This is a genomic window from Arthrobacter gengyunqii (genome assembly GCF_023022985.1).
Classification (GTDB): domain Bacteria; phylum Actinomycetota; class Actinomycetes; order Actinomycetales; family Micrococcaceae; genus Arthrobacter_B; species Arthrobacter_B gengyunqii.
Genome location: NZ_CP095461.1, coordinates 1,766,561 through 1,824,231 on the forward strand (window position 1 = coordinate 1,766,561; position 57,671 = coordinate 1,824,231).

Sequence of the window (57,671 nt, forward strand, 5' to 3'; positions counted from 1 at the left end):
GTGCAAACGGCGGCCATTGACCTCGTTCAGCGGGTGGTCATCCTGTGCAGGAGTACCCCGACACAGCGCTCCCGGAACGGAACTGGGCAGCTAGCCGTGACCGTCCGGCCACGCCCTCATTACTTCGTGGGCCAGAGAATGAACTCGTCACAGATTGCCAGCACTGGCTCCGGACCTGCAGCGTCCAGGGCAGAGCGCACCATGTGGAGGTGTTCGACTGTCATTTCTAGAGGAGGCTCATCGGGTTGGTAGGTCGTGCGTACCGGGTAATCCAGGCCCGGGGTGCTGGTCATCTCAATATGACACCCAAGGACGTATGTCACTGGGTGCGAGCGGCAGAAATCGATGAGGAGATCAATGCTCCGCGAAAAAGCCGGCCAGTCACTGATATACAGCCGCCCGCGGTACACGGTGTCACCGGTGAAAAGGATCCCGGTCCACGGATCGTAGAACGTGACGGCGGCAGCGTCATGACCAGGCGTGGCAAGAATGTCGACCAGCCGCCCGCCAAGATCCAGCTGTGTTTTGTCCGAGGTGTCGGATAACCCGAGAAAATGCCACGCTGATGTTCTGTCCGCTGGCACAAGGGTCGTAGAGGCGCGGTCGAAGAACTGGGCATCACCGGCTATGTGGTCGCCGTGTGAGTGGGTATGCAGGATCAACAGTTCGTAGGAATTGTCGACGCCGGGATGGCGGCTCATCCACGAATCAATGAGGTTGTCGACGACTGTGCGCAGCGGGAAATGCTGTTCAGACACGGTGGCGCCGGTATCGAGCAGCACCACGCGCACGCTACCGAAGAGGAGGAACAAAAAGGGGGCCTCGTAGTTGATTGCCTTGTTCTGCCGAAGAACAACAGTGTCAGCGTCATACCAGTAGACCTGCACATCCGGGTCAGTATTGTGTTTGGAGGACTCCGAACCATGGATCCACCGCGTAGGCAAAGGCCTCGCAACGGGTCCGGCGGTAGAGAGGGTTTTCTTCGACATCAGTGCTCCTAGTTGTGAGGACACAACGGGTTCCTCCGGGAAGGAGCGTCCTTAGGCTGGTCTCCTGCGGTATCGGCGGCCTCGATGTCCAGCTTAATTGCTTGGCGCCGGGACGAGATGCAGACAAAGGCTTGGGCATTTCCATGGCGCCGACAGGCAGAGGGGTTCCGTGTGCGTAACGGGAACTCAAGGGTCCCGGACCTACCCATGCTTCTGTGCGGGTGCTGTCCTTGGAAGGGAGGGAAGCCAACCGCAGAAGGAGGCACCATGCGTGGCGTAGTGCTGCATGCCCCCGGAGACGTCCGCGTCGAGGACCGGGCTGATCCAGTGATTGAAGAACCGACCGACGCCGTGATCCGGTTGGCAGCGACCTGCATCTGCGGTTCGGACCTGTGGCCGTACCGGGGCGTGGAGGAGGCCCGGAGCGCACCCATGGGACATGAATACATTGGCTGGGTGGAGGAGGTTGTCCCCGAGGTGCGGACCGTCAAGGCCGGGGACTTCGTCGTCGGCTCCATCTGGACCTCCGACAACACGTGCGAAATCTGCCGTGCCGGCTACTAGAGCCGATGCGTCAACGCCGTGCCGATGGGCATGATGGGAACCCAGGCGCAGTTTGCCTGGATTCCGCTGGCCGACGGCACCCTGGTGGCCACGCCGGAATCCCCGCCGGCGGACCTGCTGCCTTCACTGATGGCGGCCTCGGATGTTCTGGGCACCGGTTGGTTCGGTGCCGTGGCGGCCGGGGCCGGCCCCGGCAAAACCGTCGCCGTGGTGGGCGACGGCGCCGTCGGCGTTTTGGCCGTCCTGGCCGCCAGAGAACTCGGTGCCGAGCGGATTATCGCCTTCAGCCGGCACCCCGAACGGCAGCAGCTGGCACGTGAATTCGGCGCCACCGATATCATCGCCGATCGCGGTGATGCGGGGGTGGCAGCACTCAAGGACCTGACCAACGGGCTCGGCGCCCATTCGGTAGTGGAGGCCGTGGGTACGCAGGAGTCAATGATGCAGGCCGTGCGTTCCACCCGGCCGGGCGGCCACATGGGCTTTGTGGGCGTCTCGCACGACGTCGCTCTTTCCGGGCTGGAACTGTTCTTCGCCGAGATCCACATGCTCGGGGGCCCCGCTCCCGTGCGCCGCTTTCTGCCCGACCTCATTCAGTGGATCTGGGACCGGACGATCGACCCGGGCCGGGTTTTCGACCTCACGCTTCCGCTGGCCGACGCCGCTGAGGGTTACCGGGCCATGGACGAACGCCGTGCCATCAAAGTGCTGCTGACAACTTAGGCCACGGGCGCCGGTACGCCCGACAGTGCCGCCAGCTGAGCGGGCTTCCCGGAGGCGGAGAGGCCGGTGGCCGGCGTCGAGCAATGAGCGGTCGACAGCGGTGCTCACCACGGCGACGTGCGTTGTTCAGAACCGGAGTGAATTCTCTGGCCGGGGGAGTCGGGCAGGGTACTGGGCAGATGCGTGGTTAGGCTTGCTGCAACTCGGCCTCCGCCACCGGCGTTCCCGGCCAGATCCCACGCACCGGCTGGCGTTCGTCATGCTCACGGGACGACGGTGACGGTTTCCGTTCCGCAGGTGAACAGCAGGGTGTTTTCGGCTGCCGTGAGTTCACAGTTGCGGTCTTTGACCCGGGGGAAGCCGCCGAGCTCGTTGGCATCCCGGTTCCGGACGTAGTGGAAGATGCCGTGCTCGGTGTAGATGTCCACGCCGTCGCCGTCGAAGCCGTCCTGCGTGACGACGACGGACTGCCCGTTGGGGGCTTCGAACCGCGTCTGGTCTCCGATGCCCGCCGCGATCATAAAGACGAGGAGTGCGGTCAGCAACACAAAGGGTGACGCCACAACCGCTGCGGCAAATGTGGTCCACCCGGCGGTATGACGAATCCAGGACTTTGGAATACGTCCAATCAATCCGTACGCCAGTTGCGCCAGGCCCACGCATCCGCCAAGCATGCTGAGCAGGATGATCCAGCCGCAGATGTTGTCCCGGGACAAACCGAAGAAGTGAAGCAGTACATGCCGGCCGGCTGCATCGGTAGAGGGTACTCCCAGAACGGTGGATGCGCCCCAAATGGCCAGACCGGACGCGGCCGCCAGGCCGAAACCAGTGATTTCGACGCGTTTGATGCCCGCTTTCGTGGCCGGTTCGGTCGTGTCCATGAAGTCGAGACTAGCGGCAGGAACTCTGGGAGGAGCACGACGGCGGCGTGGCTAGGAGGTTAGCTGTGGTCATCTGCCGAGCGCATGGGGAAGTGCCGAGCGCCGGTGCTCGCACGATGCGGTCATCCTCACGCGTCGAGGACGGTTGCTCCCGCGTCGGTGGCGAGGCTGGCCCAGGGCGGCGGCAGGCGTGTAGGCGCCGCGGCGTGCCGTTCCGTCATGGAGGGCTCGGATGACGATTGGGAGGACATCTGGTGTAGTCCATGGATTCGTCAGCGCGCAGCCAGCTTTCGCGGCGGGTGCCGTCAGCCCAGTCAATGACGGCGTGGCCCCACGAGTGGGGACGGGCGCGCGGCGCCCTTTTTGTCTTGCCTGCCGCCATCGAGCTAATCATCATGCGTCTCATAGACGGGATCTCAGTAATCGCGCCCAGGCACGGGGAACCACGCGGCGGCAAGCAGACGAGGCCTAGCTTGTGGTGAGGGCTGAGTCCTGGGATTCATATTTCTATCCGAAGACGATCCACGAGGCCGGGTACGGGACTCTCAAGATCAAGCTGGGGGGAAACCCGAGCGCAAACAGCGACTTCGTCGAGAACACGTCCTGGCCCCGTGACACCAATGCAGCCCGACATCGACCCCTCGGACTGCCCGAACGCAAAGTGCCCGTAATCGTGCTGTTGACTGTGTCTCTTCCCAGCACAATCTCGTATCCCAATCCAATGGGCAGCGGAAATTTCATGGACTGTCTGCGCTCCCTCTTATGCTGGCTGGTAAGAGTGCTTGAACGATTGTTGCGGAAGGACGTTTATGAGCGAGGCGGCAGGAGAAATCCGGGAGAGGGAACAGGCAGCTGTCAGGGCCTTGAACGAGCAGGAAGACTACGTGCGGCGTATGGGCCACCTCAGTGACGAAGAGCTGACCCGGCAACTCGTTGCTACCCTCCGGCAGGAGAAGACCAGGCTAGACCGGTGGATTGATTCCGGTGAATGTTTCATTCTCTCCTCCGCTGGCAAGATTCATCTCCCGCAATGCCCGAGCATGCGGCAGTTTATGGACAGGGACGCCGCTTGGAAACCCTATCTAGATGATCTGGACAGGGTCCGCGACTGGCATGGCAGCGACAATGCCCCCGATATGCCCACTCTGCTGACCCGTGCCGAGGTGGAGGGCTTGAAGGCCTACAAGACGTGTTCTGTCTGCGCGCCAACGCTGGACCATACAGATAAGCGTCCTGGTCTCCGCGGTTGGACGGTCCTAAAATGCGGCAGCCTGAAAACTAAGCACTTCGGTAAGTATTTCAGTTTTGTCGCCGGTGAAGAGATGGGTGTCCTGACCCGAATTTCTACGGTTGAAACCATCGGGGGGTTGGAGTTCCGAGCTGAGTTCGACGGACTTGATGATCCCGTCACCGATCCTTCCGTGGAAGTGATGTATCCAACGCCCCGCCCCTCGACCTGGCCGCCGCTCGATGAGAGAAATTAGCCGCAGGCGATGGCGGTCTACGACATTCTTAACGCGCCTGCTTTCAGTAAGAAGTCCAAGCACGGCAAGTTCATTTATGTGTTGATGTTCAATGCTGCCGGCAGGAGGGGTGTCCCGTTCTACGTGGGTCAGTCCTCTGGTCTCACGGCACGCTTCGGTAGTCATCAGATGATCATGTGGCACTTAGCCAAGTTCGATGCTCCGGCGCACGTCTGGATTGCGGGGGAGGTCTCTGCTGTCAAAGCGGATTTCGCCGAGCAGGACCTCATCACAAGACTCAGCAGCGCTGGCTACCGGCTGACCAACAGGACTATCAGCCACAGCAGGGCGAAGAAATTTCAGCAGCAGGAAGGACTGCTTAACCTCAGCGCTGACCAGATTAGGGCTTATCTGCACAGAGATATTCAGCGAACGAGTGTACTTGCCGGGTGGACCCGCAAATGGATCCCGGCACCGCCGGGTTATGTGAAGGCCGGGACGGCGCTGGCCACGAGCCAAGTGGTGGATTATGTTTCGGGGCTGGAGTACCCATCATCGCTCGTGCGGAATGTATCACTCGCTATTGCCCGACACCACGATCCGCTGATCGGGTACTCCAGGCTTGTTTTCAAGGATGCTATGCGGGGGATCCCGGGAGCGGGAAGGGTCTACAATCATGCGCGACAACTGACTTGGCTCTGGTTTTTCAACCGCGCTATCCTCCCCGACCAACTTCACGATTTCCGGCTCACAACTAAACACTTGGCAGAAGCAGCACACTCCCGTAGTGAGGCACAACCATAATTGAGGCGGTCCAAGCTGCTAGCCCTCAGGGCGGGGTCTGGTCTGCACATGAGGGGCGCGGTGCCCATGACCAAGCCTTGGGCATGACGTATGCGCTGTTATCGGCGTTTTGCGGCTGTCCCGTTCGTGGAATCTTGGAGCTTGGGCTTCTGTACGCGGACAGTTTTCATCCGGCCCCAAGCGTGGCTCCGTGAGCTTCCTTCTCAGTCGCCGCCAGCCATGAGGCTATGTCGGCCATGACTTGGGTCGGGCGGGGGGTCGTGGCGTGGACCCGGAGTTCGAGGTAATCTGCGTCGTCGATGTTGAGGGAAGGCAGGTCGTTCTCGCGTAGTCTGACGACGCGGTATCCGGCGGCCAGCAGATCCAGGGTCTTGCGCTGGTCGACGAGGAGCTTGGGTGCCGGGGCATGCCAGTAGGCCCCGTCGTATTCGATGGCGATCTTGGTGTCCCCATGTTGGGCGAGGATGTCCACCGTCCAGCTTTTGCGGGTTGCGAACGCAGGGTCGGTTACGGTGGCGCCGGAGCGAGCATCGGTGAACACCTGCTTGGCCGCATCCAGGTGGTCAAGCTCGACCCGGGACTTGCCGGTCTGGCGGCACTCGGGGCATTCGGAACCGGCGGAGCGCGATGCGAGCGGGGCTTGCCAATGGTGTCCGCCGTCGACAGAGCACACCCACTTCGGGGTAAAGGCGGTCTGTGCGGTGGGCCGGACGTGCCATCCGGTAACCGGGTTTTCACTGCTCCATTCGCTGGCGAGGCCGGGGTCCACCCAGGCGAGCGAATCGAGGATCGTCCGGCACTCTGGGCAGCGCTGGCGTTTGTGTTTGTTCCGGTCGCCGACAGGTTCCTGCCATTCGTGGCCGCAGCAGTCGGCCAGCCACCAGACGACGCGCTTGGAATTGGGGCCGACGCTGTCAGGTGTCCACCGGGTGCCGTTGCGGGTGGGATGCCACTGGCCGGCGATTTCGGGCAGCGCTTGGGCGAGGGTGGGCCGGCTCTGGCTTGCGGTTTCGGACAGGGCTCGGCAGAACTGGCAGCCTGATTTTAGGTAGGTATACGGGCTTGTCCTTGGGCGGTGGCCGTTGGCGCACCTGAATCGCCGAAGGCCCTGCCCGGCGACCATCACCGTGGAGGGGTCGGCTTCGTCGTCCCATGCCGCGACTAGTTCGGGCATCTCGGCGACGGGAGTGCGCTTCAGCCGCTCGTAGTCGGCACTCCACTGTTTATCCCGGGCGGACCGGCATGCGGGGCATTCCGGGTGGTCCGTCATCTCGTAGACCTTGGCGGAAAACTTGTGGCCGCAGTCCGGACACGCCCATTGGCATTCACGGCGGGCGCGAAGCGTGACTGTCTGCAAGGCAGCCGCATTGTTGCCCTCATGGTCCCACCATGTCAGGGCTGGATTGCCGGAGTCTGCTAGGAGGTTCTTGGTTCTGCCGCCGCGCGGTTTCCCCGCCACCGGGCTGCTGGACGGGCCGTTACGGGTGCAGGTGCAACCCCATCTGATGTCTCCTGGACGCTGGGCTTCCTGGCGGCCGCAAATCCGGCAACGGGTCAGAACAGGGTGGTTGTCGCTGGGCAGCCCGACGATCTCCTCGACGGTATCGAAGCCGTTGCTGTTCAGATGTTCGCACAGTGCGTTGGCGCTGACAGGGGTGGTGATGCCGGACACGCGGTTGGCCATCTCGGCCCATTCCGTCCAGAAGCAGCGGCGGCAGGCAGGCTCATCCCGGGTCCGTAGCTCGAGCAGGTGGTCAAGCCGGTAGTCGCATTCAGCCCCGCAGTCCCGGCACCGGGTCAGCCACCGGCCGGTCTTTCCGGGGAACTCGGCAATCGGGTCCATCCGGAGTCCCGCGAGAATGTCAGTAAGGCACCCGACACACCACGCCGGCTTCGTCCGGGTGGTGAAGGCGGACTCTTTGCCGCATCCATCGGTTGAGCAGAGCTGTTCCCTGGTTGCCATGGTTCCCCCGATTCCTGATCCTGGTGCCAGTCTGACAGATCCGTCAGTAAGGGTCCTTTTTAGCCCGTGGTAGGCGCCTCGTTTTTGGGCCAGGGCGATGCGTTCGCGCTAACGCTCCTTGAGGAGGGGGCGGTGTGGCCAAGCCTTGGACGAGTCAAAGCTGTGACTGTCCATCGGGAGTGGTGGCTTTCACAGCTCAACTGGGCGGTTCTATGTCTTGCAAGCCATGGGTTTCAACACGCACAACGAGGCTGCAGACAAGACATCCTTGCGAGCATTTTCATCGGCAGGGTAAACGAGCACCACTGTGATGGTATCGACCAGTCGAAACCGCGCATGGCACCGGCTTGGGGTGGCCCAACACCGACAGCCAACGCGCCAATAATGAGATCAGGGTAAGTGGGACTACTGATCCAAAGGCGGTTGCGGGGTCACCATGGCCAAAGCTCGACGGGCTCACACCAGAAATCGTCGACGCCGCCCGCCAAACTCTCCTTATCGGCCATTAAAGGTCGCTAGAAACAGGCCGGTTATCTGTGCGACTCACAGTCAACGTGTCTCGCAGCTGAAGAGACATAGAAAGCGTGGGTTATGAGACAAGGTTGTACGGTGAGGGCATGCTTGATGCCCCTCTTGTCGTTTCCGTTTCGGCGCTCGCGTTCACCGTTGGTTCTTTCTATTGGTTGCAGGCGCGTACGGGCCGACTCAAGGTATACCCCGTGTCTACTTTTAGCGGCAGTGCGGCCGACCCATCCTTTCTTCTCCGGCTGCCAATCATGATCTATAACAGCGGAGCAAAACCCCGTGTAGTGAGCGGCCTGCGGCTTCGCTTCCACGGCGAGGAATCGGCCCTCTTGGAGTGCCATACCTTCCGTGTTGGTGTCCGGCCAACATCTGATGACATAGAGGATTTCTTCTACCCCTACGTCGTCCCTGGTCGGGAGGTCGTAACTAAGTTCGCCCATTTTCGAGGCGAAGGATTCCTACGATTGCTCACAGATAGACCCTCGTCGTTCGTAGTGCAGGTCCAACACGAGGGTAAGAATAAGTGGAAAGCTCTCGGCGAAGTCGTAGTGCACACTGAGACCATGTACACGGGGAGCTACATTTCGTACAGCAACAACCCAGGTGTGTGGTCCGAGGACATGCTCGGTAAGGCAAAGGAGTGGCGAGCCAAGCTCGCCGCCAAACCTGAGCCCCCTAATGGTGGGCCTATGCCGGAAGAAGGCGGAGGGGCACCCTAAATAGGGGTGGGGAGGACCCCGCGAGGGGCTGCGGACCTCCTCTGTAGCCTTAGCCGCTCCCTACCTAGGGTTGGAACGACGGGCATCTCGCCTCTGGTCGAGCCCGGCCAACAGCTCCTCGATTCGCGCCAATAACTGGGGTTGGGCTACTGACCCGTCGGGTAATCCCTCGAAGATCTGGAGGTCTACGAGAACGCCGGATCTATCGTCCTTAAAAACCGGGGAACACCCAGCAGTGCCGCCACCACTGTTGAGAGACTGAGAACTGCTGCTTAAAGAAGTTCGGCTGACATCTTCCAATTCAACACCGTGATTGCTCCCCATTCAGTCCCGACACGGCTGCTCGCCATCCAGCTTTACGCGCCGAGGGCACAAGGCTGTGCCTCCCCCTGAGATGTGTCTGAACATTGTCCGGACTCCCGGAACTATGTACGGCAAGCTGCCGAGCACCAGGAACAAATCCATGCCCCTTGACGTGACCACCACCACATGTAATGCTGATCATATACGATTTCGTACTTGATCCAGGAGAGACATGTCCCCGAGCAACGACGCCACACCGGACACGCTGAAGCAGGCCGGCAAGGTCATCGCCGTCCACATCAACTACCCCTCACGGGCAGCAGAACGCGGACGCACCCCGGAACAGCCCTCCTACTTCCTGAAGCCCGGCTCCTCGCTGGCCCTGACCGGCGGCACGGTGGAACGCCCCGCAGGCTGCGAACTGCTCGGCTTCGAAGGCGAAATCGCCCTCATCATCGGCAAGACCGCCCGCCGGGTTTCCATTGAAGACGCGTGGAGCCACGTCGGGGGAGTGACCGCCAGCAACGACCTCGGCGTCTACGACCTGCGCTGGGCCGACAAAGGCTCCAACCTCCGCTCCAAGGGCGGCGACGGCTTCACCCCGGTAGGCCCGGCCATCCTGAACGCAGCAGAAGTCGCCCCGGCAGCACTGCGCATCCGCACCTGGGTCAACGGCGAGCTCGCCCAGGACGACACCACCGCAGATCTGCTGTTCCCGTTCAGCCAGCTGGTGGCCGACCTCTCCCAGCTGCTCACCCTGGAACCGGGCGACATGATCCTGACCGGAACCCCCGCCGGCGCCTCCGTGGCCGTCCCGGGCGACGTCATGGAAATCGAAGTGGACGTCCCCGCCACCGGAGCAACCACCGGACGCCTCAGCACCACCGTCATCGAGGGCACGACGCCGCTGGCTCCTTTCGGGGCGCAACCCAAGATTGACGACAAGCAGCGCGAAGAGGCCTGGGGCTCGGCCGAAAAGGCTGGCCTGGTGCCCGAGGAAGAGCAGAAAACGCTCACCCCCGAGCTGAAGGCGAAGCTGGAATCGGTCGCCACCGCCACGCTCAGCTCGCAGATGCGTGCCCGCGGCCTGAACAACGTCTCCATCGACGGCCTCACCGGCACCAAAACCGGCCGCAAGGTTGTCGGCACAGCCCGCACCCTGCGCTACGTCCCCAACCGCGAGGACCTCTTCAAGACGCACGGCGGCGGCTACAACGCGCAGAAGCGCGCCATCGACTCCGTCCGCGAAGGTGAAATCCTGGTCATGGAAGCCCGCGGCGAAAAGGGCACCGGTACCCTGGGCGACATCCTTGCCCTGCGCGCCCAGTACAACGGCGCCGCAGCCATCATCACGGACGGCGGCGTCCGCGACTACTCCACCGTGGCCGGCTTCGACCTGCCCGTCTACTGCGCCAACCCGCACCCCGCCGTGCTGGGCCGCCGCCACATCCCCTGGGACACGGACATCACCATTGCCTGCGGCGGCGCCACCGTCCAGCCCGGCGACATCATCGTGGCCGACGACGACGGCGTCCTCGTCATCCCGCCGGCCATCGCCGAGGAACTGGTGGAGGCCTGCATCGTCCAGGAACACCAGGAGGAGTTCATCGCCGAAATGGTGAAGGCCGGCCACGGCGTGGACGGCCTCTACCCGATGAACGCGGCCTGGAAGGAAAAGTACGAGGCCTGGGCGGCGGAACAGGCGTGAACACCGCCTCTGCCACCGGCGTAGACAGTGCAGGCGCCGCTTCAAAATCGGAGCAGGCGTACGCACAGCTGAAGGATCTGATCCTGTCCGGCGACTACAGCCCCGGCTACCGCCTGGTGCTCAGCAGCATCGCCAATGACATGGGCTTCAGCGTCGTTCCGGTGCGCGAAGCCATCCGCCGGCTTGAAGCCGAAGGCCTCGTCACGTTCGAACGCAACGTCGGAGCCGCCGTCGCCGGCATTGATCCGGACCTGTACCTGCACACCATGCAGACCCTCAGCATCATCGAGGGTGCGGCAACGGCGCTGGCCGCCCCGAGCATCAGCACGGACGAGCTGGCGCAGGCCCGGGACCTGAACCGGCAGATGCGCGAGGTGCTGGACGCCTTTGACCCGGTCCGCTTCACCCAGCTCAACACCGAGTTCCACGCGCTGCTCTACAGCCGCTGCCCCAACCCGCACATTCTCGATCTCGTGCACCGGGGGTGGGGGAGGCTGGTCCGGATGCGCACCTCCACCTTCCGGTACGTGCCCGGACGGGCGCACGCCTCGGTGGAGGAACACGAGAACCTGCTGAATCTGATCGAGGCCAACGCTCCGGCGGCCGACGTCGAAGCCGCCGCCCGTGCGCACCGCACCAACACGCTCAATGCCTTCCTGGCCCAAAAGGGCCAAGCCCCGTCACCGATCTGACGCAGAACCACCTGACTTGTAACGACTGAGAACTTCGAACGCAGAAAGAGGAAATCCCATGGCTGAACATTTTGTCCCCGAGAACCTTCCCACCCACATCCAGCACTTCATCAACGGCAAGTTTGTCGACTCCGTCAACGGCGCCACCTTCGACGTCCTGGATCCGGTCACCAACCAGAACTACGCCACCGCCGCCGCAGGCCAGAAGGAAGACATCGACGCCGCCGTCGCTGCCGCCCGCGAAGCCTTCGTCAACGGTCCGTGGCCGAAAATGAAGCCGCGCGAACGCGCCCGCATCCTGAACAAAATCGCCGACGCCGTCGAAGCCCAGGAGGGCCGCCTGGCCGAAATGGAAACCTTCGACACCGGCCTGCCCATCACCCAGGCCAAGGGCCAGGCCCTGCGCGCCGCGGAGAACTTCCGCTTCTTCGCGGACCTGATCGTCGCCCAGTTCGACGACGCCATGAAGGTCCCCGGCAGCCAGATCAACTACGTGAACCGCAAGCCCATCGGCGTCGCCGGCCTGATCACGCCGTGGAACACCCCGTTCATGCTCGAGTCCTGGAAGCTCGCCCCGGCCCTGGCCACCGGCAACACCGTGGTGCTCAAGCCGGCCGAATTCACCCCGCTGTCCGCCTCGCTCTGGGCCGACATCTTCACCGAGGCCGGCGTTCCCGCCGGTGTCTTCAACCTGGTCAACGGCCTGGGCGAGGAAGCCGGCGACGCACTGGTGAAGCACCCGGACGTTCCGCTGATCTCCTTCACCGGCGAGACCACCACCGGCAAGACGATCTTCCGCAACGCCGCGGAGAACCTCAAGGGCATGTCCATGGAACTCGGCGGCAAGAGCCCCTGCGTGATCTTCGCCGACGCTGACTTGGACGCCGCCCTCGACTCGGCCCTGTTCGGCGTCTTCTCGCTCAACGGCGAACGATGCACTGCCGGCTCCCGCATCCTGGTGGAACGCCCGGTCTACGACCAGTTCTGCGAGCGGTTTGCCGCCCGCGCCAAGACCATTGTCGTCGGCGACCCGCACGATCCGAAGACCCAGGTGGGCGCCCTGGTGCACCCCGAGCACTTCAAGAAGGTTGCCTCCTATGTGGAGATCGGCAAGACCGAAGGCCGGCTGCTCGCCGGCGGCGGCCGCCCCGAAGGCCTGGAAGAGGGCAACTACATAGCCCCCACCGTCTTCGCCGACGTAAAGCCCGACGCACGGATCTTCCAGGAGGAAATCTTCGGTCCCGTCGTCGCGATCACCCCGTTCGACACCGAAGCCGAGGCGCTGGAACTGGCCAACAACACCAAGTACGGCCTGGCCGCCTACATCTGGACGCAGGACCTCACACGCGCGCACAACTTCGCGCAGAACACCGAGGCCGGCATGGTGTGGCTCAACAGCCACAACGTCCGCGACCTGCGCACCCCGTTCGGCGGCGTGAAGTCCTCCGGCCTGGGCCACGAGGGCGGCTACCGCTCCATCGATTTCTACACCGACCAGCAGGCCGTGCACATCACCCTGGGCAAGGTCCACACGCCCAAGTTCGGGACCGACGACGCCGCCAAGGTTGACGGCTAACCCCCACCCGCACTCTTTCCCCACATTTCTTGCAAAGGAGCATCACCATGAGCGTTTCAGCCCTCAACCCCAACCCGATCCCCACGCCGAGCATCCAGCCGCCGGACATTGTCCGCTGCGCCTACATGGAGCTCATCGTCACCGACCTGGCGAAGTCCCGCGAGTTCTACGTGGACGTGCTGGGCCTGCACGTCACTGAAGAGGATGACGAGGTAATCTACCTGCGCTCCCTCGAGGAGTTCATCCACCACAACCTGGTGCTGCGCAAGGGACCCGTCGCCGCCGTCGCATCCTTCGCCTACCGGGTGCGCACCCCTGAAGACGTGGACGTGGCCGAGGCCTACTACAAGGAAATGGGTTGCCGCACCGAGCGTCGGGCAGAGGGATTCACCAAGGGCGTGGGCGACTCGGTCCGCGTGGAGGATCCGCTGGGCTTCCCTTACGAGTTCTTCTACACCGTGGACCATGTGGAGCGACTGACCCAGCGCTACGACCTCTACTCCGCCGGTGAGCTGGTGCGCCTGGACCACTTCAACCAGGTCACCCCCGATGTTCCCCGTGGCCGCGCCTACCTGGAGGACCTGGGCTTCCGCGTCTCCGAGGACATCAAGGATTCCGACGGCGTCACCTACGCCGCCTGGATGCACCGCAAGGACACCGTCCATGACACTGCGCTGACCGGTGGCGACGGCCCGCGCATGCACCACGTCGCTTTCGCCACCCACGAAAAGCACAACATCATCCAGATCTGCGACAAGATGGGCGCCCTGCGCATCTCCGACCGGATTGAGCGCGGCCCCGGCCGCCACGGCGTTTCCAACGCGTTCTACCTCTACATCCTGGATCCGGACGACCACCGCATCGAGATCTACACGCAGGACTACTACACCGGCGACCCGGACAACCCCACCATCACCTGGGATGTCCACGACAACCAGCGCCGCGACTGGTGGGGCAACCCCGTGGTTCCGTCTTGGTACACGGAGGCCTCCCTGGTCCTGGACCTGGACGGCAACCCGCAGCCGCTGGTGGCCCGCACCGATTCCTCCGAAATGGAGGTCACCGTCGGCGCCGACGGCTTCTCCTACACCCGGGGCGACGAGACCGACTACAAGGTCGGCTCCCAGCTCTAAGGACGACGACGACGGCGGCAGCGGCCGCTTCGATCAGCCGGCCGCCGCCGTCGTTCTCCCCTCAGCTTTAGCGAACAGAAAGTAGTGCCGTGCTGGATAAGAAGACCATCGAAGCGGTGGCCGATGAACTGTTGGACGCCAAGCGGACCCGGACCCCGGTGCCGCTGCTGACCGCCCGCTATCCCGAGATGACCATCGAAGATTCCTACGCCGTGCAGAACCTGTGGCGGGACCGGCTCCTGGACTCCGGCCGCACTCTGGCCGGACACAAGATCGGCCTGACGTCCAAGGCGATGCAGGCCGCCACCGGCATCACCGAACCGGACTACGGCGTCATCCTCGATGACATGGTGCTGGAAAACGGCTGCACCCTGCAGTGGGACGAGTACACCCACCCGCGGGTGGAGGTGGAACTGGCGTTTGTGCTGGGCAAGCCGCTCTCCGGACCGAACTGCACCCTGTTCGACGTCCTGGACGCCACCGACTACGTGGTGCCGGCACTGGAGATCCTGGATTCCCGGATCGAAATGAAGGGCCGGACCATCGTGGACACCATCTCGGATAACGCCGCCATGGGCGCCATGGTGGTCGGCGGAAACCCGGTGCGGCCCAAGGACGTGGACCTGCGCTGGGTCTCCGCCCTCCTGTACCGCAACCAGGGCATTGAAGAAACGGGCGTCGCTGCAGGAGTGCTGAACCACCCCGCCGCGGGCGTCTACTGGCTGGCGAACAAGCTTGCCGCGCACGGCACCACTTTGGAAGCCGGGGAAATCATCCTCGCCGGATCGTTCACCCGGCCCATGTGGGTCTACAAGGGCGATTCCGTTTACGCAGACTACGGACCGTTGGGAACCATCACATGCCGCTTCGAGTAACCCCCGAGGAAACCTTCGCCGCCCGGCTCGCCGCCGGCGGACGCCAGACCGGCATGTGGGTCTGCTCCGGCAGCCCGCTGGTCGCGGAAATCTGTGCCGGCGCCGGATTGGACTGGCTGCTGTTCGACGCCGAACACAGCCCCAACGGGCTGGAATCCCTGCTCGCCCAGCTGCAGGCCGTCCATGGTTATCCGGTGGCCCCGGTGGTCCGTCCGCCGTCGGGCGATCCCGTGCTGATCAAGCAGTACCTGGACCTGGGGGCGCAGAACCTGCTCATTCCCATGGTGGACACCGCCGAGCAGGCCGCCGAACTGGTCCGCGCCGTGCAGTATCCGCCGCACGGCATCCGCGGGGTGGGCAGCGCGCTGGCCCGGGCCTCCCGCTGGAACCGGATCGACGGATACCTCCAGAACGCCGGGGACTCCCTCACGCTGCTGGTCCAGATCGAGACCGCCGCCGCCGTGGCGAACGTAGCCGAGATTGCCGCGGTCGACGGCGTGGACGGGCTCTTCATCGGGCCGTCCGACCTCGCCGCATCCATGGGCCATCTGGGCCAGCAGGACCATCCCGAGGTGGTTGCCGCCGTCGAGCACTGCATCCGTGAAATCAAGGCCGCCGGCAAACCGGTGGGCGTGAACGCTTTCGCCGAGGCCACCGCCCGGCGCTACATCGACGCCGGAGCCGACTTCATCCTGGTCGGCGCCGACGTCGCACTCCTGGCCCGGGGCAGCGAAGCCCTGGCCGCCACCTACATATCCTCCGCGGACGACGACGCCCGCGCCAGTTACTGAATAAGGACCCACCCCATGGCTACCACTGCCAACACCGGCCCCCACGCCGGTGGATCCACCCCGCCAAAAACCTCCACGGACACCCGCAAGGTGGCCGTTGCCACGCTGATCGGCACCACTGTTGAGTGGTACGACTTCTTCATCTACGCCACCGCCGCCGGACTGGTCTTTTCCGAACTCTTCTTCAAACCGGCCGGCAGCGAGTTCGCCACCCTGGTCACCTTCGCGTCAGTGGGCCTGAGCTTCCTGTTCCGTCCGCTCGGCGCGTTCCTGGCCGGGCATTACGGAGACAAAATCGGCCGCAAGGCCATGCTGGTGCTGACCCTGCTGCTCATGGGCGGCGCCACCACGCTGATCGGCGTGCTGCCCACCCACGCCACTGCCGGACTCTGGGCACCCATCCTGCTGGTGCTCCTGCGCATCATCCAGGGCATCTCCGCCGGCGGCGAATGGGGCGGCGCGGTCCTGATGTCCGTGGAACACGCCCCGCGCAACAAGCGCGGACTCTTTGGCTCCTTCCCGCAGCTCGGGGTGCCGCTGGGCATGCTGCTGGCATCCGGCGTGACAGCGCTGATGACCGGCGTCATTTCTCCGGGCGACGCGTTCCTGGAGTGGGGCTGGCGGGTGCCGTTCCTGCTGAGCATCGTGCTCATTGTCGTGGGCTTCCTGGTGCGGATGTCCGTGAGCGAAAGCCCCGTCTTCGAGGAAATCGCGGAAAAGAAGAAGCAGACCCAGATGCCCATCGTGGAACTGATGAAGAACCACTGGAAGCTTGTGGTCCTGGCTGCCCTGGTGTTTGCCGGCAACAGTGCCGCGGGCTACATGACCACCGGCGGGTTCATCCTGAACTACTCCACCAACCCGGACGGCCCGGTCGCATTGGATCGCACCGATGTGCTGCTGGCGGTTTCCGGCTCCGCTGCACTGTGGTTCGCGTTCACCCTGGTCAGCGGGTTCATGGCGGACCGGATCGGCCGGAAAAAGACGTACCTGATCGGCTTCGCGTGCCTGGCGCTGACAGTGTTCCCGCTGTTCTGGCTGATCAACACCGGTGACATCTGGATCCTGTTCCTGGGCATGGCCCTGTTCACCGTCGGCCTTGGCCTGACCTACGGCCCGCAGGCGGCCTGGTACAGCGAGATCTTCCCGGCCTCCATCCGCTTCTCCGGTGTCTCGGTCTCCTACGCCCTGGGTGCGATCATCGGCGGTGCCTTCGCGCCGACCATTGCCTCCGCCCTGGTGAAGGCCACCGGTTCGACGACGGCGGTCTCGGCCTATCTGCTGGTCATGATCGTGTTGGCGGCAACGGCCACCACGATGCTGCGCGACCGGCCCGGCATCGACCTGAGCATCCGCAACCAGGCCGAGCAGGAAGTCGGAGCAACCATCTTCGACAAGCGGCGCGGGGTTTCGACCGATGACGCTGTGTCTGCTTCCGCGTCGGCATCGGCGGGTACGGCGGGTACGCGGGTTTAGTTCCGAATCTCGTCGATACTGCCCCGGGCGGCTTCCACTATGGACGCCTCCCGGGGCAGCATGTTTTGGCGGGGGAGGAACTCGGTGCCGCCGGCGGGCTTCTCACCGAAGGTCCGGAAAACCAGCGGCAGCCCGCGGGCGGTCCACGGATCCGCCCGGTCCATGGCCTGCACATGTACGTGCGGCTGCGTGGAATTGCCGGAGTTTCCGCAGTCCCCGATGTGCTGTCCCTCTCGGACCTCGTCGCCGGGTCCCACCCGAAGCGAACCGTTCCGCAGGTGCATCACCCCAACCACGGCGCCGCCGTCGGGGGTTGCGATAAGAATATGGTTCCCGGCGATTGCCCCGGCTCCCTGCCGCAGCCGGCCCTGCTGCCCCAGCATGTACGGCACCAGCGCCAGCTGGGACCGGCGCGCTTCATGGTCGGGTTCGCCATCGTGCACGGCCACCACCTGCCCGCTGACCGGTGCCAGGATCGGGCGTCCAAACGAGAAGAAAAGCTCCGGAGGCTCGGTACCCAGTACCGTCCGCCAGCTGACGGAGGGAGCCGTCCGTCCGTCGTCGTCCACGCCCACAAAATCAATGGCGTAGGTGGTCCCGAGCAGGTGCGTGCCGTGGCTGGGAATCCGGCGCAGGGGACTGTTCTCCACTTTCCAAGCGCCGGTGAACGGAAGCGAGACTTTCAAAGGTTCAGGCGCCGGTTCACGGCGGACGCTGTTCACTCATGCACCTGGCGGCTGGTGACCACCTTCGTCCATGGCCCCTCCGGCACATCCGCGTCATCCACAAACTGCCAGTCCACCGTCTCATCCTCGCCGTTCAGTTCCTCAAACCCCAGGCACCCGTTCAAGGCCGGTGAAATGTCCATACCGGCGCCGTTGAATTTCCGGTTGGCCGGCCGCACGTCGTCGGCTCCGAAGACATATTCCTTGTCCTGGTACTGCCCGGGGCCGGCGTCTTCGATTTGCCCGTAACACTCGCGGTTCCCCTTTTGGATCCTCACCCACCGGTTTTTCATGTAGCTGAACAACGGATCGCCTTCCCGCCCTGTATAGGTCGGTTCATCGGCCCAGGGAATAACGGTTCCCCGCTCGGCAAAGGCTGCGGCGTTGTTGATGTCGTCGTACGGCAGATCAAGGTAGAAGGGGTTTTCACGGACGGTCATGTTGGGCGGGGCATACCCGTTGGACTCGCTGCGCGCTTGCACCACGCAGTCTCCGTCCACTTGAACGCCGTCGCATCCGTAGTGCTTCAGCCACTCGGAATCGTAGGTTGATGTTTCCTGGCTGCCGTCCTCGGCCTCCGGATCAAAGATCTCTCCCACCCAGAACGTCGTGGCAACGATGTCCGTGTGCCAGGGGTATTTTCCGTCATCGGTGTGGGCAGCGCGCAGCGGGAACTGTGCCTCGGCTGCGGAGCAGGCGGCCGTTCCCAAACAGAGGAGCACGAGCAGTGCCGCGGCCTGCTGCCGCTGCCGCCTCAACTTCCTAGCACTCACTTCTCCCGGATCCACCACATCAAGAGTATGCACCTGCCCGCTGCCTGCGGACACGGTGGGTACCCCCTCAGTGCCTTGAGTACCGCGCGCAGGCCAAGTAGCAAAAGTCACTGCTTCCTCACGTAGTTTTTACCGGCGACTACCCGAAGTCTCCGGTCGTATGCTCCGAGACAGCTCCCGTTCCCGAATGGATCCCTCGGGGAACGCCTGCCAACTACGCTGCGCCATGCGGGGGAGAACCCTGTTTGGTCCGGCCCCACCACCGAGCACTGGATGCAGAGATGAGAACAGCAGCGCAGCATCGGCAGAATCAAAATAATCCAGGCGTCGTCAGCCAGCTATGCCGGCGCACCATCAAGAAGAGAAACCGGTGGACAGGCGTCGGCAGCGTCATTGCACTCGCGCTGAGTTTTCTGGGCGCGACAGTGTTTGTTGCACCGGCGCAGGCCGCGTCGCCCACCATCGTGACCCTCACCTTCGACGACGGCAACGACAACCAGGTTGCCGCTGCGGCCACTTTGAAAGCGGCCGGACTTCGGGGGACTTTTTTCGTTACCTCCGGTTATTTGAATTCTCCGTCCTATATGACAACGGCGCAGGTGCAGGCCCTGCAGGCCGACGGCCATGAAATTGGCGGCCACACGGTCACTCATCCCGATCTGGCGGTCACCGGAGCGGACGAAGCCAAACGCCAGGTGTGCAATGACCGGGTCAACCTCACGAATGCCGGGCTGAATATCCAGAACTTTGCCTACCCTTTTGCATCGTCCACACCGGCGGTGGAAACCATCGTCAAGAATTGCGGCTACAACAGTGCACGCGGGCTGGGGGATGTGCGCAGCGTTGCTCCCGAGTCTGCGGGAATGCCCGTAGCCGCCACCCTCCCTCCGGCAGATCTCTACTACACGGCCGCGCTGGATCAGGTCGAAAGCAACTGGACCCTGAAGGACCTGCAGCGCGTCGTCAACCAGGCAAAGACGAAGGGCGGCTGGATCCAGCTAACCTTCCACAGCATTGGGCGTGCCAACGACGAGCTGTCCATCAGCACGGCGCTCTACCAGCAGTACGTTAACTGGCTCCGTGACCAGAAAGCGGCCGGCGCCATTCAGGTGAAAACCGTCCGCGAAGTGATCGGAGGGGTAACCAAGCCTGTTGTCCCGGGCCCCGTTGCGCCCCCGCCAAACACCACGGACAACCTGGTCCAGAACCCGAGCCTAGAGACAGCCGGGGCCACAGCCGGTACGGCCAAATGCTGGTCGCCGGGCGGGTACGGCACCAACACCCCGGTGTTTAAGCAGGTCGCCGGGCGGACCGGAAAAGTTGCCCAGCAACTGACCATGTCCGGCTATAAGGACGGTGACGCCAAGCTGCTTCCCACGCTGGACATGGGCGAATGCGCCCCAACAGGCCAGGCGGGCCAGAAGTACAGTCTCAAGGCCTGGTATAAATCCACGGCGTACACCCAATTCGATCTTTATTACCGAACGGGCGCCGGGAGCTGGAACTATTGGACCTCCAGCCCATATTTGAATGCTTCCTCAAGCTGGACACAGGGAAGCTGGACATCTCCGCCGCTGCCCGCCGGCGCAACTGCAGTGAGTTTTGGGCTGAACCTGTTCAGCAACGGGGTGCTGACGACGGATGACTACTCGCTGACCATCGTCAAATAGGCTCTCTCCACGACGATCCAGAGGTACTGTCCGCCCGGTGGCGGCGCGCGGCACTGGACCGGCAGGTTGGACGCGCCGTGGACGTCTATTTCACCCTGGGCTGGCCGGCGACGGCCGGCCCAGCGAAATGAAATACGCCAGCCCCGTTGACGCTCCGTCGGCCGGTGCCGGACAGTGGACGCATGCCAGGAAGAGCTGAACCGTTGTGGGATGCGCTGACTGAAACTGTCCGCTCGGGCTGGTGCCCGGGGCTGGTGGCCGGCGTGCGGATCAACGGTGAGACCGAAGTCTTTGCCGCCGGGTCGCTGGACACCGCCGCCTCGGCACCCATGACCGCTGACACGCCGTTCCGCATTTCCTCACTGAGCAAGCTTCTGGGCGGGGCGCTGGCCCTGAGCCTCGTGGCGGACGGAACGCTGGGACTGGACGACGACGTCGCCCGCTGGCTTCCGGCGCTCGCCGCCCCGCGCGTCCTGGCCACGCCCGACGCGCCGCTGTCGATGACCGTCCCGGCCCGCGGTCCTCTGACGGTGCGCCACCTGCTGACCTTCACAGCAGGGATGGGAATCGACTTTGGGGACACGGCCTACGCAGCAGCCACGCGGGAGCTTCTATGGGGCCCCAATCCGCCGAGCCTGACGCCCGCGGAGTATCTGGAGCGGGTGGCCGAACTGCCGCTGGCCCATCAGCCGGGGGAGCGGTGGATGTACCACGCACCGGCGGACCTGCTCTCGGTTCTGCTGCCGGCCGTCGCGCTCACACCGCTGGATGAGCTGATGAGCGAACGCATCACGGGGCCTCTTGATCTGGCAGGCACCGGTTTCCCCACCGGAAATGAGCAGTTTCCCACCGCTTACGAGGAAACCGGCGGCGGGTTGCGCGAAGCGGTGTCCTACCGTGATTCCTTCGCTTCCCCGCCGAGGTTTGCATCCCTCGCCGGAGGAATGGTTTCCACGGTTCCCGATTACTTGACCTTCCTCACTGCACTGGCGGATGACGCCGTGCTTCCTGCCGCCCTCCGCGAGCAGATGACCTCCGACCAGCTGACCGGTCCGCAGCGCGCCGGCATGATCGAGATGTCCGGCCCCGACGAGTCGTGGGGCTTCATGACGGCAGTGCAGATCGGCATCGGCCATCCGTGGTCCGAACCCGGGATGTGGGGCTGGTCCGGCGGCTCCGGTGTCAGTGCTGCCGTCTATCCGAACGGTGACGCCGGCGTCGTCTTCACTCAACGCATGATGAGCGCACCCGATGACAGCTTTGATTTCTTCTGGGAACCCCTCGGCACCATCCGGAACAATTTGCGGACAAGGGAACCAAAACACCGTGGTGCCGGCTGGCAGCCCGGAGTATGGTGAACGCTCTTGGCCCTTTCGGGAAAGTGGAGTTATGGCAGAAGTGGAAAACAGCGGCGGGGACTCATTGTGGGCCTTGGTGCATGCCGAACGGGCCAGCCTCGCCGGGGACCTTGCCGCGTTGACGGATGAACAGTGGCAGCACGGCACCCTTTGCGGCGACTGGACGGTGGAGCAGGTCCTGGCCCACCTGACCGCCGCGGCCAGCCTCAACCAGCGGCAATGGCTCCGGTCCATGGTGGCGGCACGGTTCCGCGCCGACGTCCACAATCAGCGGCGGCTTGCCGATCACATGGGCCGCACCCCGGCGGAAACACTCCAGCGCTTCACGGCGATCATCGGCAGCACCACCGCTCCGTCAGCGCACACGGCAGCCTATCTCGGGGAAGTGGTGGTGCATGCCCAGGACATCCGCCAGCCTCTCGGACTCGACGGAACCCCCAGCGTCCAGGCACTGACTGCGGTGGCGGAGTTCTTCGCCTCCCGGGACTTCACGGTTCCCAGCCGCAGCAACTGCGAGGGCCTCCAACTGCGCGCCGCGGATAGCCGGTTCACCGCCGGCTACGGGCTGCTCGTCACCGGTCCCACGCTTGCCCTGGTAATGACCATGGCTGGGCGCACGGCGTATCTGGGTGAGCTGTCCGGACCCGGAGCGGCAACGTTGCGGGCCCGGATTCAGCACAGTGTGGGAAGTGTCGGCGCGGACAAATAACCGGAACAGGTCACTCGGCGGCGATCGCCGGCGCCGGATCCGTTGCCCAGAAGGCCAGCGCCGCCACGGGCAGCAGCACTCCGAGCCCCGTAAACAGTTCCAGCGCGGCCGGCCCCTGTCCGCTGACTTCGCCGGTGAGCATCATCGTCACGGTGATGGAAGAGAGCATGAACACCGGCACCAGGGCCACGGCGAGAACTGTTCCTGCAGTCCGCACCCCCGCCCGCCGCCGTCGCACCGATACCCACAGGGCCGGCAGGATCAGGGCGATCCACACCCAGTGATGGAACCAGGAGATGGGGGAAATGGCGAGCATGACCACCGCATTGGCGCTGATCGCAGCAACCAGGTCCCCGCGCCCGTCGGCACGGCGGATGGCTCGGAAACCCAGCACGACGACGGCAGCGGAGGCCAGGAGCCAGAGCGGGCGCTGGAGGAACTCGGGGGTGCCCAGATGCGCCATCAGCGAGTTCAGCGACACGTTGTACATGTCCGTGGTGTCGCCTACCCGGCTGGGATCCGAGAGCGCTGAGAACCAGAAGGTGCGGGATTGGTCGGGGGAGGCCAGCCACCCTGCGGCCACTGTCGCGGCGAAGGTTGCGCCCATGGTGAGGATCGCCCGCCAGTCCCGCCGGGCCAGGAAGATCAGTCCGAAGGCGAGCGGCGTGAGCTTGATGCCTGCGGCCAGCCCGATCAGCACGCCGCGGGGCACCCTGCCGGCGGGCCGCAAAAGATCAGCCACGATCAGCACCATGAGCATAGGGTTGATCTGCCCGAAACCCAGGCCTTCCCGCCACGGACCCAGGACGCCGATCAGCACGGTGGCCAGGACAATGATTCCGGCGGGCCCGCCCAGAGCCGCCCGGACGCGTGCCGGAATCGCGTCGTTTTCCTGCAGATAACGGGCAGCCAGGAACGCTGTCGCCACCAGGCAGGCGCAGGAGGTGGCAGTCAGCAGCACCAGTCCCACGGCCTCCGGCAGGAAAGCGAAGGGCGCCAGGAGTAGTGCTGCGAACGGCGGGTAAGTGAAGGGCAGCCCGCGGGTGTCGGTCTCCACCAGGCTGGGGTCATACAGTTGGTGCTCGCTCTTTCCCAGGAACGCCAGCGCACCCTCGCGGTACACGGAGAAATCCAGCCCGTGGATCTGCGCTCCGAAAACGACCAGCACGAGCGCCGAGGGGAGTCCCAGCAGAAGCCAGAGGAGCGTGGTGCGGGTGCGCGTGCCGTGGGCCGCCGTCGATAAAGCCATGCCTGCCAGTCTAGTTTGGCTGCGGATCGGATGCCGTTATCCAGGAATCGATCAGTAGCCTTACTGTTGTATCCGGTGCATTCAGGGTGAGCAGCAGCTATAGGCAGGGAAAGGACCGGGCATGAGCGAGGACCGCCGCAGGGAAATCGGGGAGTCGGAAGCTCCCGTTGAGGACGAGCTGCAGGAGTCCTTCGAAAACACCGTCACCGAAGGGGCGGAGCGGCTGCACCGCACATTCCGTGCCGTCCTGGTGACGGGAGTGTTCGGTGGACTCGAGGTGGGTCTGGGAGTCATGGCCTATCTGGCCGTGATGCATCAAACCGGCGACCATTTGTTGGCCGGAATTTCGTTCAGTGTGGGCTTGATTGCCCTGTTCCTGGCCCACAGCGAACTTTTTACCGAGAATTTCCTGATGCCCGTGGCGGCCGTGGTGGCCAAGGAAGGCAGTCTGCGGCAACTTGCCAAACTATGGGGAGTTACCCTGCTGGGCAATCTTGCGGGCGGCTGGATCATCATGTGGATTGTCATGCAGGCCTTTCCACAGTGGGAATCCACCATCGAGGAATCGGCCCGGCACTTCACTGACGCGCCGTTTTCGCTGCAGACTGTCGCGCTGGCCATCCTGGGCGGAAGCACGATCACCCTGATGAGCCGCATGCAGCAGGGCACATCGTCGGATCCGGCCAAGATCGTAGCCACTGTGATTGGCGGGTTCCTTCTTGCCGGACTGCAGATGTTCCATTCGATTCTGGATTCGCTGCTCATCTTCGGGGCCATCCAGTCCGGTGCCGGCATCACCTACCTTGAATGGCTCACCTGGTTCGGGTACACCCTGTTCTTCAATATGGTGGGCGGGCTGGTGCTGGTGACGGCCCTGCGTCTTCTCCGCACCAAGGAGTTGCTGAAGGAACGCCGCGAGGAGGCTCCGGCGGACCCCGAAGCTGCCCGCGGTGATGCCTAGGCGTCCAAAGCAGATTCGGCCCGGCACCCGCAGTTATTCTTCGCGGGTTTCGTCAGCTGCATCGTGCGGGGCCGCAAGCCGGATTTCCTCCACGTCCAGCCGTGACTGGAGACGAAGCAGCACCGTGTCATCAATCCGGCGCTCGTCGCGCAGCCTGATCAGGGTGTTCCGTTTTTGGGCAATCAGTGCCAGCCCCAGCTCGCGGTACTGGCCGGCGCGGGTCAGGGCGCGGGTGGCGCCGTCGTCGTCTTTATCAGCTTCATTTCGGAGAGCGTTCAGGACGCTCAGGCGCCGGCTGTATTCCGCGGCGAGTTCATCAACAACCTGCTGCTGGGTGCCGAGCTCGGCCCCCAGCCGCGGCATCGCCTCCAGCGCATCATTGATGGCCGATGCCTGAGCGAAGCGCAGCTCCTCGGTGCGTGCCACGGTATCACCTGGCAGCCGTGCCCAGCGTGCCACTGCCGGCAGCAGCGGAGCCTGGAGGACGAGGGTCACCACGATCACTCCGGCAGCCACAAAGATGATCAGATCGCGGTCCGGAAACGGCGTACCGGCTGCCGTGGAACGGGGAGTCGCCAGCGCAGCCGCCAGTGAGACGGCGCCGCGGAAACCAGCCAATCCGCTGACCACCCGTGCCCGGTTGCTGATTCTGCGGGCCCGTTGGCTTTCCCGGCGGTCCAGCAGCCGGATGAGATAAGTGGTGCTGAACAGATAAACCAATCGGACGGCAACGATGACCACCGTAACCACTCCCACCAGGACCAGGCCGCGGAGCAGCTCGCCACGGGTCAGCTCGGATATTGCCCTGGGAAGCTCCAGCCCAACCAGGACAAACAAGGCGCCGTTCAGCAGGAAGGTGGCCAAAGACCAGAACGCCGTCATTTGTCGGCGGGTGTCGGCCTGAATAACCCTCGGACCCAGCCTGCCCATGGCAAGCCCGGCGACCACGACGGCGAGAACACCGGAGGCCTGAACCCATTCGGCGAGCACAAAAGCCGTGAAGGGCGACAGGATGGTGACCACATTGCTCAGCAACGGATCCTGGATCCAGCGGCGGACACGCACCCCCGCCCAGGCGGTGAGTGCCCCGGCAGCAATCCCGCCCGCAAACGCGAGCAGGAAGCGCCCGGAAACGTCCACCGCATCCAGTGCCTCGGTGCCGGCAGTGGCCGCCACGGCCACACCGTAAACCACCAGCGCGGTTCCGTCATTGATCAGGCTCTCAGCGCGCAGGACAGTAACGTACCGGTTCGGCAGCACCCTCGCCAGAGCGCCGACGGCGGTGGCATCCGTGGGCGCAATGGCGGCGCCCAGCACCCACGCCGGCCCCCAGGGCAATCCGAGGGCATGGGCCGCGACAGCAACCGCCCAGGCGGTCACGATCACCAGCAGCGTGCCCATCAGGACAATGCCGCGCAGATTGCTGCGGATCTCCCGCAGCGAGGTGCTGATGCTCTCCCAATAAAGCAGGACCGGCAGGAACAGGAACAGCACTGCCTCGGGCGGCAGCTCCACCTCCGCCAGGGCAGGAATCAGGCCAAGCAGGATGCCGCAGGCCAGCAGCAGCACCGGGGCCGGCAATCCCCACCTGCGAGCGGCAAGGCTGCAGAGCAGCACAGCCGTACACAGGACCACCACCAGCTCAGAGCCAAGCACGTTGGGTCCTCAACCGATTCGGGGTGAAACCGGCGCAGTTCTCCATTCCTCCACGGTAGAAGCGTCACAAAGCATGCGGCAGGGGCGACGGAGGGAAGCGCCAGTTTCAGGTGGTGTTCAATAGACGAAATGAACATGTTGGACCTCGACGCACCTTATCTCCGCCTTGATACCGCCATTCTGGAGTCGAACATCCGGGCGATGTCAGCCTCCGCCCAAGCGCGAGGACTTGGCCTGTGGCCGCACGCCAAGACGCACAAATCCGTTGAGATTGCCCGCCGTCAGCTGGACGCCGGCGCGGCGGGCCTGACCGTGGCGACTGTGGGAGAGGCTGAAGTCTTCGCCCGCGCCGGTGCTCCGGGCATTTTCATTGCCTATCCGCTGTGGGTGACGCCGGCACGGGCGGAGCGCCTGCTGAAGGTGGCCAGCCAGACGCAGCTGCGGATCGGCGTCGACTCCCCGTCCGCGGCTGACCAGCTGGCACGCTTCGGAATTCCCGCCGAGGTGATGATCGAGGTGGATTCGGGCCACCACCGCAGCGGCTGCCCGCCGGAGGCCGCCGGCGCGCTCGCCGCACACGCCCGGCGTCTGGGCTTGACGGTGGCCGGCGTCTTCACGTTCCCGGGCCACAGCTATGCCCCCGGCAGGGGAGACGCAGCGGCCGACGACGAAGGTCGGGCCGTGTCCGAGGCAGTGGCCGGGCTGAAGAATGCCGGAGTGCCGGCGCCGGTGGTCAGCGGAGGGTCGAGTCCGTCCGCTGCCTATTCACGGAGCGTCCTGACCGACATCCGGCCCGGCGTGTACGTGTTCAATGATGCACAGCAGCTGGAACTGGGGGCCTGCACTCCGGAGGAAATTGCGCTCACCGTTGTAGCCACCGTGGTGTCAAAACCTGCCGGCCGGATGGTTCTGGATGCCGGAACCAAAACGCTGGGTGCCGACCGCGCGGTGTGGGCGAGCGGGCACGGGCGGTTGCTGGAACATCCCGATGCGCGGATCACGGCCGCCAGCGAACATCACGCCACAGTGGAAATATCCGGACCGCTGCCCGCTCTGGGCAGCCGGATTCTGGTGGTGCCAAACCACGCCTGCAACGCGGTTAATCTGCACGATCAGTATGTGCTGACTGGCGGAAGCGCCGCATTGGGTGCAGACGGCGGGTCCGCGGGGCCGGTGACCTGGGCAGTGGATGCACGGGGAATGAACTGATCCATGGCTGAACCCGATATCGTCACCCGGGTCCGATAGGGTCGGAGACAGCAAGGCATAAGGGTGTGCCGGGCCGGAGAACGGGCAGGAAACGGGGAGTCGTGGAAACCGAAACTGAGCATCTGGACGTGCTGATCATCGGAGCAGGACTGAGCGGGATTGGCGCTGCGTGCCGGTTGCGGCAGGACCACCCCGGCCGGTCCATCGCACTGCTGGAGTCGCGGGGACGCCCGGGCGGCACCTGGGACCTGTTCCGCTACCCCGGGATCCGCTCCGACTCGGACCTGTATACCTTTGGCTATGACTTCCGGCCGTGGCTCGAGGAGAAAGCCATTGCGGACGGGCCGAGCATCCTGTCCTATCTGAAAGAGACGGCCGCCCAGTATGGCGTGGACACCCTGATCCGGTACCACCACAAGGTGATCTCAGCGGATTGGTCCGGCCGGGACGCCCGCTGGACCATTACGGTGGAGCGTACCCGCACTCCGGAAGCCGGCCAGGACGGAGCACCTGCCGAACCGGTGGGCACCGCAGAGACCCTGCACCTGACGGCGGGGTGGATTTTCAACGCCGCCGGATACTACCGCTACGAGGAGGGGTATACCCCCGAGATTCCCGGGCGCGAGCACTTCGCCGGACGGATTGTGCATCCGCAGCACTGGCCCGAAGATCTGGACGTCTCCGGCAAGCGGATCGCTGTGATCGGCAGCGGCGCCACCGCGGTCACGCTCGTTCCGGCGCTCGCGGAACTGGGTGCCCGGGTGACGATGATCCAGCGCACCCCCACCTACATCCTGCCCATTCCCGCGGAGGACCCGATCGCGCGAAGGCTGCGCGGCGTCGTCGGCCCCGAGCGCACCGGGAAGATCATGGCCGAAGTCAGCGCCCGCCGGCAGCGGGCCATCTGGGCCTTTTGCCAGCGCTGGCCCAACCTGGCACGGAAGCTCATCCGCGGCATTCAAGCCAAGGTGCTGCCGGAGGATTTCGATCTGGACACGCACCTGAATCCGCCGTACCGGCCGTGGGATCAGCGGCTGTGTGCCGTTCCGGACGCTGACTTCTTCACCGCACTGAGCAACGGCTCGGCAACCATGGTGACCGGACAGACAACGGCGTTTACCGACCGCGGTCTGCGTTTGGCATCGGGAGACGAGGTGGAGGCCGACGCCGTCGTGACCGCCACGGGCTTGGCCCTGCGGATACTGGGCGGGGTGGACCTTCGGCTCGACGGCGTGCCGGTGAACCTCGCGGAGACCGTGGCCTACCGCGGAGTCATGCTCAGCGGGATCCCGAACATGGCGTTTGCCGTCGGCTACACCAACGCCTCCTGGACGCTCAAAGTAGGGCTGCTGACCCGGTGGTTCTCCCGGCTGCTCGCCCGCATGGACCAGCTGGGCCACACCGCTGCTGTGCCTGTGGCTCCTGCCGGCATGGCCACGCGGCCGCTGCTGGACTTTGGTGCCGGCTATATTCAGCGCAGCATGGCTGATTTGCCGCGGCAGGGAACGCGGGCGCCCTGGCTGATGACCATGAACTTCCTGGCCGACCGCAGGGATCTGCAAAAGGGCGAACTGGTTGATGAGCATCTGCGGTTCAGTGGTCCGCAGGGGCCGCTGCCCGGTGCGCAGGAGGAAGACCGCTTTGTTGACCTCGAGTCCGGCGTGCGGATGTGTTACCGGGTTGACGGTCCCGACGACGGCGAGCCGGTGGTTCTCCTGGCGGGCCTCGGGTTGGATCTGATGTCCTGGCCGGCTGCTTTTGTGGACGGTCTGACAGCCGCAGGGTACCGGGTCATCCGCCCGGACAACCGTGACGCTGGGCGTTCCACCCGAATGAACACCCCGGTGCCCAGCCTGCTGCACCAGGCCCTGGCCCGTCCTGTGCCCGGCGCCTACCGGGTCGAGGACATGGCCGACGATGTCGTGGGGCTGTTGGATCACCTGCAGGTGGACCGCGCACACATGGCGGGGATGTCCATGGGCGGCATGATTGCGCAGTCCGTTGCAGCCCACTATCCGGATCGGGTCCTGACCCTGACTTCGATCATCTCCACCACCGGCGCCCGGAAAATCGGTGCCGCAGCACTGTCGACCAAGCGCCGGTTTGCCGCCCGCCCACCGAGGACACGGGATGAGTTCATCAAGGCCCGTGTGGGCATGATGCGCCACCTTTCGGGGCGGGTTAACCCTGCCGATCCGGCGGAAGAGGCCAGGATCGGCGGGCAGGCCTGGGACCGGGGGATATACCCGGACCGCGGGACGGCCCGTGCCCGGCAGCTGGGCGCCGTCAACGCCTCTGCGGACCGAACGGGCGACCTCGCAAAAATCAAGGCACCCACGCTGGTGATCCACGGCGACCGGGACCCCATCGTGCATCCGAGCGGGGGAGCGGCAACCGCTGCAGCCATTGCCGGTTCACGCCTGGTGACGGTGCCCGGCATGGGCCACTATTTCCATCCCGCCGTGGTGCCGGAGCTCCTGCGGCTCGTCACCGGGCACCTTCCGGAGAGACGGACGGCGGAGGAGTCCGCGTGCTGAGACTTCCTACTGGCCCATTCCGGGGGAAACCGGAACGAAGTTGATCTTGTTGTTGTCCAGGACCCGCTTGTTGGCGATGCGGGTGAAACCCTTGGCGTCCAAGTGGTTCTTGGCGCGGAAATCCGCCAGGGCGTCGTCGTACGCCTTGTTAATCCGGGCGCCCGTGAGTACTTCCGTGGTGCCGTCAGCGAAAACGATGCTGACGGGGGCGGACTTGGGGAAGTGCCGGTCCATGCGAATGAAGCCGTCGTTGTCCTGCTGAAGAGTGATCAAGTGGTTCCGCCTTTAGAGATGATGAGGTTCCAGTCTTCCCTATATCCGGGCCTGTGCCGTACCAGCCCTGTTACCGGCCGGTCCGCGGCCGACGGCGATCGTTGCCTCGGGCCCCTCACTGGTGATGATTTCCGGCCGCAGGTCCTGCGCCGCCATGAGCTGGGCCACGGTGGCGGACTGCTCCCTGCTGCACTCCACCATCAGCGATCCGCCCGGGCGCAGCCATGCCGGTGCTGCGCTGATGATCCGCCGGAGAACAGTCAGACCGTCGGCGCCCCCGTCGAGGGTAATTGCAGGTTCATGGTCGCGCGCTTCCGGAGGCAGGGTGTCCAGTTGCGAAGTGGGGACATAGGGGGCATTGGCAACGACGACGTCGACCCGCCCGAGCAGGGTTTGCGGCAGCGCACTGAACAGATCACCGGCCAGGACGGTTGCCCGGCAGGCCAGGTTGATGCGTGCACATTCGATCGCTGCGGGGTGGATGTCGACGGCATAGGCCTCCAGGGAATGGCCGGCGCGTGAGGCGATGGCCAGGCTGACGGCTCCGGAGCCGCAGCAAAGCTCGACGAGCACCGGGTTGGTCAGGGCGCTGATCAGCGCTATGGCGTGAGCGGCCAGCAGTTCCGTCCGCCGGCGGGGGATGAAGACGCCGGCGGAGACCGTTATCCGCAGCCCGCAGAATCCCGCCCACCCGAGCACCTGTTCAAGCGGTAACCCGGCGCATCGCTGCCGGACCATCTGTTCCAGATTCTTGGAGCCTGAGGCTTCGGAGCTGAAGTTTGAGGCTTCGGCGAGAAGGAGACCGGCTTCCTCCTCGGCGAAAACACAACCGGCCGCTCGGAGGCGTGCGGCCAGCAGCTCTTCGGGAATGTTCCGGTGCACAGGGTTACTGTCACAGCTGCGGCGGCGTTGGGCAAGGCTTGCGAGCCGAGCGCAAAGCCGCCCGCTAGCTGATCCTCCGGAGCGTAAACATAAAGGGAGGATGCGGTCCGGGCATGTCCATCGCCCCCAGCAGCGTGTTCGCGTCCACTTTGCGGAAGGCATCGTTGATTGGCAGGGAATCGTAGATCATGGTGGCCGACACCGTGCCGCGGTATTCCATCAGACGGACCCGTGCCCTTGGCCGTGTTGTTCGGAGCAGGCGCAGCAACGGGCGGATGACGCGGCCGGCGGCCGAACGGCGCAGGATGGGGCCGAGTTTCAGGGCTGTCTGCAGCGGAACAAACCATGGATTAACCTCGAAGAGGCTGCCGTCCCTGCCGTTGAAGACCAACGGGTGTGCGGCCTCGGGGCCCTCGAATCTCTTTCCCTGCCATCCGAAGCTGCCCAGAACGCCGTCGAGGGGATGACCGGTTGGCACTTCTGTTCCCTGCCATGAGCCCGTGAGCTCATCGATGCCCACCGGCGGAAGGGAGTCGAAAAACGCCAGGGCTTCCGTGGAGGTGGTTCCGCCGCTGAGAACGGTCAGTCCGGCCAGCGCTTGGGTGACGCCGTTGTTGGGACTGATGGCGGTGGGGTTGCCGAGGCGGGCGCCGGACAGCGGTGCATAGGCTTCCCACTGTCCACCGGCACTCCCGAGCTTTTCGGTATCGGAATTTGCGTCCTCATATCTGGAGGTGAAGGCTCGCGCGGCCGCAGGATTTGTTGCAGGCGCACTGCTGCGAACTGTGCGGCTCTTTCCCTTGCCGTTCTCGAACTTCACAACAAAGTCACTCCCCAGCTCTGCTGCAATTTGAGCGGCCAACGTTCTTCCCCGCTCCCCGTGAGCTCGGTCCTTACGCTGGGGTGCTGTCTTGTCACCGTCGGCTGTCGCATCCGTAATCGAGGCGTAGTAGCGGCTTTCCCAAGCGGCCAGGTCCGCTGTGAGCTGTTCACTAAGCTGTGAGTCCCCGAAATCGACGGGGCCGTCAGGGAGCCAAACAGGAGATTCGGCCCATCCGGGAAACAGCCGGACGGGGATGGGAACGCGATGGTGGTCCACTGGGCCTTCTTCCATCCGACGGGTTTTCGATGCTAGGTGAAATGTACGTGAAAGGTACCTCTGGGCAAACGTTATGAAACCCGCGGCACTCAGTCCGGGCGCCAGAGAACCAGTACTTTTTCGAAGAAACTTGAGTAGTGCCGCCCTCCGATTATGCCGGCACCTGAAGCTAAAATAGAACGTATGTACTACTCCTAAAGGCTGAACGGCAACGGAGGCTCCAGATTGAACACCGCAGTCATCCCAGGTCGGCCTCCCCTTGAAGGGAGGACTTCTGCCGGCAGCGCTCGCCGCTGCGGTCCCGGCGGAGAGCAGGCTGTTGACCCTGGGGCTGGGCCAGTGTCGGTGGAGGTGCTGGAGGCTGCTGAGCGGGTGCGGTTGATTGATGAGATTCGGTTACTGGAGGAGTTGAAGTCCGCGGCTGCGGCGGCGCAGGCTCGTGCTGCGGCGGCGTTTGATGCTTCCACCCGGCGTGCCCAGGTCCGGGCGGGGCTGGCGGTGGAGCAGGCGGGCCGGGGAGTGGGAGCGCAGATCGGGTTGGCCCGCCGGGAGTCACCCCACCGGGGGAACCGGTTGCTGGGGTTGGCGAGGATCCTGACCGCGGAGATGCCGTGCACCTTGCAGGCGTTGAGCGTGGGGGTGATCAGTGAGTGGCGGGCCACGCTGCTGGTGCGGGAGACTGCGTGCCTGTCCCGGGAGGACCGGGGGCGGGTGGATGAGGTCGTGGCCGGGGATCTGGCGGGGTTGGAGGCTCTGGGGGATCGGGCACTGGTCGCGCGGGTGAGGTCTTTGTCGTACGGGTTGGATCCGCATGCGGTGGTGAATCGTGCGGCGAAGGCGGTTGAGGGCCGGTATGTGTCGTGTCGTCCGGCGCCGGACACGATGACGTATTTGACAGGGTTGTTGCCGGTGGCTCAGGGCGTGGGGGTGTTCGCGTCGTTGTCGCGGGAGGCGGATCGGTTGAAGGCGGCCGGGGATGCCCGGGGTCGGGGGCAGATTATGGCCGATACGTTGGTGGAGCGGGTCACGGGCAAGGCGCGGGCCGAGGATGTGCGGGTGGAGGTGCAGTTGATCATGACGGATCGGGCGTTGCTGGCCGGGGTCCTGGCACCTGATGACATGGATGCTGGTGTCGAGGAACCGGTGGGTGCCGGTAGGCGTGCGGGTTCTTTGGGCGGGTTTGTTCCTGCTGGTTCGGAGCCTGCGGTGTTGGCGGGGTACGGGGTGGTGCCGGCGCAGTGGGCGCGGGACCTGATCCGTGGCAGTCGGCCGGGCAGCGGTGCGGGAACCGTCCCAAGCCTCCAGCGTGAGGACACCGACGCTGGAACGTCTGGATCCAAGAACCACGGAGGCTCAGGAAACTGTAGGCCAACTCATAACCAGTCATCGGGGTGGGCTGCGCCTTGGGGTGTGCCGCGGGCGCGTCCGGATCCGTGGACCGAGGTGTGGCTGCGGCGGTTGTATGTGGTGCCGGAGTCAGGCCGGCTGGTGGCCATGGATTCAAAGGCACGGTTGGTGCCGAAGGGGTTGGCGCGGTTCATCGCAACCCGGGACCAGGTGTGTCGGACGCCGTGGTGTGGTGCGCCGATCCGGCATTATGACCATGTTGTTCCGGTTCGTGAGGGTGGTCGGACTACGGCGGAGAATGTTCAGGGGTTGTGCGAGGCCTGCAACCAGGCGAAGGAAGCGCCCGGATGGACCAGCCGAACGGTACGGGACACAGACTTCGGCCCGCCGGTCGACACCCCGGAGCTAGTTCACCGACTGGGCAGGCATACGGTGGTGACAACCACGCCCACAGGGCATGTTTATTGGTCTGTTGCTCCTTGTCCACCGGCTCTGGAGTAAAGGTGTTGGCAGAAGTCAGGTCCAGACACGGGAGAATGGACCAGTGAGCACACAGCATTCAACCGGCAAGCCAGACCGGTCAAACGCCCTGGCCCGGGCGCCCTTCAACCTGGAGCACATCGGCGCGGGGCTGGTCTTTGCCGAGGCGCTGCCTGATCTGGCGGCGGCCCTGGACCCGGTGAACGGAAAGAACGCGGCCGTTGTGCAGGCGCCGCCGGGAACAGGAAAAACCACCCTGGTTCCGCCGCTCCTCGCCAACCTGCTCTTCAGCGGCGAAGCAACAGCTGGTCCCGTATCCCGGATCGTCGTGACACAGCCGCGCCGGGTGGCCGCACGTTCGGCAGCACGCCGGCTCGCAGCATTGGACAAGAGCCGACTGGGAGATCGGATCGGTTACACCGTCCGCGGTGAAAGCCACACCGGACCGGACACCGTCATCGAATTCGTCACCCCGGGGATTCTGCTGCGCCGCTTGCTGGCCGATCCCGGGTTGGAAGGCACCGCCGCTGTGGTCCTGGACGAGGTCCACGAGCGCGGGTTGGAAACAGATCTGCTGCTGGGCATGCTCACCGAAGTCCGGCAGCTGCGCGACGGCCTCACCTTGGTGGCGATGTCGGCCACTTTGGATGCACCTCGCTTTGCCGCGCTGATTGGGAGCGGGGATGGAAGTGAGAGAAACGGCGACGGCCCGGTTCCCGTCGTCGGCTGCGCCTCGGCACTGTATCCGCTGGGCGTTCGGTGGGCCCCGGCACCGTCCCTGCGTCTGGACGAGCACGGCGTGACCCGAAGTTTCCTGCAGCATGTGGCTGATACGGCGGCTGCAGCGCACAGCGAACTGCTGGCCGAGAATCCGCAGGCCGACGCCCTCGTCTTTGTGCCGGGTGCCTGGGAAGTCTCCCATGTGGCGGCGAGGATTCGCAGCCGCGCCGGCGCGGGAACCGAAGTGTTGGAGCTGCACGGGCAGATCGACCCGCGGGACCAGGACCGAGCCGTTTCGGGACGGTCAGCCGGTGATAAACCGAGGATCATCGTGTCCACCAGCCTGGCCGAATCCTCCCTGACGGTACCGGGGGTCCGCCTGGTCATCGATTCCGGCTTGGCACGGGAACCGCGCCGGGACGCAGCACGCGGCATGTCGGGACTGGTGACCGTTTCCTGTTCCCGGGCCTCAGCCGAACAGCGCGCCGGACGTGCGGCGCGCCAAGGGCCGGGACTCGTGGTCCGCTGCTACGACGAACGCACATTCGGCGCCTCGCCGGCACATCAGACACCGGAGATCTCGGTCGCGGACCTGACCGCTGCGGCTCTGGTCCTGGCATGCTGGGGTTCGCCCGGCGGTGACGGGCTGGCATTGCCGGATGCACCGCCGCGCACCGCGATGGCGGACGCCCAAACCGTGCTGCGGGACCTCGGCGCCGTGGATGCTGCCGGCGCCGTGACCGCATTGGGCAAGACGCTTGCCCGGATCCCCGCCGATCCGCGGTTGGCTCGGGCGCTGCTGGACGGCTCCCGTGTTGTCGGTGTCCGGACAGCCGCCGAGGCAGTGGCACTGGTCTCCGGAGACCATCGTGCTCCCGGCGCCGACCTGACCCGTCTTCTCACCGCCCTGCGATCGGGGCGGGACCCGGGGGAGCGGCGCTGGGCTGAGGATGTGCGGCGCATGCAGGACCTTGTTCGGCGCGAACACCACAAAGAGCAAACGTCTCGTGCCGATGACCGGGTGCCGGCGGACGTTGCGGGGGCTGACGCCGTCGGGTTCGTGATTGGGCTGGCCTTTCCGGACCGCATTGCCCGCCGCGTTCCCGGAGACGGACCGGAACGCTATCTTCTCTCCTCCGGAACCCGGGCAGGCCTGCCGGAGGGCAGCCCGCTGACAGGTCATGAATGGCTTGCGGTTGCTGAAGTTACCCGCGCCCAGGGCCGCGACGCCGCCGGAACCGGAGCCGTTATCCGCTCCGCCGCCCCGCTGAGTGATGACACTGCGGAAGCCGCGGCACGGCACCTGCTCACCGACACGGTGGAGGCGAGGTTTGTGTCCGGGCGCGTCACTGCCCGGCGCGAACGGCGGCTTGGGGCAATTGTGCTGTCCTCAACGCCGGTCCGGCCTTCGGTGGAAGAAGGAAAGCCGGCTGTGGCACGGGCCCTCGAGCAGGAAGGCCTGGGTGTGATCGGGTTCTCCCCGGCCGCCGATGCCCTGCGCCGCCGCATGGCGCTGCTTCACCGCGAGTTGGGGGAGCCATGGCCGGATGTCTCCGAGCGCTCCCTGCTGGCGAGGCTGGATGATTGGCTGGCGCCGGAGCTCAACGCCCTTGCCTCCGGTGCCTCGGTGAACGGCATCGACCTCACGGAGCCGCTGCGCCGCCTGCTGCCCTGGCCGGAAGCCTCTCGCATGGGAGAGCTGGCGCCGGAGCGGCTCACCGTTCCCAGCGGTTCCCACGTGCGCATTGCTTACCCCGAGCCGGACGACGACGGCGGGCGCCCCGTGGTGGCGGTCAAACTCCAGGAATGCTTCGGCTGGGCGGAAACCCCGCGGGTCATCCAAGGCCGGGTGCCGGTGCTCTTCCACCTGCTCTCGCCCGCCCGGCAGCCCCTGGCGGTCACCGATGACCTGGCATCGTTCTGGGCGGGGCCCTATCTGCAGGTGCGGGCCCAAATGCGCGGCAGGTATCCCAAGCATCCCTGGCCCGAGGACCCCTGGTCGGCGAAGGCAACAGCCAAAACCAAGGCGCGCATGTAGCTGCGATGCGCATCACGTGGGTGGCTGCGCCGCGTAGCCTGGATGCGCTCATAGGCTGGAAGGGCGGCGATTCGTCTCTTCCGCCGCAGTGAAAGGCCTTGGCTCCGTGCTGCACCACCTCCGTGATTTCCTGTCGGTCCCGGCCGGCCGCGGCCATCGCTTTCCAGCAGCCCGGGTTGCGGCGGGACTGCTGATACCGCTGCTGGTGCTGATCCTGCTTGACCGCACCGACCTGACCATGTGCGCCATCTTCGGATCCCTGACCGGAGTCTTCGGCCGCAGCGAACCGCACTGGCGCAGGCTCCGGCACCAAACCCACTCCGGTGCGCTGATGTGTCTCACCGTGGCAGCCGGCGTCTCCATGTCCCTGGCCGGCCGAAGCGATTGGGAAGTCGTCGCAGCCGCCACACTGATTGCCGGAGTTATTTCAATTGCGGCTGACTACCTTCGGGTGCGGCCGGCCGGACCGTTCACCTACATTTTTGCTTTTACGGCCACTGCGGACGCACCGTTCAACGGTTCCGTCGGCGAAGCAGCACTGGCTGCAGGCGGCGGTGCGCTGACGGCCATACTGCTGGGCATCGCAGGCCGCCTGCATGCCCGCCGGCACACCCCGGCCGTGCCCCGCACGCCGGCTCCGCCACCGATGTGGCCGGCCATCCTGCGGCACTCGGCCCGGTACATCACCGCCGTCGCCGCCGCCGGATCCCTGGCAGTGCTGGTGGGGCCCGGCCACAGTTACTGGGCCATGCTCGCCGCGTGTGCTCCGATTGCTGCTGCGGATGCGGCGCGCACCCCGCTGCGGGCCGTACATTTCCTCCTGGGCACCTACGCAGGCGTGCTCCTATCTGCGCTGCTCCTTCAACCCGACTGGACCCCGGTGCAGCTGGCCGTCCTGCTGACGCTGCTGCAGTTTGCCGGCGAGGTGTACGTCATCCGGCACTACGCACTGGCCATGGTCTTCCTGACTCCGGTCGCGCTGCTGATGACGGGTTTCCTCTCCTCCCAGCCGGTAGGGGAGCTGACGCTGGACCGGGCAGTCGAAACCACCATTGGCGCGGCAGTCGCCGTCGTCGTTGTCCTGCTCACCACGCGCCGCCCGGCAGGTTCACCGCGTCCCGAAACTGCCGGCAGAACCGCTATTACGGCCGGCCCGGACGCAAACAGGCGCTAACCCCGGGCCGGGCAGCTGCCCGGAGAATAGACTTTCTTGCATGACGGACCGCCCCCGGATTCTTGTCGTGGAAGATGACCGCCAACTGGCGCGGATGCTGGCGGACCTCCTGAAATCGGAGGGCTATCAGGTGACGCTGGCCTTCGACGGACAGCGCGCACTGCACGAGGGTTTGACCCACCCCTTCGATGTGCTGCTGCTGGACCGCGGGCTGCCCGCGATCGAGGGCCTGGACGTGCTGGCCCGGCTCCGCAGCCGCGGCGTGCTGACACCCGCGCTGGTCCTTTCCGCGCTGGGGAACCCCGCGGACCGGGTCGAGGGGCTGGACCGGGGCGCCGAAGACTATCTTGCGAAGCCGTTTGACATTGACGAACTGCTGGCGCGCCTGCGGGCACTGCGGCGCCGGAACATAACCCGGGTTCCGGTCCTGCCCGTCCCCGGCGGCGTGCTGGACACCACCGGACGCACCGTCACCACGGAGGCCGGTGAAGTGGTGGTGCTGTCGGACCGCGAGGGTGCCCTGCTCGAACATCTGGCCCGCCGCCCCGGACAGGTCTTTCCGCGGGCAGACCTGCTCGAGACGGTCTTCCCTGAAGCGGACGACGACGGCGTTGTGGACACCTATGTGCATTACCTTCGGCGCAAGCTGGGCAAGGAGATTGTGCTGACGGTGCGGGGAATCGGCTACCGGCTCGGCGTGCGGTCGTGAGCACGCGCCGCCGCAGTTCTGAAGAAACCGAACTGCGGCGTGCATCGCTGCGCCTGGCCGCACAGTTCACGGCCCTGATTGTGGTGCTGCTGGGCCTGGCCGGGGTCCTCGTGTACGGGCTGGTGTCGGCCCAGACCCGGGATGCCGCGGAGCAGACCCTCGTCTCGGCGGTGGAGTTCAACTCTCCGCGGGAGGCTCCGCTGGACGTGTTCGTGGCAGTGTACGACGACGGCCGGCTGGCTGTTTCACGCAACATGCCCTCCGGCCTGCCCGATGAAGAGGCACTGGCGGACGTGGCAAATACCGGTGAATCCCGCCGGGACACGGTGACTGACGGGGACCGCAGCTATGAAGTCCTGACCACACGCCGCGGCCGCGACGTGGTTCAGGCCGCCGTCGACACGCATGAAGCGGATGAACAGCTGCGCAGGTTATCCCTGGCGCTGGTGGTGTCAGTCCTGGCCGCAGGAGTTGTCGCCGGAGCTCTCTCGGCATGGGCCGCCCGTGCCGCCATGCGTCCCATGGCGGAAGCACTGGCCCTGCAGCGGCGGTTTGTTGCCGATGCCAGCCATGAACTGCGGACGCCCCTGACGCTGTTGAGCATGCGCGCGCAGATGCTCCGCCGCCGGCTTGCTGCGGAGACTGACGCCCGGATTGACGTGCATACTGACGCGGAGACCGGCGCAGAGATTGACGCGGCGACAGCACGCGAAGAAGCCGTCCAGGCCGCTGATGAGGTGGTGGATGACACCAAGGTGCTGACCGGCATTCTTGAGGATTTGCTGATGTCTGCTGATCCGCGCCGCTCGGGGCCGTTGGAAGAGGTGGATCTCGTGTCGCTGGCACGTGCCGCCGTCCGTTCGCTGCAGCCTGAGGCCACGCGGCGGGGGCTGACACTGGAATTGGACGCCCCGGACCCGGAGGTGACGGTGCGCGGCGGACAGTTTGCCCTGCAGCGGGTGTTTACGGCCCTCGGCGCCAACGCCCTGGACTATGCCCGCTCACAGGTGCGCTTCTCGGTTCTGAAAAGCGGGCGGGACGCCGTTATCCGGGTCTCCGACGACGGGCCGGGGTTTCCGCCGGGGTTCAGCCGGCAGGCCTTTGAACGGTTTGCCTCAGCCCGGGACCGGGCGGAGCCGAAACCCCGCGACGACGGGGCGGGAGCGGCACCGAGGCATTACGGTCTGGGCCTGGCGCTCGTAGCGGAAATTGCTGCACGGTACGGCGGCAGCGTCAGTGCCCTGCCGGCGGTGAATGGGACCGGGGGAGTGCTGGAGGTTCGGCTGCCGGCTACCCGGAGGCACTCCGGCTCCACAGGACGGGAAGTCTAAGAAATCTCGAAGAAACAGTTCCGAGAATGGTGGTGTAACCAATCCACTAATCGGAGGTGAGTAACACTATGGCTTTCCGGGACAAGGCTCGGGGTCCACTTGGGTGGATTCTCGGCATCGTGGGAGGTCTGGCACTGCTGGTCGGTTCCTTTTTCGCCGGCATGGCCACTGCTGATACGGCTGCGGACCAGGAACAGGCGTCAGTGACCGAGCAGCAGGAAGATCAGCAAGGTCAGGACAACGAGCAGCACCGCAAGGGTGAGCGCCATCAAGACGACGGCACCGACGCCGACTCTGACGCGCAGAAGCAAGACACGGATTCCGATCAGGACTCCGGTTCGAAGCCCGGCAAGGGAATGCGCGATGGCGAGGACGGCCCCGCTGAGGACGGCACCGGCGACGACGGCACCGCTGAGGATGCGCCTGAACGTGGACATGGCGGCCGTCACCACGACGGCCAGCCGGACCACGGCACCGATGAAGACGGCACGCGCGATGACGGTCACCACGGCAAAGAGCAGAAGCAGGACGGAGACACCACGCAGGACGCTCCGGCAGCCTGACAGCTTCCGGCACAGCACCGGCAGACAACGAACAGACAACAATCAGACACAAAGAAAACGCCCGGCCATCTGGCCGGGCGTTCCCTTGTGCATTCATCGAACGGCGCGGGTCCGTTCGCTTCCCGCGCCTTTCGATGCGCGCTACAGCTGCGTGATTAGGCTACGCGGTAGTAGACAGCGCCGGAACCGACGTTGGCGCTCTGCTGGACAGTCTGGTTGCCGTTCCATCCGCTGTGGATGGCCTGTCCGTCGCCCACGTAGATGGCGATGTGAGCCAAGCCCATGCCGCCGTCGGCGTAGTAGATGATGTCGCCGGGCTGGGGATCAGAAACCGGGGTGCCATAGGCTGCCAGCTGTGCCGGAGCCAGGTCGCCAACCGAGTGGCCTGCTGCCCGGAGGGCAACTTCCACCAGCACGGTGCAGTCCTGGGCAGCGCCCAACTGGGCATAGGCGGAGTTCAGCATGATCGAGTTCGTGCCCGAAACAGCTGCACCGGCGGGAGCCGGCGTCACAGCGGAAGCCTGCGTGCTGAAGGTGCTGAAGTCAGCTGCGGCCGGGGAAGCCTCGACCGGGGCTGCTTCGACCGGTGCGGCATAGGCTTCAGCGGCAGCGGCAGGAGCCGCGTAGACAGCAGCCGGTGCTACAGCAGCGCCGCCGGCGTACGTGATGACATCACCGGGGTAGATGATGGATTCCAGCGCCAGGCCGTTCTGCGTCAGAATATCGGTCAGGGACACGCCGTACGTTGAGGCGACTGCACTCAGCGTATCGCCGGACTGGACGACGTGGGTGGATGCGGCCTGAGCGGCGGCCGGAGCGGCCGGTGCTGCAGCGGGGGCTGCGAAAGCTGCCGGCGCGCTGTAGGACTCGGTGGAGTCGTTGGATGTGACGCCTGCCGAAGCAGGAGCGGCCAGACCCAGCATCAGGCCGGAGCCTGCAGCCATGACGGCAGCGGCGCTGCCGATGGTGCGGGCTTTGCCCAACACGGTGTTGTTCTCGGCACGGTGGCGTCCACGGGTGTTATTGAAAGACAAAATGAGTACCTCTCCCGATACCTGCGAGGTGAGCTGTCGGATGCGGATGGGAGTCATCCGGTCCGCCAAAGGAATCCCTTGGCTGACTTAACCCCAAGGATTCAAAGGAACCCGAAGTTGGTTCCCCCGCCCCTGCCGAAGTGTGTTAATTGTTGACCTTGGCAAGCGGCAGAGTTAGGTAACAAGCCAAGGACGCCGTATCAATCAACGGCATGAATCCACCGTAAAGGATGATTACGGTGCGATAACTATTTAGTAACGAACGTCGCAGAGGCCTGTGCGTGGCGCCGCTATGTGGTATGGGTGGCCGGCGGCACAAAACCGTCTAGGCGGAAGCATCCTGCTGGCGGTCGACGGCGGCGGATGAGAAGTCCCCGTAGGCCTGAATAACGTCCCCTGGAGCCAGCCTCAACCCGCGGGCAACGCCGCTGCCCCTGAGCATGGACCCTCGTTTTTCCGGGGGATTTGAGGTGTGATCCCCGCCATCGGCAAGGATTACCGACTCCGCCTGCACTGCACCGAGAATCTGGGACCCGGAGCCCAGGACCGAGCGTCCCGACACAACCGCACCCTGGCCCAGCCGGGCCTTGTCGCCTACGGCCACTGCATCGGCACGCCCGGCCGTGAGCTGGACACCGCCCGGACCCAGGGAGATGTCGGATCCGAGGAGCAGCATCCCGCCGTTTTCAGCAGAGAGGAACGCACCGGGATAAAACACGTTGCGTTCTCCAATAACACAGGAGCTTTGGCTGTCCACGGCAATGACGGTGCCCGGATAAAACACGTTTCCGGCTCCCAGCTGAACTTTGCGGGAAATCAGTGTGGATGACGGATCAAGGATCTGCTGCGTGGCGCAAAGCTGAAGGATTTCCGCGACTGTGAGGTAACCGAGTTCTTCGCGAATGTTGTCGGCATCGTTTCGCTTGGCCTCAGGCATGTCCTTCTCTTTCTTCGTCATCGTGCCGGACCGCGAATACATCAGCTTGGAACCGGTGCTCTTAGCCTACCCGTCCCCACCTCCCTCTGCGGCGGGCGGAATACGGGAATCAGCATTACATCAGGCGCTGCTTGTTTGTCCAGAGTGCAGGTGTACGGGGTGGGGAGGCCAAAACAATATCCTTCGAAGCGAATGATAAAGAACGCGCGGTTTCCATATGCTGCGAAGGAATTAGGACCGGAGATAGGCCAGGGTGGCCAGCACCCGGCGGTGGCCGCTGTCCGACGGAGCAAGGCCCAGTTTCGCGAATATGTTGCCGATATGTTTACTGACCGCGGTCTCTGAAACGGAAATGGCTTTCGCTATTGCTGCGTTGCCCAGGCCTTCCGCCACCAGCCCCAGCACCTCGAATTCACGCGGAGTCAGCGACCTGACGGGGTCCCGGGTACTGCGCCGGCTGAACAACTGGGCAATGACTTCGGGATCCATGACGGTTCCGCCGGCCAGGACTCGGCGCAACCCGTCCACGAAATCACCCACCTTGCCCACGCGTTCCTTTAACAGATAGCCCACACCCTGGGCTCCGGAGGCCAGGAGACGGGCGGCATAACGGTCCTCAACATAGGAGGACAGAACAAGGACGGGGAAATCCGGCACCCGAGACCGCAATTCCAGCGCGGCCCGGAGCCCTTCATTGGTGAACGACGGCGGCATCCTCACATCCAGGACAGCGCCGTCCGCGGTGCCGGGCTCAAAGGCAGCGAGCAGGTCGTCGGCGTTGTCCGCGGAACCGGCAATCTCGAATCCCTCGCCCTGCAGCAGCAACTCCAGTCCCGCCCGCAGCAGCGCGTCGTCTTCGGCAATCAGAAGTCGCATGGCAGATCGACCCTCAGCTCGGTTGGTCCGCCGGACGGACTGGTGACTCGCAGGGTGCCACCAAAGGCAGCGGCCCGGCGTGCGATCCCGGCAAGTCCGGTGCCGGTTGCAAGTCCGGTTCCAACGCCGGAGCCGCTGGCGGTGCGGGGCGGAATGGCTGCGCCGCCGCGGCCGTCGTCGTTCACCCGGATCACCAGCAGATCTTCGCCCGGCACGGATTCCGTGCGCAGCACCACACCAATTCGCGACGCATCAGAGTGTTTTGCGGCGTTGGTCAAGGCCTCGGCCAGCACAAAGTAAGCGGCCGATTCCACCGCCGCCGGAGCCCGCAGCAGACCGTGCACGTCCAGGGAACAGGGGATGGGTGACCTGCTGGTCAGCGCTGACGCGGCTCCGCCGAGACCCAGTTCATCAAGGATGGGCGGATAGATGTCATGCACGGCTTCGCGCAGCCCGGCCAGGGCTTCCGTTGCGGCGTCCTGGGCGCGCCCGATGAAGGGCACCGCCGCCGCAGGGTCCGTCTCCGCCGCCCGCTGGGCCAGCCCGAGCATCATGACCACGCCCACCAGCCGGTTCTGTGCGCCGTCGTGCAGTTCCCGTTCAATCCGGCGCAGCTCCGCAGCATGCGCGGTCAGCGCGCTGGCGCGGGCAGCAGACAGATCCTGGATCCGGCGGGAGAGCTCGTCGTACCGGCGGGGAGAGAGGATCGCCAGCGTTCCGGTGCTGAGCCGCCGCGCCAGCCAGGGCAACAGCATCCAACCGGTCACGCCGTAGGCAACCCCCAGCAGGACAGTGGCGGCTGCGGCCAACCAGCTCGTCACAGGAAACGCCAGCTCAAGAGGTGCCTGCGGCGGAAACAGCGGCCACCACGGCGCCGCAAACACATACAGCACCGCAGCCAGCGGCAACCCCACGGCCAGACACCCGGCCAGCAGGGCAAAGGCGCAGTGAAACAACAACCACGACGCGTCCCGCTTGGTCTCCGGAGAGCTCACCAGAGCCGCCACTTCACCAAAAGTGTGCCGCCCGTCCAACCTGCGGCGGTCGAAGGGCACGACGGCGGCCGTATAGGCAGCGGCGCGCGCCTGGGCCCGTGCACCCAACAGGTTCAGCGTTTGCAGCAGGCGGGGAACCGGATACAGGCCAACACCCAGCGGCAGGAAAGGAAGCAGTACGACGCCGGCCACAAGGAGTCCCAGCGACGTCAGCCAATGCCAGCCCTCGCGCAGCAGAAAGCCGGCAGCTTTGATGCGGGTCTCCAAGCTGGCACGGGCGGGAAGTATCACCTGCCTGATTATGCCCTGCCCCGCTCCCAGTCTTGGTATAGCCAGCTATACCAAGGATTGGGTTGGTGGCTGTATGGGACTGCCCGTACCGGATCCGTAGCGTCGAAGACAGTAAAAGTGCAGCGGCAATCACCCGCTGCGGCCCGAACACAGGAGAACGCTAATGTACGCCGATGCCACCGAACTTCCCGGACCGGCTGCCCTGCAGCTGGAGGGAGTGTCCAGGAGCTACCACTCCGGAACCGCCCGCGTCCCCGCCCTGCGCGAGGTGTCTCTCGCTATACCGGCCGGAACCTTTACCGCCGTGATGGGACCCTCCGGGTCCGGCAAGAGCACACTGCTGCAGTGCGCCGCCGGACTCGACACCCCGGACAGCGGACGAGTGCTGCTGGGATCCACTGACATCTCCCGTCTGCGCCGGCGGGCACTGACAGCTTTCCGCCGGGACCACGTCGGGTTCGTGTTCCAGTCCTATAACCTGCTGCCCCAACTCTCAGTGGCCCGCAATGTGACGCTGCCGCTGCTGCTGGGTGGCCGGAGCGTTGACCGGGAGTGGCTGGAATACATTCTGGAAGCCGTGGGACTGAGCGGCCTGGATGCGCGCAAGCCGCAGGAACTCTCCGGTGGACAGCAGCAGCGGGCCGCGATTGCCCGGGCACTGATTACCCGCCCGGATGCCGTCTTTGCGGACGAACCCACCGGAGCCCTGGACTCTGCCACCGCCCGGCAGGTCCTTGACCTGCTGCGGCACACCGTTACCGATCTCGGGCAAACAGTGGTCATGGTGACCCACGATCCGGTGGCAGCCTGCTCCGCGGACAACGTCATCTTCCTCGCCGACGGGCGCCTGGACGGCGCCCTGGCCAACGCCAGCGTCCGGGATGTCACCGAACGCGTGTCCTACCTGGGGGAGCGGTAACCATGTTTGCATTTGCCCTGTCATCCATCCGGCACAACCGGGGAGGTTTTGCCGGTGCCTTTATCGCCGTCTTCCTGTGTGCCGCGCTGATCACCGCCATGGGTGTCCTCATTGAATCCGGGCTGCGCGGTGGCACCGCTCCGCAGCGCCTGGCCGGGGCCGACGTCGTGGTCGGGGCTCCGCAGTCGCTGCCCGTTCCGGAGAACATGGACGTGCCCTTTGCCGAACGGGTGCTGCTTTCCGCAGACAAGGTTGCGGACATAGGTTCAGTGCCCGGTGTGGAGCGGGCCGTTGGCAACGTCAGCATTCCCCTGGTCACCGCAGACGGACAACAGCTTGAGGCGGCAGGCTGGGAATCAGCGTTGCTGGCGCCCTACGCACTGACCTCCGGCCAGGCTCCCCGGGCAGCGGACGAGGTTGTGCTGGACGGCTCCTTCGGCGCGGCTCCAGGCTCCCGCATCGAACTGTTCCACGGTGGAGAACCCTCGGACTACACGGTGACGGGGACCGCCGCGGTCGAACAGAGCGCGGCAGGGCAGGGCTCCGCTGGTCAGGGCGCCGGGTCCGGCGGTCCAGCCGTTTTCCTGAGTTCCTCCGGAGCGGCAGCGCTGTGGCCGCACGGGGACACTGTCACCACGGTGGGGGTGATTGCGGACCCCGGTGCAGACCCCGAAGAGCTGGCGGCCGCCATAGAGACTCAGGTGGGCGGCGTCACCGGATACACCGGAGACCGCCGCGGAGACGCGGAAAGCCGAGGCGGCGCCGCCGGCCGGACCATGCTGTTCCTGCTGAGCACCTCCCTGGCCGGGACAGCCGTGATGACAGCGGTCTTTGTCACTGCGGGGACCTTGTCGCTGTCGATCGCGGCCCGTCGCAGGGAGTTCGCGCTCCTGCGTGCGGTGGGAGCCGGTGCCGGGCAGACCCTGGGACTCATTGTGCGTGAGGTGGTGCTGGTGGCGGGGATTGCAGCGGTCCTCGGGACGCTGCCCGGATTCTGGCTGGCGCAGCTTCTGGGACGGCAATTTACCGTCGGCGGGATCATTCCCGCGGACTTTGCCCTGGCCTACAGCCCGCTCCCTGCGCTCGCAGCTGTGCTGCTGAGCACCGCCGCGGCTGCCGGCGCCTCCGTGGTTGCCGCCCGCGGAGCAGTGCGGGCGACGCCGACGACGGCGCTGCGGGAGGCCGTCACCGAGAATCATGCGCTGGGCCTGCGGCGGACCGTTACCGGCCTGGTCTTGCTGGGTGCCGGCTTGGCTGCAGCTCTCACGCCGCTGGCTGTTCCCGGTCTGGCAGGGCTGACGGCGGCTGCGGGAAGCGCGCTGCTGCTGGTCATCGCAGCCGGCGTCCTCGGCCCGTGGATCGTGGCGGGTGCCCTCAAGACCCTGCGTCCGCTGCTGCGCCGCAGCACGTCAGCGTCCATGGTCCTGGCCGAAGCCAACGCGGCTGCCTTTCCCCGCCGGATGGCCGCCGGCATAGTTCCGCTGGCACTGGCGGTAGCCCTGGGCTCCGTGCAGCTGTTCATGGCGTCGACCGTGGAGACCGAGGCGGCACAGCAGTCCCGGGATTCAGTGGTGGCCGACTACCTGGTGTCAGCTCCCGTCTCCGGCATATCCGCGGAACTGGCCGAGCGGGTCGGCGCGGTGCCCGGAGTCCGGGCGGCAACCCCGGTGGCGCGGTCAACTGTCCTTGCACGCACCACCTTCCTGGGGTTGGAGGACGCCACGGAAACGTACGCAATCTCCGGGCTGGGCGGACAGGACCTCGAGTCAACACTGAATCTCGGCGTCAGCCATGGTTCGCTTGCGCGGCTGGCCGAGCCCGGAACCGTGGCGCTGAGCAACGACCTTGCCCGGTCCACCGGCACCGATTTGGGCGGCAGATTTGCCTTTCACTACGGCGACGGAACCGAGGCAACCGCCGTCGTCGTTGCGACTTACGAACGCGGGCTGGGCTTCGGTGACCTGGCGGTGGACAACGAAACGCTGCGGCAGCACACCACTGCGGGGCTGAACGACTACGTGCTGGTCAGTGCCGAACCCGGCGCGGATGCCGGTGAGGTGGCTGCCGCCGTCGGCGCCCTGGGGCTGACGGTGCTGGACCCGGGGGAACTGGGAGCGGCCGGAGCATCGGAGCGAAGTTCGGAGTCCTGGATTTCCGTGGTCGGGCTGCTGGTCCTGCTGGGATATGTCGGGCTATCCGTGGCCAACAGCCTGGTGATGGCCACGGCGCGGCGGCGCCCGGAGCTGATGCTCCTGCGTGCCCTCGGTGCTTCCGACCGGCAACTGCGGCGGATGACCGGCCTGGAAGCCCTGGCGGTGGTGGTGACCGCCGTCGTACTGGGAAGCGGCATTGCCCTGCTGCCGCTGATGGGAATTGCCTTCAACGTTTCCGGGCAGCCGTTTCCGACCATTGTCCCGGGGATCTTCCTTGCACTGGCCGGCACGGTGGCGGCGCTTGGCCTGGGTTCCATCGCTGCTGCCACCCATGCCGCGCTGCGACCGGTCCGGGAATAAACCGACCGAAGGGCCGGTTGCGCCCGATGGCGGGTCCCGAGCGGGACCCGCATAGGATTGCGGCCCCGGCCCAACCTGCTTTGAACGCCACCACCGTGAACAGGATTCTTCCCTTTTGAGTATTGACCCGTCTTCCGTCGCCACTTCCGCACCGCCGTCGCCAGGCAAACAAAACCCCCGCAAAACCGCTGCGCCGGATGCCCTGGACGCCCGCACCAAGACTGTGATCGGGTTGCTGCTCGTCTCGTCATTCGTCGTGATCCTGAATGAGACGATCATGAGCGTGGCCCTGCCGCGGCTGATGGCAGACCTCAACATCACCGCGGGCACGGCCCAGTGGCTGACCACAGGGTTCATGCTGACCATGGCCGTGGTCATCCCGGCCACAGGATTCCTGCTGCAGCGGTTTTCCATGCGCGGCCTCTTTATTACGGCCATGTCGCTGTTCAGTGCGGGCACGCTGCTGGCTGCCATGGCTCCGGGGTTTGGCACGCTGCTCGGCGGCCGCATCATTCAGGCCGGGGGCACGGCGATCATGCTGCCGCTGCTGATGACCACCGTCCTGAACGCCGTTCCGGCACACCGGCGCGGACGCATGATGGGCACCATTTCCATTGTCATTGCCGTCGCCCCGGCCATCGGGCCCACCGTTTCGGGCATCATCCTCAACGCCCTGGACTGGCGCTGGATGTTCTGGCTGGTCCTGCCGATCGCACTGCTCTCCCTTGTCGTGGGTGCGCTGAAGGTGCAGAACCTCACCGAACCCAAGAAGGTCCCCTTTGACGTGCTCTCGATCGTGCTGTCCACCTTTGCCTTCGGCGGGCTGATCTTTGGCCTGAGCAGCATCGGCGAAGCCGCCCAGGGCGAGGCCCTGATGCCGCTGTGGATTCCCCTCACCGCCGGTGCCCTGGCCATGGCCGGATTTATTTTCCGCCAGCTGTTCCTCCAGCGCACGGACCGGGCGCTGATGGACCTGCGCACCTTCGGGAGCAAACCGTTCGTCGTTGCCATCGTCCTGGTTCTGGTGAGCATGATGGCGCTCTTCGGCTGCCTCATTGTCCTGCCGCTGTACCTGCAGAACGTCCTGGGGCTCAGCACCCTGAACACCGGTCTGCTGCTTCTTCCCGGCGGTGCCGTGATGGCGATTCTGTCACCCATTGTCGGAGGACTGTTCGACAAGTTCGGCCCCCGTCCGCTGGTGATCCCCGGAGCCCTGGTGCTCAGCGGTGCACTGTGGGGCATGACGACCCTGGACGAGAACAGCTCCGTTCCCGTGGTCATCGTCCTGCACTGCCTGCTCAACACGGGCCTGGGATTCATCTTCACGCCGCTGTTCACCTCGGCCCTGGGTTCCCTGCACAAGTCGCTCTACTCGCACGGCAGCGCGATCATCAATACGCTGCAGCAGTTGGCCGGCGCTGCGGGCACGGCTGTCTTCGTCACCCTGATGACGACCGGCACCACTGCTGCGGTCAATGAAGGAATAGCGGGCATCCCGGCCTCGGCCGCCGGTGTGCACACCGCATTCTTCTGGGGAGCGGTTATCTCGCTGGTGGCGCTGGCGGCGTCCTTCTTCGTGCGCCGGCCCACCAATGAAGTGCCCGACGGCGTGGCCATCCACTAGGCGCGGTAATTCCGGTAATTCCCAGCCTTTCCTGCGGGCACGCGGCCGTGGAATTACTTGTGCCCTGCTATAGCCGAATGTGGCCGGCACCCTATTTTATGGAAGCTGCGCGGCTAAACTTACTGGCAGGGGTGGTTCAGAATTACACGAAAAGGGACAAGCACATGGCCCAGAAAAGACAAGTTCTTCTGATTGATGACCTTACCGGGGAAGACGCACAGGAAACTGTGAAGCTGGCCCTGGACGGTGCGCAGTATGAAATCGACCTGACGACGGAGCATGCGGCTGACCTTCGCGAGAAGTTGGGTCCGTATATCTCCAGCGGACGCCGCCTGCGGGGCGGTTCAAGCACGCGCAGCACAAGGCGGGAAAGTACTGCGCACGGTGAGGACAGCCGAAAGATACGGGAATGGGCTGTTGCAAACGGTTACAAGCCAAGCGCCCGCGGACGCATCAGCCAGGAAATACGCGAAGCGTACAACTCGGCACAAAACTAACAGCCCCGGACACGTCCCTCAGACGTGTCGGAGGCTGTTAGCTCACCACCGATTTCCCGCCGTATTGTTGCTTGTCATTCATCGCGCGCAACATTCCGCCATATGACGGTGCCCGCCGGTCACATAACGTGTCACTGGGATTCCTGCGTCGGCACGTGCATGCTGGGTCGTGAGCCCTTCCACACGGCACCCGGCACCCACCGGGGAAGGGGCGCACCCGCGTTGCCAGTGGATAAAGCCATACCCACAACCATCCAGAGCAGCTGAGAGACCTGCCTCCGCGACGCTGCAGCTTCCCCCGGACATCCTTTCCGGAAAGGTGCTAACGGCAGGAACGATGGAAGGAACACCCATGACGCATGATCACATTCCCACGACCCACGCCGGCTCCTTGCCCCGGACACCGGAACTGATAGCAGCCAATGCCGCCCGCACCTTTGCGGCCGACGGTTTCACCCTGGAACGGACCCCGGAATTCGAGGCGTTGCTGACCGGCGCCGTGGTTGACCTGGTGCAGCGCCAAAAGAACCTTGGCATCACCATCCCGGGAGACGGCGAATACGGCAAAGCAATGTCCAATGCTTTGGATTACGGCGCCTGGTGGACCTACAGCTTCCAGCGCACCGCAGGTCTTGAACTCACCGAATTCAATCCCATCACGGCGGGACCGGTTCGCAGCGAGCCCGGCAACGTTCGGTTGACGTCGTTCGCGGACAGGAGGGACTGGACCCGATTCGCTGCCGCCTATTCGGATCCGGAAAGCGGTATTCACCTCGGCCGGAACGCAACCGCCTTTCCCTCGGCCACTGGCCCGATCAGCTATACCGGCCAGGCAGCCCTCGCCAGCGACATTGCGAACCTCAAGGCAGGATTGGAAGCTGCTGACCTCGCCACCGGGTTCATTACAGCTCTGTCACCCGGATCCGCCAGCCGCATCGGCAATGACTACTACGGAAGCGAAGAAGAATTCATCTACGCATGGGCAGATGTCCTTCGCGAAGAATACAAGGCCATCGTCGAAGCCGGACTGGTTGTGCAGATTGATGACCCGTCTATCGCCGAAAACTGGGACCAGATCAATCCCGAGCCGAGCGTGGAAGACTACCGCCGCTTCACTCAGATCCGGATTGAAGCGTTGAATTACGCCCTGCGCGGGCTGCCCGAAGATCAGGTCCGTTTCCATGTCTGCTGGGGTTCGTGGCACGGACCCCACGCCACCGACATCGAGTTCAACCACATTGTTGACCTGGTGCTGGGCATCAATGCCGGAGCCTATTCCTTTGAAGCCGCCAATGTCCGGCATGAGCATGAGTGGGCCATCTGGCGCGGCAAGCGGCTGCCCGAGGGCAAAATCCTGATTCCCGGCGTCGTATCCCATGCCACCAATGTTGTGGAGCACCCGGAGCTGGTGGCGCAGCGGATAGAACGCTTCGCGGGGCTCGTGGGCCGTGAGAACATCATCGCCGGCACCGACTGCGGCCTGGGTGGACGCATCCACCCGGATATTGCCGCAGCGAAGCTCGAGTCGCTGGGTCAGGGAGCGCGCATCGCGGCAGGCAACCTGTTGGCTGGAGCTTCACTCCGATAAGGGCAACCGGACCAAGTAGTTCCGTGGGCGCGGCCGCGTGTTGTGCCCACGGAACTGCTCGCCGGAAACCCTTGACGGCGTCCTGTGCCGGGGACATACTCGGTTACTAAACGATCATTTAGTATCGAATAACAGGCCGGAGCCGACATGACGACCATCCGAATTGCAGACCAGCCGGAGACCACAGAGTTGAACGGATCAGCCGACGATCCGGCGGCTGCCGGCTTCAGCTTCGATCCGACGGCCGTCCAGGACGTGGACAGTGACCTGTACCTCCTGGACAACCTCCTTGACGAGCAGGCCAAGGATGTCCAGCGACGCGTGCGCGCCTTCGTGGACGAGGATCTGCTGCCGGTTATCAATGGCTACTGGGAGCGTGCCGAAGTCCCTTATGAGCTGATCCCGAAGCTCGCGGCCCTTAACATCGCGGGGGGAACCATCAAAGGATACGGCTGCCCCGGGCTGACCCGGCTTGCCGCTTCCACCGCTGCTGCTGAGCTGGCCCGCGGCGACGGGTCCATCAACACGTTCTTCGGCGTGCATTCCGGGCTGGCCATGGGCAGTATCGACATGCTCGGCTCCGAGGAGCAGAAACAGCGGTGGCTGCCATCCATGGCCCGGTTCGAGAAAATTGGAGCTTTTGCGCTGACTGAACCGGGACACGGGTCCGACTCTGTCTCCCTGGAGACCTCCGCGCGCCGCGACGGGGACGAATATGTCCTCAACGGCAGCAAGCGGTGGATCGGCAACGCGAGCTTCGCCGACGTCGTCATCATTTACGCCCGGGATGAAGCAGACGGTGCCGTCAAGGGCTTTGTCATGGAAAAGGATGCTGAAGGTAATCACCCGGCCGGTTACAGTGCTGAGGTCATCACCGGAAAGATCGGCAAGCGAGCCGTCCTGCAGCCGAACATCATCATCGAGAACCTTCGTATTCCGGCGGAAAACCGGCTGGAGAACTGCAACTCCTTCAAGGACGTCAACAAGGTGCTGGCGGCCACCCGTGGGGGAGTGGCGTGGGAGGCGCTGGGCCATGCCGTTGCGGCCTACGAAATTGCCGTGGCCTACGCCAAGACCCGTGTGCAGTTCGGGAAGGAAATTGGCCGGTTCCAGCTGGTGCAGAACAAGCTGGCCAACATGCTGGCCCAGCTGACCGCCATCAAACTGACGTGTTTCCGCCTGAACGAGCTGGCGGACGAGGGCAATATGACCGGGCCGATGGCGTCAATGGCCAAAATGTTTGCGGCACGCCAGGGCCGCTGGATCTGCTCGGAGGCGCGGGACATTATGGGCGGCAACGGGCTGCTGCTGGAGAACCATGTTGCCCGGCACCTCACCGATATGGAAGTTGTCTTCACCTATGAGGGCACTGACAGCATGCAGTCCCTGATCCTGGGGCGGCACATCACCGGGTTCTCGGCGTTCGCGTAGCCGGCACCCCGGGGGAGCAGTAACGGGCAGTCGTAACGGGCAGTCGTACCGGGGAGGCGACAGAGGAAGACCGACGGGGAGGGCGGCGCTGAAGGCGCCGCCCTCCCCTGCATTCCGAATTGTGTGCAGGGGGCAGCCCACTTGCACAGAGCTGTTGAAGTGGCAATTTCGAGTGTAGGCAGGCGAATGGCCTCCGCTTCGTATCCACTTATATCAATTGATATAAAAGTTTCTGGATATAATCCGAAAAAACACGCGCCTTGCAACCATCAACACCTCCCAGCCGCACAACCTCCCAGCAACGAAATGCTGCCAAGACTAGGGGAGTGTCTGTGTCTACTGAACTGGGCTCTCTGGCTGGCCGCTCCGGAATGTCTCTTCCAATTTCCGGCATCTTGGTTCGATGTTCGACGGCTTCGGAATTAACTACCCGCCCCTTCTTCCAAACCCCTGACGGGGACAATTCGTCTCCTATCCAAACGACGTGGTTCGAGGGAGGGGACTGGACGCGGTTCTCTTACACCGAGAATGGCGAGGAGATCCTGCTGCACAGACCAGACTTGAGCAAGCCGCCTGCCCCGCATCCGCGGGCCGCCTGGACCAGGCGGCCCGAGTTACGCCGCTCACGGCGTGTTGACAAGGCTCCTGAGGGACGGTGGAGAGTCTGCGGATTTTGTTCAGTTTCAGGAATCCGTTCATCCCGTTCCACAGGAGTCCCGGTTCGTGGTTGAAGGCTTCGAGAGTATCCGCATCGGAAACCAGGCACTCGTCACGAAAAAAGTGCAGCTTTACAGCGACGGCAAACGGTCAAATACTTTCTGGACACTAAATGAGGCAGTCGTTAAATCAGACTGGGGCGGCGCGGAGTCATATCTGGTTAATGATGTGGAAAGCGCCTTGGATGCGATGGGAACTGCGCTGAGAAGCAAGGTCCAGAAATTCTTATCAACGTCCCGGTAAGCCTTACTTACCTCAGCGCCCTTCGACCCCGAGCAGCCGAAGGGCCATGAGGCTGTGGTGCTCACCGATCTCCGCAGCGCTGAGCCGTCCGTCGCTTCGGTACCAGCGGGCCACATCGATGCACAGGGAAAGCAGGGTAACCACCGCCATATTGGCATCCGGAACGCGAAACACCCCCTGCTGCATACCGTCATCGACGATGGAGCGGAATTCGTCCTCCACCTGATGACGCATTTGCAGGACCTCGGACAGATGGTCCTCGCTCAGTGCCGGAAGCTCGAAGTTCACCACGCGCGAGCTGGTGTGGTTCGCCGCCTGCCACTGTGCCAAATCCCGGACCAGGGCGGCGATCCGGCTGACCGGACTCCCGCCTTCTGAAGCAGCGGCACTGGTCCGCACCAGGTCCAGGGTCTTCTCATGTCCAACCTTGGAAATGCTGTAGAGCAGATCCTCCTTGGACTTGTGGTGCACATACACGGCCCCGGGGGTCACACCGGCGCCGGAGGCGATGTCCCTGGTGGTGGTGCCGTGGAAACCTTTGGCCGCGAAGGCCGCAGTGGCGGAGGAGAGCAGCCGCTGTGCTGTGTCCGTCATGGCCGTTGCTCCGTCTTCCGCCCGTTCCGTCTGCGACGCTGATATTGCCCGTCGTCACGACCGCTAAATGAGCGATCAGCAACCAGCGTAGCAGTGCCGGAATCCGGAGTTCCTGCGGCTATTTCACCCGCAGCCCCATGACGCGGCCGGTGTGTTCGGCGGCAGGATCCATGACCTCGGGCCACCGTGCCGTCATCATGAACAGAAGGCCGCCGTCGTCGCCTCCTGCTGCGCACGAAAAGCAGCCCTGCTCCAAGCTGATGGTCTGCAGGACGGAACCGCCCTGCGCCACCCGGACACAGCGTTCACCGGGAACTTCGGCGAACCAGATCCCGCCGGTGCCGTCCCAGCAAATGCCGTCCGGGGCACCTCCGGCCAGATCCGCCCACAGCGAGCCGGCGCCCAGGCTTCCGTCCTCGTGGATGGAAAAGGCGGTGAGGCAGCCGGCATTGGATTCGGCCACCACCAGCGTGCTGCCGTCCTCGGTAACCAGCATGCCGTTGGGAAAGGCCAAACCGCCGGCGACCTGGTCCGTGGAACCGTCCGGCCGGACGAGGGCGATGACCCCGTTGTGGGAAGCTTCACCGGAATAGTCGTAACCGATGCCGTTGACGTACATGTTGCCCGTGGGATGCACTGCAATTTCGTTCCACGGGTACTCGGAGATCCCGTGCAGATCCGCCAGCGGGACCAGGCCCGCATGGGGAACCTCCAGGAGGACGGCGGCGTCGCTGCCCGAAACCACCGCCATGCGTCCGTCCGGCAGCCAGTCAAAGCAGATGGGCGACGACGGCACTCCGGTAACCCGCCGGACATTCCCCGCCCCGTCGAGAGCGGAAATTGTTCCGGCCAGCCAGTCGGCGAACCACAACTCGCCACCGTGCCAGCGGGCCGATTCGCCCATGCCGAGTCCAGATACGAGGGTTTCCACTTCGGCCATTACGCGCCTCTTTCCTCCCGTGACGGTGGACCTGCCATGGCATGTCCAGTATGCCGCTGCAGCGGGGCGGCGAACAGGGCACGGCTGCAGCTGACTTCCCCGAAACCGGCGGCATGCCCCGCAGCGGATAGGATGAGTGGCTGGCTAACGGGCCACATCCGCCGCACGGCCTTCCCGGCCCCGGCACCGTTCGCCAGTTTCCACTCCCGAGAGGACACCCCCGAATGAGCCTGATCCGGCTGCAGGACGTCAACGTTGGCTTCGACAAGACGCAGATCCTGCGCGAGGCCTTCTTCCGCCTGGAACCGAAGGACCGGGTGGGACTGATCGGCAAGAACGGTTCCGGCAAGTCCACGCTGCTGAAGCTGATCCTGGAGCAGGTGCAGCCGGATTCCGGGACGGTCAGCCTGGAACCGGGCCTGAAAATCGGCTACTTCTCCCAGTTCTCCGAGCTCAACGGCGACTCCACCATCACCGAGGTGCTTGACGCACTCTTCGTGGAAATCAAGGCCACCGAAGCTGAGCTCGCCGCCATCGATGAGTCCATTGCGACGGATCCCGAGCCCAAGGCGCTGAACAAACTGATCCGCCGCCAGGCTGAGCTGTTTGAAACCATGGACCGTCTGGACGGCTGGGACTATCCGCGCCGGATCGATGCCGCCCTGACCACGCTCGGGTTCAGCGAAGCACACCGCATCTGCCCCATCGACGCCCTCTCCGGCGGCTGGCGCAACCGTGCCGCCCTGGCCAAGATCCTGCTTGAGGTGCCGGATGTGCTCCTGCTGGACGAACCCACCAACTACCTCGATGTTGCCGGCGTTGAGTGGCTGGAAGGGTGGTTCCGCGACTTCCGCGGCGCCGCCGTCGTTGTCTCCCACGACCGGAAGTTCCTGGACGCCGTGGTGACCCGCATCATCGAGGTGGAGAACTACCACCTGCACGAATACCCCGGAAACTTCGGCGAATACGTCATCCAAAAGCAGTTCCGGCTCAAGGCGCTGGCGTCCCAGTTTGTGCACGAATCCGAGCTGCTGGCGTTCGAAGCCGAGGGCATCTCTGACCGGCGCGAAGCAGCCAAGGCCGGCAGCGACGGCCTGGGCAGCAAGCTCGCCAAGATCAAGAAGGCCCGCGCGCCGCGTCCGGTGGACCAGATCATCACGGAAATCTACGGCGGCCTGCACGTTAAGGACAACCTGTGCCGGGTTGAGTCAGTGGCCAAGTCGTACGGCGACAAGACGCTCTTTCAGGACCTGAGTTTCGAGATCCGGCGGGGCGACCGCTTGGTGGTCCTCGGCTCCAACGGCAGCGGCAAGACCACGCTGCTGCGTGTGCTGACGGGTGAGGAAAAGGCCGACGCCGGCAAGGTCGCCTGGGCGAACGGGGCAAAAATGGTCTCCTACAACCAGGTGCTGGCGGAGCTCGACGACGACGACACCGTCACCCACTCGGTCAACGCCATGCCGGACAGCCTGGCCCTGACGGCCACTAAGAAATCAGTGAACCGGTTCCTGACCATGTTCCAATTCTCGGAAGCGGACCTCAAGCAGAAAATCGGCAACCTCTCCGGCGGGCAGAAGGCCCGGGTGGCCATGGCCCAGTGCCTGCTTTCCGGTGCCTCGGTGCTGCTGCTGGATGAGCCCACCAACCATCTGGACCTCTCCAGCACCCAGGTCATGGAGCGGGCGCTGCTGCACTTCCCGGGTGCAGTGGTGGTGGTCAGCCACGACCGGTTCTTCACCGACAAAATCGCCAACCGGCATCTGGTTTTCGGCGCGGACGGTGCCCAGCCGGGAGAAATCGACCTCCGGGTCGCCTAAGCCGGGC

The 57,671-nt window shown here is 64.7% G+C and carries 47 protein-coding genes, 1 pseudogene and 2 riboswitches; of the genes and pseudogenes, 31 read left to right on the top strand and 17 right to left on the bottom strand.

Annotation, left to right across the window (positions count from 1 at the left end):
• Positions 1-119 precede the first annotated feature (119 nt).
• Positions 120-989 (bottom strand): MBL fold metallo-hydrolase, encoded by an 870-nt coding sequence (locus tag MUG94_RS08115; RefSeq protein ID WP_227907903.1) that lies wholly within the window; start codon positions 987-989, stop codon positions 120-122.
• Positions 990-1,256: 267 nt separating this feature from the next.
• Between MUG94_RS08115 and MUG94_RS08120 the strand changes: the two are divergent.
• Positions 1,257-2,276: pseudogene (locus MUG94_RS08120) on the top strand (zinc-dependent alcohol dehydrogenase family protein).
• A 263-nt stretch (positions 2,277-2,539) separates the two neighbouring features.
• Here MUG94_RS08120 and MUG94_RS08125 read toward each other — a convergent pair.
• Positions 2,540-3,157, bottom strand: coding sequence for a hypothetical protein (locus tag MUG94_RS08125; RefSeq protein ID WP_227907902.1), 618 nt, complete (start codon positions 3,155-3,157; stop codon positions 2,540-2,542).
• A 128-nt stretch (positions 3,158-3,285) separates the two neighbouring features.
• The gene (locus tag MUG94_RS17225; RefSeq protein ID WP_269438447.1) at positions 3,286-3,408 is read right to left on the bottom strand and encodes a hypothetical protein; all 123 of its coding nucleotides are present in this window, start codon (positions 3,406-3,408) and stop codon (positions 3,286-3,288) included.
• Between the two features lie 558 nt (positions 3,409-3,966).
• Between MUG94_RS17225 and MUG94_RS08130 the strand changes: the two genes are divergently transcribed.
• Entirely contained in the window at positions 3,967-4,641 is a 675-nt protein-coding gene (locus tag MUG94_RS08130) for a hypothetical protein (protein WP_227907901.1), read from the top strand.
• A gap of 9 nt (positions 4,642-4,650) precedes the next feature.
• Positions 4,651-5,424: a hypothetical protein gene (locus MUG94_RS08135; RefSeq protein WP_227907900.1), complete on the top strand. Its 774-nt coding sequence runs from the start codon at positions 4,651-4,653 to the stop codon at positions 5,422-5,424.
• Positions 5,425-5,590: 166 nt separating this feature from the next.
• Here MUG94_RS08135 and MUG94_RS08140 read toward each other — a convergent pair whose 3' ends face one another.
• Positions 5,591-7,387 carry a zinc-ribbon domain-containing protein gene (locus MUG94_RS08140; protein WP_227907899.1) on the bottom strand — a complete coding sequence of 599 codons (1,797 nt, stop codon included), beginning with the start codon at positions 7,385-7,387 and terminating at the stop codon, positions 5,591-5,593.
• Positions 7,388-8,004: 617 nt separating this feature from the next.
• Between MUG94_RS08140 and MUG94_RS08145 the strand changes: the two genes are divergently transcribed.
• The 8 genes from MUG94_RS08145 (at position 8,005) to MUG94_RS08180 (ending at position 17,185) form a co-directional block, all read left to right on the top strand.
• A complete protein-coding gene (locus MUG94_RS08145) occupies positions 8,005-8,631 on the top strand; it encodes a hypothetical protein (RefSeq protein ID WP_227907898.1) in 627 nt (208 codons plus the stop codon).
• A 535-nt stretch (positions 8,632-9,166) separates the two neighbouring features.
• On the top strand, positions 9,167-10,642 hold the full coding sequence (locus tag MUG94_RS08150; RefSeq protein WP_227907897.1) for a fumarylacetoacetate hydrolase family protein: 1,476 nt from the start codon (positions 9,167-9,169) through the stop codon (positions 10,640-10,642).
• Positions 10,639-11,334, top strand: a complete 696-nt coding sequence (locus MUG94_RS08155) for a GntR family transcriptional regulator (protein ID WP_227889672.1) — start codon at positions 10,639-10,641, stop codon at positions 11,332-11,334. Before MUG94_RS08150 ends, MUG94_RS08155 begins: the two co-directional genes overlap by 4 nt.
• A 58-nt stretch (positions 11,335-11,392) precedes the next feature.
• Positions 11,393-12,910, top strand: a complete 1,518-nt coding sequence (gene hpaE / locus MUG94_RS08160) for a 5-carboxymethyl-2-hydroxymuconate semialdehyde dehydrogenase (RefSeq protein ID WP_227907896.1) — start codon at positions 11,393-11,395, stop codon at positions 12,908-12,910.
• A 47-nt stretch (positions 12,911-12,957) separates the two neighbouring features.
• Positions 12,958-14,043 carry a 3,4-dihydroxyphenylacetate 2,3-dioxygenase gene (gene hpaD / locus MUG94_RS08165; protein WP_227889674.1) on the top strand — a complete coding sequence of 362 codons (1,086 nt, stop codon included), beginning with the start codon at positions 12,958-12,960 and terminating at the stop codon, positions 14,041-14,043.
• A gap of 89 nt (positions 14,044-14,132) precedes the next feature.
• Entirely contained in the window at positions 14,133-14,918 is a 786-nt protein-coding gene (gene hpaH, locus MUG94_RS08170; RefSeq protein WP_227907895.1) for a 2-oxo-hept-4-ene-1,7-dioate hydratase, read from the top strand.
• Positions 14,903-15,709 (top strand): HpcH/HpaI aldolase family protein, encoded by an 807-nt coding sequence (locus MUG94_RS08175; protein ID WP_227907894.1) that lies wholly within the window; start codon positions 14,903-14,905, stop codon positions 15,707-15,709. The genes hpaH and MUG94_RS08175 overlap by 16 nt, the downstream gene beginning before the upstream one ends.
• Before the next feature lie 15 nt (positions 15,710-15,724).
• Positions 15,725-17,185, top strand: a complete 1,461-nt coding sequence (locus tag MUG94_RS08180) for an MFS transporter (RefSeq protein WP_227907893.1) — start codon at positions 15,725-15,727, stop codon at positions 17,183-17,185.
• Here the strand turns inward: MUG94_RS08180 and MUG94_RS08185 are convergent.
• Both MUG94_RS08185 and MUG94_RS08190 read right to left on the bottom strand, forming a co-directional pair.
• On the bottom strand, positions 17,182-17,907 hold the full coding sequence (locus tag MUG94_RS08185; RefSeq protein WP_227907892.1) for a M23 family metallopeptidase: 726 nt from the start codon (positions 17,905-17,907) through the stop codon (positions 17,182-17,184). The genes MUG94_RS08180 and MUG94_RS08185 overlap by 4 nt on opposite strands.
• Positions 17,904-18,716, bottom strand: coding sequence for a hypothetical protein (locus MUG94_RS08190; RefSeq protein ID WP_227907891.1), 813 nt, complete (start codon positions 18,714-18,716; stop codon positions 17,904-17,906). Before MUG94_RS08190 ends, MUG94_RS08185 begins: the two co-directional genes overlap by 4 nt.
• 248 nt (positions 18,717-18,964) lie before the next feature.
• Between MUG94_RS08190 and MUG94_RS08195 the strand changes: the two genes are divergently transcribed.
• The 3 genes from MUG94_RS08195 (at position 18,965) to MUG94_RS08205 (ending at position 22,420) form a co-directional block, all read left to right on the top strand.
• Complete coding sequence (locus MUG94_RS08195) at positions 18,965-20,353, top strand: polysaccharide deacetylase family protein (protein WP_227907890.1); 1,389 nt, start codon at positions 18,965-18,967, stop codon at positions 20,351-20,353.
• A 182-nt stretch (positions 20,354-20,535) separates the two neighbouring features.
• Complete coding sequence (locus MUG94_RS08200) at positions 20,536-21,711, top strand: serine hydrolase domain-containing protein (RefSeq protein WP_227907889.1); 1,176 nt, start codon at positions 20,536-20,538, stop codon at positions 21,709-21,711.
• Positions 21,712-21,742: 31 nt separating this feature from the next.
• Positions 21,743-22,420 carry a maleylpyruvate isomerase family mycothiol-dependent enzyme gene (locus MUG94_RS08205; RefSeq protein WP_227907888.1) on the top strand — a complete coding sequence of 226 codons (678 nt, stop codon included), beginning with the start codon at positions 21,743-21,745 and terminating at the stop codon, positions 22,418-22,420.
• 10 nt (positions 22,421-22,430) lie between these two features.
• Here the strand turns inward: MUG94_RS08205 and MUG94_RS08210 are convergent, their stop codons facing one another.
• Positions 22,431-23,669 (bottom strand): glycosyltransferase 87 family protein, encoded by a 1,239-nt coding sequence (locus MUG94_RS08210; RefSeq protein WP_227907887.1) that lies wholly within the window; start codon positions 23,667-23,669, stop codon positions 22,431-22,433.
• Positions 23,670-23,790: 121 nt separating this feature from the next.
• Here MUG94_RS08210 and MUG94_RS08215 point away from each other — a divergent pair, with 121 nt between their 5' ends.
• Positions 23,791-24,630: a formate/nitrite transporter family protein gene (locus tag MUG94_RS08215; RefSeq protein WP_227907886.1), complete on the top strand. Its 840-nt coding sequence runs from the start codon at positions 23,791-23,793 to the stop codon at positions 24,628-24,630.
• A 33-nt stretch (positions 24,631-24,663) separates the two neighbouring features.
• Here the strand turns inward: MUG94_RS08215 and MUG94_RS08220 are convergent, their stop codons facing one another.
• Positions 24,664-26,286: a Na+/H+ antiporter gene (locus tag MUG94_RS08220; protein ID WP_227907885.1), complete on the bottom strand. Its 1,623-nt coding sequence runs from the start codon at positions 26,284-26,286 to the stop codon at positions 24,664-24,666.
• Between the two features lie 129 nt (positions 26,287-26,415).
• On the opposite strand from MUG94_RS08220, the gene MUG94_RS08225 reads away from it, so the two are divergent.
• Positions 26,416-27,495, top strand: coding sequence for an alanine racemase (locus MUG94_RS08225; RefSeq protein WP_227907884.1), 1,080 nt, complete (start codon positions 26,416-26,418; stop codon positions 27,493-27,495).
• A 101-nt stretch (positions 27,496-27,596) separates the two neighbouring features.
• Positions 27,597-30,032, top strand: coding sequence for an alpha/beta fold hydrolase (locus tag MUG94_RS08230; RefSeq protein WP_227907883.1), 2,436 nt, complete (start codon positions 27,597-27,599; stop codon positions 30,030-30,032).
• Positions 30,033-30,038: 6 nt separating this feature from the next.
• Here MUG94_RS08230 and MUG94_RS08235 read toward each other — a convergent pair whose 3' ends face one another.
• The 3 genes from MUG94_RS08235 to MUG94_RS08245 form a co-directional block, all read right to left on the bottom strand.
• Positions 30,039-30,305, bottom strand: a complete 267-nt coding sequence (locus tag MUG94_RS08235; RefSeq protein ID WP_227889689.1) for a hypothetical protein — start codon at positions 30,303-30,305, stop codon at positions 30,039-30,041.
• Between the two features lie 39 nt (positions 30,306-30,344).
• Positions 30,345-31,187 carry a putative protein N(5)-glutamine methyltransferase gene (locus MUG94_RS08240; protein WP_227907882.1) on the bottom strand — a complete coding sequence of 281 codons (843 nt, stop codon included), beginning with the start codon at positions 31,185-31,187 and terminating at the stop codon, positions 30,345-30,347.
• Positions 31,188-31,251: 64 nt separating this feature from the next.
• Complete coding sequence (locus MUG94_RS08245) at positions 31,252-32,301, bottom strand: DUF4334 domain-containing protein (RefSeq protein ID WP_489884360.1); 1,050 nt, start codon at positions 32,299-32,301, stop codon at positions 31,252-31,254.
• A 324-nt stretch (positions 32,302-32,625) separates the two neighbouring features.
• On the opposite strand from MUG94_RS08245, the gene MUG94_RS08250 reads away from it, so the two are divergent.
• From MUG94_RS08250 to MUG94_RS08275, 6 genes are all read left to right on the top strand, one after another.
• A complete protein-coding gene (locus MUG94_RS08250) occupies positions 32,626-34,134 on the top strand; it encodes an HNH endonuclease (protein WP_227907880.1) in 1,509 nt (502 codons plus the stop codon).
• A complete protein-coding gene (hrpB, locus tag MUG94_RS08255; RefSeq protein WP_423724351.1) occupies positions 34,091-36,871 on the top strand; it encodes an ATP-dependent helicase HrpB in 2,781 nt (926 codons plus the stop codon). Before MUG94_RS08250 ends, hrpB begins: the two co-directional genes overlap by 44 nt.
• A gap of 106 nt (positions 36,872-36,977) precedes the next feature.
• Positions 36,978-38,045: an FUSC family protein gene (locus MUG94_RS08260; protein WP_227907878.1), complete on the top strand. Its 1,068-nt coding sequence runs from the start codon at positions 36,978-36,980 to the stop codon at positions 38,043-38,045.
• Positions 38,046-38,085: 40 nt separating this feature from the next.
• On the top strand, positions 38,086-38,754 hold the full coding sequence (locus tag MUG94_RS08265; protein WP_227889695.1) for a response regulator transcription factor: 669 nt from the start codon (positions 38,086-38,088) through the stop codon (positions 38,752-38,754).
• Complete coding sequence (locus MUG94_RS08270; protein ID WP_227907877.1) at positions 38,751-40,085, top strand: sensor histidine kinase; 1,335 nt, start codon at positions 38,751-38,753, stop codon at positions 40,083-40,085. Before MUG94_RS08265 ends, MUG94_RS08270 begins: the two co-directional genes overlap by 4 nt.
• Positions 40,086-40,141: 56 nt before the next feature.
• Positions 40,142-40,648: a hypothetical protein gene (locus MUG94_RS08275; protein WP_227907876.1), complete on the top strand. Its 507-nt coding sequence runs from the start codon at positions 40,142-40,144 to the stop codon at positions 40,646-40,648.
• A gap of 155 nt (positions 40,649-40,803) precedes the next feature.
• On the opposite strand, the gene MUG94_RS08280 is transcribed toward MUG94_RS08275, so the two are convergent.
• From MUG94_RS08280 to MUG94_RS08295, 4 genes are all read right to left on the bottom strand, one after another.
• A complete protein-coding gene (locus MUG94_RS08280) occupies positions 40,804-41,682 on the bottom strand; it encodes a C40 family peptidase (protein WP_227907875.1) in 879 nt (292 codons plus the stop codon).
• Between the two features lie 4 nt (positions 41,683-41,686).
• Positions 41,687-41,840: riboswitch (cyclic di-AMP (ydaO/yuaA leader) on the bottom strand.
• A 167-nt stretch (positions 41,841-42,007) separates the two neighbouring features.
• The gene (locus MUG94_RS08285) at positions 42,008-42,619 is read right to left on the bottom strand and encodes a hypothetical protein (protein ID WP_227889699.1); all 612 of its coding nucleotides are present in this window, start codon (positions 42,617-42,619) and stop codon (positions 42,008-42,010) included.
• Between the two features lie 231 nt (positions 42,620-42,850).
• Positions 42,851-43,495 carry a response regulator gene (locus MUG94_RS08290; RefSeq protein ID WP_227889700.1) on the bottom strand — a complete coding sequence of 215 codons (645 nt, stop codon included), beginning with the start codon at positions 43,493-43,495 and terminating at the stop codon, positions 42,851-42,853.
• The gene (locus MUG94_RS08295) at positions 43,483-44,781 is read right to left on the bottom strand and encodes a sensor histidine kinase (protein ID WP_227907874.1); all 1,299 of its coding nucleotides are present in this window, start codon (positions 44,779-44,781) and stop codon (positions 43,483-43,485) included. Before MUG94_RS08295 ends, MUG94_RS08290 begins: the two co-directional genes overlap by 13 nt.
• A 163-nt stretch (positions 44,782-44,944) precedes the next feature.
• Between MUG94_RS08295 and MUG94_RS08300 the strand changes: the two genes are divergently transcribed.
• From MUG94_RS08300 to MUG94_RS08330, 7 genes are all read left to right on the top strand, one after another.
• A complete protein-coding gene (locus MUG94_RS08300) occupies positions 44,945-45,700 on the top strand; it encodes an ABC transporter ATP-binding protein (protein WP_227907873.1) in 756 nt (251 codons plus the stop codon).
• Between the two features lie 2 nt (positions 45,701-45,702).
• The gene (locus MUG94_RS08305) at positions 45,703-48,213 is read left to right on the top strand and encodes an ABC transporter permease (RefSeq protein ID WP_227907872.1); all 2,511 of its coding nucleotides are present in this window, start codon (positions 45,703-45,705) and stop codon (positions 48,211-48,213) included.
• Between the two features lie 115 nt (positions 48,214-48,328).
• On the top strand, positions 48,329-49,837 hold the full coding sequence (locus tag MUG94_RS08310; RefSeq protein WP_423724349.1) for an MDR family MFS transporter: 1,509 nt from the start codon (positions 48,329-48,331) through the stop codon (positions 49,835-49,837).
• A gap of 164 nt (positions 49,838-50,001) precedes the next feature.
• Entirely contained in the window at positions 50,002-50,334 is a 333-nt protein-coding gene (locus tag MUG94_RS08315) for a histone-like nucleoid-structuring protein Lsr2 (RefSeq protein ID WP_227889704.1), read from the top strand.
• A 247-nt stretch (positions 50,335-50,581) separates the two neighbouring features.
• Positions 50,582-50,678: riboswitch (SAM riboswitch) on the top strand.
• Between the two features lie 8 nt (positions 50,679-50,686).
• Positions 50,687-51,922, top strand: a complete 1,236-nt coding sequence (locus tag MUG94_RS08320; RefSeq protein WP_227907871.1) for a cobalamin-independent methionine synthase II family protein — start codon at positions 50,687-50,689, stop codon at positions 51,920-51,922.
• A 147-nt stretch (positions 51,923-52,069) separates the two neighbouring features.
• Complete coding sequence (locus tag MUG94_RS08325) at positions 52,070-53,353, top strand: acyl-CoA dehydrogenase family protein (RefSeq protein ID WP_227889706.1); 1,284 nt, start codon at positions 52,070-52,072, stop codon at positions 53,351-53,353.
• Between the two features lie 723 nt (positions 53,354-54,076).
• Positions 54,077-54,313, top strand: coding sequence for a hypothetical protein (locus MUG94_RS08330; protein ID WP_227907870.1), 237 nt, complete (start codon positions 54,077-54,079; stop codon positions 54,311-54,313).
• A gap of 12 nt (positions 54,314-54,325) precedes the next feature.
• Here the strand turns inward: MUG94_RS08330 and MUG94_RS08335 are convergent, their stop codons facing one another.
• On the bottom strand, positions 54,326-54,907 hold the full coding sequence (locus MUG94_RS08335) for a TetR/AcrR family transcriptional regulator (protein ID WP_227907869.1): 582 nt from the start codon (positions 54,905-54,907) through the stop codon (positions 54,326-54,328).
• A 118-nt stretch (positions 54,908-55,025) separates the two neighbouring features.
• Entirely contained in the window at positions 55,026-55,847 is an 822-nt protein-coding gene (locus MUG94_RS08340) for an SMP-30/gluconolactonase/LRE family protein (RefSeq protein WP_227889709.1), read from the bottom strand.
• A 224-nt stretch (positions 55,848-56,071) separates the two neighbouring features.
• On the opposite strand from MUG94_RS08340, the gene MUG94_RS08345 reads away from it, so the two are divergent.
• Positions 56,072-57,664, top strand: a complete 1,593-nt coding sequence (locus MUG94_RS08345) for an ABC-F family ATP-binding cassette domain-containing protein (RefSeq protein ID WP_227907868.1) — start codon at positions 56,072-56,074, stop codon at positions 57,662-57,664.
• Positions 57,665-57,671: the final 7 nt, after the last annotated feature.

What these genes read in the sequence shown, in the direction of transcription:
- MUG94_RS08115 (WP_227907903.1), bottom strand. Translation starts at nt 989, where the DNA reads ATGTCGAAGAAAACCCTCTCTACCGCCGGACCCGTTGCGAGGCCTTTG.
- MUG94_RS08125 (WP_227907902.1), bottom strand. Translation starts at nt 3,157, where the DNA reads ATGGACACGACCGAACCGGCCACGAAAGCGGGCATCAAACGCGTCGAA.
- MUG94_RS17225 (WP_269438447.1), bottom strand. Translation starts at nt 3,408, where the DNA reads ATGTCCTCCCAATCGTCATCCGAGCCCTCCATGACGGAACGGCACGCC.
- MUG94_RS08130 (WP_227907901.1), top strand. Translation starts at nt 3,967, where the DNA reads ATGAGCGAGGCGGCAGGAGAAATCCGGGAGAGGGAACAGGCAGCTGTC.
- MUG94_RS08135 (WP_227907900.1), top strand. Translation starts at nt 4,651, where the DNA reads ATGGCGGTCTACGACATTCTTAACGCGCCTGCTTTCAGTAAGAAGTCC.
- MUG94_RS08140 (WP_227907899.1), bottom strand. Translation starts at nt 7,387, where the DNA reads ATGGCAACCAGGGAACAGCTCTGCTCAACCGATGGATGCGGCAAAGAG.
- MUG94_RS08145 (WP_227907898.1), top strand. Translation starts at nt 8,005, where the DNA reads ATGCTTGATGCCCCTCTTGTCGTTTCCGTTTCGGCGCTCGCGTTCACC.
- MUG94_RS08150 (WP_227907897.1), top strand. Translation starts at nt 9,167, where the DNA reads ATGTCCCCGAGCAACGACGCCACACCGGACACGCTGAAGCAGGCCGGC.
- hpaE (WP_227907896.1), top strand. Translation starts at nt 11,393, where the DNA reads ATGGCTGAACATTTTGTCCCCGAGAACCTTCCCACCCACATCCAGCAC.
- hpaD (WP_227889674.1), top strand. Translation starts at nt 12,958, where the DNA reads ATGAGCGTTTCAGCCCTCAACCCCAACCCGATCCCCACGCCGAGCATC.
- MUG94_RS08175 (WP_227907894.1), top strand. Translation starts at nt 14,903, where the DNA reads ATGCCGCTTCGAGTAACCCCCGAGGAAACCTTCGCCGCCCGGCTCGCC.
- MUG94_RS08180 (WP_227907893.1), top strand. Translation starts at nt 15,725, where the DNA reads ATGGCTACCACTGCCAACACCGGCCCCCACGCCGGTGGATCCACCCCG.
- MUG94_RS08195 (WP_227907890.1), top strand. Translation starts at nt 18,965, where the DNA reads ATGAGAACAGCAGCGCAGCATCGGCAGAATCAAAATAATCCAGGCGTC.
- MUG94_RS08200 (WP_227907889.1), top strand. Translation starts at nt 20,536, where the DNA reads ATGCCAGGAAGAGCTGAACCGTTGTGGGATGCGCTGACTGAAACTGTC.
- MUG94_RS08205 (WP_227907888.1), top strand. Translation starts at nt 21,743, where the DNA reads ATGGCAGAAGTGGAAAACAGCGGCGGGGACTCATTGTGGGCCTTGGTG.
- MUG94_RS08210 (WP_227907887.1), bottom strand. Translation starts at nt 23,669, where the DNA reads ATGGCTTTATCGACGGCGGCCCACGGCACGCGCACCCGCACCACGCTC.
- MUG94_RS08215 (WP_227907886.1), top strand. Translation starts at nt 23,791, where the DNA reads ATGAGCGAGGACCGCCGCAGGGAAATCGGGGAGTCGGAAGCTCCCGTT.
- MUG94_RS08225 (WP_227907884.1), top strand. Translation starts at nt 26,416, where the DNA reads ATGAACATGTTGGACCTCGACGCACCTTATCTCCGCCTTGATACCGCC.
- MUG94_RS08245 (WP_489884360.1), bottom strand. Translation starts at nt 32,301, where the DNA reads ATGGAAGAAGGCCCAGTGGACCACCATCGCGTTCCCATCCCCGTCCGG.
- hrpB (WP_423724351.1), top strand. Translation starts at nt 34,091, where the DNA reads ATGTTTATTGGTCTGTTGCTCCTTGTCCACCGGCTCTGGAGTAAAGGT.
- MUG94_RS08265 (WP_227889695.1), top strand. Translation starts at nt 38,086, where the DNA reads ATGACGGACCGCCCCCGGATTCTTGTCGTGGAAGATGACCGCCAACTG.
- MUG94_RS08285 (WP_227889699.1), bottom strand. Translation starts at nt 42,619, where the DNA reads ATGCCTGAGGCCAAGCGAAACGATGCCGACAACATTCGCGAAGAACTC.
- MUG94_RS08290 (WP_227889700.1), bottom strand. Translation starts at nt 43,495, where the DNA reads ATGCGACTTCTGATTGCCGAAGACGACGCGCTGCTGCGGGCGGGACTG.
- MUG94_RS08300 (WP_227907873.1), top strand. Translation starts at nt 44,945, where the DNA reads ATGTACGCCGATGCCACCGAACTTCCCGGACCGGCTGCCCTGCAGCTG.
- MUG94_RS08305 (WP_227907872.1), top strand. Translation starts at nt 45,703, where the DNA reads ATGTTTGCATTTGCCCTGTCATCCATCCGGCACAACCGGGGAGGTTTT.
- MUG94_RS08315 (WP_227889704.1), top strand. Translation starts at nt 50,002, where the DNA reads ATGGCCCAGAAAAGACAAGTTCTTCTGATTGATGACCTTACCGGGGAA.
- MUG94_RS08320 (WP_227907871.1), top strand. Translation starts at nt 50,687, where the DNA reads ATGACGCATGATCACATTCCCACGACCCACGCCGGCTCCTTGCCCCGG.
- MUG94_RS08325 (WP_227889706.1), top strand. Translation starts at nt 52,070, where the DNA reads ATGACGACCATCCGAATTGCAGACCAGCCGGAGACCACAGAGTTGAAC.
- MUG94_RS08335 (WP_227907869.1), bottom strand. Translation starts at nt 54,907, where the DNA reads ATGACGGACACAGCACAGCGGCTGCTCTCCTCCGCCACTGCGGCCTTC.
- MUG94_RS08340 (WP_227889709.1), bottom strand. Translation starts at nt 55,847, where the DNA reads ATGGCCGAAGTGGAAACCCTCGTATCTGGACTCGGCATGGGCGAATCG.
- MUG94_RS08345 (WP_227907868.1), top strand. Translation starts at nt 56,072, where the DNA reads ATGAGCCTGATCCGGCTGCAGGACGTCAACGTTGGCTTCGACAAGACG.